Source organism: Cyanobium sp. HWJ4-Hawea (assembly GCF_024345815.1).
In the GTDB taxonomy this organism is placed as follows: domain Bacteria; phylum Cyanobacteriota; class Cyanobacteriia; order PCC-6307; family Cyanobiaceae; genus Cyanobium_A.
On sequence record NZ_JAGQBV010000001.1, the window covers coordinates 1 to 55984 of the forward strand.

The 55984-nt window shown below is 61.5% G+C and carries 62 protein-coding genes and 1 tRNA gene (1 of these 63 cut by a window edge); 36 read left to right on the forward strand and 27 right to left on the reverse strand.

Annotation, left to right across the window (positions count from 1 at the left end):
* Positions 1-564, forward strand: a 564-nt coding sequence (gene tatC / locus KBY58_RS00005; protein WP_255002140.1) for a twin-arginine translocase subunit TatC, incomplete at its 5' end; no start/stop codon positions are given.
* On the opposite strand, the gene KBY58_RS00010 is transcribed toward tatC, so the two are convergent.
* Positions 561-971, reverse strand: a complete 411-nt coding sequence (locus KBY58_RS00010; protein ID WP_255002141.1) for a DUF3067 family protein — start codon at positions 969-971, stop codon at positions 561-563. The two genes, tatC and KBY58_RS00010, sit on opposite strands and share 4 nt — an antisense overlap.
* A gap of 98 nt (positions 972-1069) precedes the next feature.
* Between KBY58_RS00010 and petC the strand changes: the two genes are divergently transcribed.
* From petC to cobM, 4 genes are read left to right on the forward strand one after another with little or no spacing between them, the layout of a single operon-like run.
* The gene (gene petC / locus KBY58_RS00015) at positions 1070-1618 is read left to right on the forward strand and encodes a cytochrome b6-f complex iron-sulfur subunit (RefSeq protein ID WP_255002144.1); all 549 of its coding nucleotides are present in this window, start codon (positions 1070-1072) and stop codon (positions 1616-1618) included.
* A 38-nt stretch (positions 1619-1656) separates the two neighbouring features.
* Entirely contained in the window at positions 1657-2589 is a 933-nt protein-coding gene (gene petA / locus KBY58_RS00020) for a cytochrome f (protein ID WP_255002276.1), read from the forward strand.
* Positions 2589-3446 (forward strand): prolipoprotein diacylglyceryl transferase, encoded by an 858-nt coding sequence (gene lgt / locus KBY58_RS00025; protein ID WP_409995692.1) that lies wholly within the window; start codon positions 2589-2591, stop codon positions 3444-3446. Before petA ends, lgt begins: the two co-directional genes overlap by 1 nt.
* Complete coding sequence (cobM, locus tag KBY58_RS00030; RefSeq protein WP_255002147.1) at positions 3443-4207, forward strand: precorrin-4 C(11)-methyltransferase; 765 nt, start codon at positions 3443-3445, stop codon at positions 4205-4207. The genes lgt and cobM overlap by 4 nt, the downstream gene beginning before the upstream one ends.
* Here the strand turns inward: cobM and KBY58_RS00035 are convergent.
* Complete coding sequence (locus KBY58_RS00035) at positions 4204-5646, reverse strand: FAD-dependent oxidoreductase (RefSeq protein ID WP_255002148.1); 1443 nt, start codon at positions 5644-5646, stop codon at positions 4204-4206. The genes cobM and KBY58_RS00035 overlap by 4 nt on opposite strands.
* A 72-nt stretch (positions 5647-5718) precedes the next feature.
* Here KBY58_RS00035 and KBY58_RS00040 point away from each other — a divergent pair.
* Positions 5719-5790: transfer RNA gene (locus tag KBY58_RS00040), tRNA-Val, on the forward strand.
* 140 nt (positions 5791-5930) lie between these two features.
* Positions 5931-6767, forward strand: coding sequence for a helix-turn-helix domain-containing protein (locus KBY58_RS00045; protein WP_255002150.1), 837 nt, complete (start codon positions 5931-5933; stop codon positions 6765-6767).
* On the opposite strand, the gene KBY58_RS00050 is transcribed toward KBY58_RS00045, so the two are convergent.
* Entirely contained in the window at positions 6748-8382 is a 1635-nt protein-coding gene (locus KBY58_RS00050; protein ID WP_255002151.1) for a Ppx/GppA phosphatase family protein, read from the reverse strand. The genes KBY58_RS00045 and KBY58_RS00050 overlap by 20 nt on opposite strands.
* Positions 8383-8477: 95 nt before the next feature.
* On the opposite strand from KBY58_RS00050, the gene KBY58_RS00055 reads away from it, so the two are divergent.
* Together KBY58_RS00055 and KBY58_RS00060 are read left to right on the forward strand one after the other, a co-directional pair.
* Positions 8478-9392, forward strand: a complete 915-nt coding sequence (locus tag KBY58_RS00055; RefSeq protein WP_255002152.1) for a 4-hydroxybenzoate polyprenyltransferase — start codon at positions 8478-8480, stop codon at positions 9390-9392.
* A complete protein-coding gene (locus KBY58_RS00060) occupies positions 9392-10312 on the forward strand; it encodes an LD-carboxypeptidase (protein WP_255002153.1) in 921 nt (306 codons plus the stop codon). Before KBY58_RS00055 ends, KBY58_RS00060 begins: the two co-directional genes overlap by 1 nt.
* A gap of 3 nt (positions 10313-10315) precedes the next feature.
* On the opposite strand, the gene ispD is transcribed toward KBY58_RS00060, so the two are convergent.
* A complete protein-coding gene (ispD, locus tag KBY58_RS00065) occupies positions 10316-10996 on the reverse strand; it encodes a 2-C-methyl-D-erythritol 4-phosphate cytidylyltransferase (protein ID WP_255002277.1) in 681 nt (226 codons plus the stop codon).
* 29 nt (positions 10997-11025) lie between these two features.
* Between ispD and KBY58_RS00070 the strand changes: the two genes are divergently transcribed.
* Complete coding sequence (locus KBY58_RS00070) at positions 11026-11907, forward strand: lipopolysaccharide heptosyltransferase family protein (protein ID WP_315858005.1); 882 nt, start codon at positions 11026-11028, stop codon at positions 11905-11907.
* A gap of 50 nt (positions 11908-11957) precedes the next feature.
* On the forward strand, positions 11958-12710 hold the full coding sequence (gene fabG / locus KBY58_RS00075) for a 3-oxoacyl-[acyl-carrier-protein] reductase (protein ID WP_255002154.1): 753 nt from the start codon (positions 11958-11960) through the stop codon (positions 12708-12710).
* A gap of 15 nt (positions 12711-12725) precedes the next feature.
* Here fabG and KBY58_RS00080 read toward each other — a convergent pair whose 3' ends face one another.
* Positions 12726-12995, reverse strand: coding sequence for a hypothetical protein (locus KBY58_RS00080; RefSeq protein ID WP_255002289.1), 270 nt, complete (start codon positions 12993-12995; stop codon positions 12726-12728).
* A 114-nt stretch (positions 12996-13109) separates the two neighbouring features.
* Between KBY58_RS00080 and groL the strand changes: the two genes are divergently transcribed.
* Positions 13110-14780, forward strand: coding sequence for a chaperonin GroEL (gene groL, locus KBY58_RS00085; protein WP_255002155.1), 1671 nt, complete (start codon positions 13110-13112; stop codon positions 14778-14780).
* Between the two features lie 12 nt (positions 14781-14792).
* Here the strand turns inward: groL and KBY58_RS00090 are convergent, their stop codons facing one another.
* The 5 genes from KBY58_RS00090 to KBY58_RS00110 are packed head-to-tail and all read right to left on the reverse strand — an operon-like array spanning position 14793 to position 19361.
* A complete protein-coding gene (locus KBY58_RS00090) occupies positions 14793-15470 on the reverse strand; it encodes an N-acetylmannosamine-6-phosphate 2-epimerase (RefSeq protein WP_255002156.1) in 678 nt (225 codons plus the stop codon).
* Positions 15471-15512: 42 nt separating this feature from the next.
* Positions 15513-16379: an ABC transporter permease gene (locus KBY58_RS00095; RefSeq protein ID WP_255002157.1), complete on the reverse strand. Its 867-nt coding sequence runs from the start codon at positions 16377-16379 to the stop codon at positions 15513-15515.
* Positions 16379-17398: an ATP-binding cassette domain-containing protein gene (locus KBY58_RS00100; RefSeq protein WP_254932902.1), complete on the reverse strand. Its 1020-nt coding sequence runs from the start codon at positions 17396-17398 to the stop codon at positions 16379-16381. The genes KBY58_RS00095 and KBY58_RS00100 overlap by 1 nt, the downstream gene beginning before the upstream one ends.
* 57 nt (positions 17399-17455) lie before the next feature.
* Positions 17456-18445 (reverse strand): heme o synthase, encoded by a 990-nt coding sequence (locus KBY58_RS00105; RefSeq protein ID WP_255002158.1) that lies wholly within the window; start codon positions 18443-18445, stop codon positions 17456-17458.
* The gene (locus KBY58_RS00110; RefSeq protein WP_255002159.1) at positions 18438-19361 is read right to left on the reverse strand and encodes a COX15/CtaA family protein; all 924 of its coding nucleotides are present in this window, start codon (positions 19359-19361) and stop codon (positions 18438-18440) included. Before KBY58_RS00110 ends, KBY58_RS00105 begins: the two co-directional genes overlap by 8 nt.
* A 188-nt stretch (positions 19362-19549) precedes the next feature.
* Here KBY58_RS00110 and KBY58_RS00115 point away from each other — a divergent pair, with 188 nt between their 5' ends.
* Positions 19550-19909: an AbrB family transcriptional regulator gene (locus KBY58_RS00115; RefSeq protein WP_254932899.1), complete on the forward strand. Its 360-nt coding sequence runs from the start codon at positions 19550-19552 to the stop codon at positions 19907-19909.
* Here KBY58_RS00115 and KBY58_RS00120 read toward each other — a convergent pair.
* Positions 19906-20481, reverse strand: a complete 576-nt coding sequence (locus tag KBY58_RS00120; protein WP_254932898.1) for an HdeD family acid-resistance protein — start codon at positions 20479-20481, stop codon at positions 19906-19908. The genes KBY58_RS00115 and KBY58_RS00120 overlap by 4 nt on opposite strands.
* Before the next feature lie 49 nt (positions 20482-20530).
* Complete coding sequence (locus KBY58_RS00125) at positions 20531-21214, reverse strand: riboflavin synthase (RefSeq protein WP_255002279.1); 684 nt, start codon at positions 21212-21214, stop codon at positions 20531-20533.
* Positions 21215-21281: 67 nt separating this feature from the next.
* On the opposite strand from KBY58_RS00125, the gene KBY58_RS00130 reads away from it, so the two are divergent.
* Entirely contained in the window at positions 21282-21875 is a 594-nt protein-coding gene (locus tag KBY58_RS00130; protein ID WP_255002160.1) for a bifunctional nuclease family protein, read from the forward strand.
* 85 nt (positions 21876-21960) lie between these two features.
* Positions 21961-23037: an aldo/keto reductase gene (locus tag KBY58_RS00135; protein WP_255002280.1), complete on the forward strand. Its 1077-nt coding sequence runs from the start codon at positions 21961-21963 to the stop codon at positions 23035-23037.
* 13 nt (positions 23038-23050) lie between these two features.
* Here KBY58_RS00135 and KBY58_RS00140 read toward each other — a convergent pair whose 3' ends face one another.
* Genes KBY58_RS00140 through topA form a run of 5 tightly spaced genes read right to left on the reverse strand, consistent with a single transcriptional unit; the run spans position 23051 to position 29014 of the window.
* Complete coding sequence (locus KBY58_RS00140; RefSeq protein WP_255002162.1) at positions 23051-24052, reverse strand: twin-arginine translocation pathway signal; 1002 nt, start codon at positions 24050-24052, stop codon at positions 23051-23053.
* 10 nt (positions 24053-24062) lie between these two features.
* The gene (locus tag KBY58_RS00145; protein ID WP_255002163.1) at positions 24063-25172 is read right to left on the reverse strand and encodes a nicotinate-nucleotide--dimethylbenzimidazole phosphoribosyltransferase; all 1110 of its coding nucleotides are present in this window, start codon (positions 25170-25172) and stop codon (positions 24063-24065) included.
* 4 nt (positions 25173-25176) lie between these two features.
* Positions 25177-25827, reverse strand: coding sequence for a DUF2232 domain-containing protein (locus tag KBY58_RS00150; RefSeq protein ID WP_255002164.1), 651 nt, complete (start codon positions 25825-25827; stop codon positions 25177-25179).
* Positions 25827-26276: a hypothetical protein gene (locus KBY58_RS00155; RefSeq protein WP_255002166.1), complete on the reverse strand. Its 450-nt coding sequence runs from the start codon at positions 26274-26276 to the stop codon at positions 25827-25829. The genes KBY58_RS00150 and KBY58_RS00155 overlap by 1 nt, the downstream gene beginning before the upstream one ends.
* Positions 26276-29014, reverse strand: a complete 2739-nt coding sequence (topA, locus tag KBY58_RS00160) for a type I DNA topoisomerase (protein ID WP_255002167.1) — start codon at positions 29012-29014, stop codon at positions 26276-26278. The genes KBY58_RS00155 and topA overlap by 1 nt, the downstream gene beginning before the upstream one ends.
* A 157-nt stretch (positions 29015-29171) precedes the next feature.
* Here topA and KBY58_RS00165 point away from each other — a divergent pair, with 157 nt between their 5' ends.
* Positions 29172-30719, forward strand: a complete 1548-nt coding sequence (locus tag KBY58_RS00165; RefSeq protein WP_409995693.1) for an NAD(P)H-quinone oxidoreductase subunit N — start codon at positions 29172-29174, stop codon at positions 30717-30719.
* A complete protein-coding gene (locus tag KBY58_RS00170) occupies positions 30712-31404 on the forward strand; it encodes an ABC transporter ATP-binding protein (protein WP_261350018.1) in 693 nt (230 codons plus the stop codon). Before KBY58_RS00165 ends, KBY58_RS00170 begins: the two co-directional genes overlap by 8 nt.
* Here KBY58_RS00170 and KBY58_RS00175 read toward each other — a convergent pair.
* From KBY58_RS00175 to KBY58_RS00195, 5 genes are read right to left on the reverse strand one after another with little or no spacing between them, the layout of a single operon-like run.
* Complete coding sequence (locus tag KBY58_RS00175; protein WP_409995691.1) at positions 31372-32424, reverse strand: M23 family metallopeptidase; 1053 nt, start codon at positions 32422-32424, stop codon at positions 31372-31374. The two genes, KBY58_RS00170 and KBY58_RS00175, sit on opposite strands and share 33 nt — an antisense overlap.
* 9 nt (positions 32425-32433) lie before the next feature.
* Positions 32434-33282: a biotin--[acetyl-CoA-carboxylase] ligase gene (locus KBY58_RS00180; RefSeq protein WP_255002169.1), complete on the reverse strand. Its 849-nt coding sequence runs from the start codon at positions 33280-33282 to the stop codon at positions 32434-32436.
* A complete protein-coding gene (locus KBY58_RS00185; RefSeq protein WP_255002170.1) occupies positions 33279-34484 on the reverse strand; it encodes an aminotransferase class I/II-fold pyridoxal phosphate-dependent enzyme in 1206 nt (401 codons plus the stop codon). Before KBY58_RS00185 ends, KBY58_RS00180 begins: the two co-directional genes overlap by 4 nt.
* Positions 34471-34791, reverse strand: a complete 321-nt coding sequence (locus KBY58_RS00190) for a thioredoxin family protein (RefSeq protein WP_255002173.1) — start codon at positions 34789-34791, stop codon at positions 34471-34473. The genes KBY58_RS00185 and KBY58_RS00190 overlap by 14 nt, the downstream gene beginning before the upstream one ends.
* Positions 34792-34824: 33 nt before the next feature.
* Entirely contained in the window at positions 34825-35604 is a 780-nt protein-coding gene (locus KBY58_RS00195) for a PspA/IM30 family protein (protein WP_255002174.1), read from the reverse strand.
* 67 nt (positions 35605-35671) lie between these two features.
* On the opposite strand from KBY58_RS00195, the gene KBY58_RS00200 reads away from it, so the two are divergent.
* The gene (locus tag KBY58_RS00200; protein WP_255002175.1) at positions 35672-36220 is read left to right on the forward strand and encodes a DUF721 domain-containing protein; all 549 of its coding nucleotides are present in this window, start codon (positions 35672-35674) and stop codon (positions 36218-36220) included.
* 6 nt (positions 36221-36226) lie between these two features.
* Here KBY58_RS00200 and KBY58_RS00205 read toward each other — a convergent pair whose 3' ends face one another.
* The 3 genes from KBY58_RS00205 to KBY58_RS00215 form a co-directional block, all read right to left on the reverse strand.
* On the reverse strand, positions 36227-38026 hold the full coding sequence (locus KBY58_RS00205; RefSeq protein ID WP_315858006.1) for a glycosyltransferase family 39 protein: 1800 nt from the start codon (positions 38024-38026) through the stop codon (positions 36227-36229).
* 91 nt (positions 38027-38117) lie between these two features.
* Positions 38118-39191 (reverse strand): glycosyltransferase, encoded by a 1074-nt coding sequence (locus KBY58_RS00210; RefSeq protein ID WP_255002176.1) that lies wholly within the window; start codon positions 39189-39191, stop codon positions 38118-38120.
* Complete coding sequence (locus KBY58_RS00215) at positions 39191-40165, reverse strand: DMT family transporter (RefSeq protein WP_255002178.1); 975 nt, start codon at positions 40163-40165, stop codon at positions 39191-39193. Before KBY58_RS00215 ends, KBY58_RS00210 begins: the two co-directional genes overlap by 1 nt.
* 9 nt (positions 40166-40174) lie before the next feature.
* Between KBY58_RS00215 and sppA the strand changes: the two genes are divergently transcribed.
* The 10 genes from sppA (at position 40175) to KBY58_RS00265 (ending at position 46520) form a co-directional block, all read left to right on the forward strand.
* The gene (gene sppA, locus KBY58_RS00220; protein WP_255002179.1) at positions 40175-40987 is read left to right on the forward strand and encodes a signal peptide peptidase SppA; all 813 of its coding nucleotides are present in this window, start codon (positions 40175-40177) and stop codon (positions 40985-40987) included.
* Positions 40984-41358: a chorismate mutase gene (gene aroH, locus KBY58_RS00225; protein ID WP_255002180.1), complete on the forward strand. Its 375-nt coding sequence runs from the start codon at positions 40984-40986 to the stop codon at positions 41356-41358. Before sppA ends, aroH begins: the two co-directional genes overlap by 4 nt.
* Positions 41359-41429: 71 nt before the next feature.
* Positions 41430-42017, forward strand: a complete 588-nt coding sequence (locus KBY58_RS00230; protein ID WP_255002181.1) for a DUF2808 domain-containing protein — start codon at positions 41430-41432, stop codon at positions 42015-42017.
* 82 nt (positions 42018-42099) lie between these two features.
* The gene (gene rpmH, locus KBY58_RS00235; RefSeq protein WP_006170261.1) at positions 42100-42237 is read left to right on the forward strand and encodes a 50S ribosomal protein L34; all 138 of its coding nucleotides are present in this window, start codon (positions 42100-42102) and stop codon (positions 42235-42237) included.
* 4 nt (positions 42238-42241) lie between these two features.
* Positions 42242-42625 (forward strand): ribonuclease P protein component, encoded by a 384-nt coding sequence (gene rnpA / locus KBY58_RS00240; protein ID WP_254932881.1) that lies wholly within the window; start codon positions 42242-42244, stop codon positions 42623-42625.
* Positions 42622-43020, forward strand: coding sequence for a PH domain-containing protein (locus tag KBY58_RS00245; RefSeq protein WP_255002182.1), 399 nt, complete (start codon positions 42622-42624; stop codon positions 43018-43020). Before rnpA ends, KBY58_RS00245 begins: the two co-directional genes overlap by 4 nt.
* A gap of 68 nt (positions 43021-43088) precedes the next feature.
* Positions 43089-44219: a membrane protein insertase YidC gene (gene yidC / locus KBY58_RS00250; protein ID WP_254932879.1), complete on the forward strand. Its 1131-nt coding sequence runs from the start codon at positions 43089-43091 to the stop codon at positions 44217-44219.
* 17 nt (positions 44220-44236) lie between these two features.
* On the forward strand, positions 44237-44749 hold the full coding sequence (locus tag KBY58_RS00255; RefSeq protein WP_255002183.1) for a YceD family protein: 513 nt from the start codon (positions 44237-44239) through the stop codon (positions 44747-44749).
* A 13-nt stretch (positions 44750-44762) separates the two neighbouring features.
* Positions 44763-46250: an AAA family ATPase gene (locus KBY58_RS00260; protein ID WP_255002184.1), complete on the forward strand. Its 1488-nt coding sequence runs from the start codon at positions 44763-44765 to the stop codon at positions 46248-46250.
* Between the two features lie 90 nt (positions 46251-46340).
* Entirely contained in the window at positions 46341-46520 is a 180-nt protein-coding gene (locus KBY58_RS00265; protein ID WP_255002185.1) for a hypothetical protein, read from the forward strand.
* Here KBY58_RS00265 and KBY58_RS00270 read toward each other — a convergent pair.
* Positions 46517-47395 (reverse strand): mechanosensitive ion channel family protein, encoded by an 879-nt coding sequence (locus tag KBY58_RS00270; RefSeq protein WP_255002186.1) that lies wholly within the window; start codon positions 47393-47395, stop codon positions 46517-46519. The two genes, KBY58_RS00265 and KBY58_RS00270, sit on opposite strands and share 4 nt — an antisense overlap.
* Before the next feature lie 374 nt (positions 47396-47769).
* Here KBY58_RS00270 and KBY58_RS12930 point away from each other — a divergent pair, with 374 nt between their 5' ends.
* From KBY58_RS12930 to KBY58_RS00310, 8 genes are all read left to right on the forward strand, one after another.
* Positions 47770-48480 (forward strand): M48 family metalloprotease, encoded by a 711-nt coding sequence (locus tag KBY58_RS12930; RefSeq protein WP_255002187.1) that lies wholly within the window; start codon positions 47770-47772, stop codon positions 48478-48480.
* Positions 48481-48793: 313 nt separating this feature from the next.
* A complete protein-coding gene (locus KBY58_RS00280; protein WP_255002188.1) occupies positions 48794-49702 on the forward strand; it encodes a DnaB-like helicase C-terminal domain-containing protein in 909 nt (302 codons plus the stop codon).
* A 407-nt stretch (positions 49703-50109) separates the two neighbouring features.
* On the forward strand, positions 50110-50721 hold the full coding sequence (locus KBY58_RS00285) for a hypothetical protein (RefSeq protein WP_255002189.1): 612 nt from the start codon (positions 50110-50112) through the stop codon (positions 50719-50721).
* Between the two features lie 521 nt (positions 50722-51242).
* On the forward strand, positions 51243-52016 hold the full coding sequence (locus tag KBY58_RS00290) for a hypothetical protein (protein WP_255002190.1): 774 nt from the start codon (positions 51243-51245) through the stop codon (positions 52014-52016).
* A gap of 153 nt (positions 52017-52169) precedes the next feature.
* Positions 52170-53183: a hypothetical protein gene (locus KBY58_RS00295; RefSeq protein ID WP_255002191.1), complete on the forward strand. Its 1014-nt coding sequence runs from the start codon at positions 52170-52172 to the stop codon at positions 53181-53183.
* Between the two features lie 36 nt (positions 53184-53219).
* Positions 53220-53801, forward strand: coding sequence for an IMS domain-containing protein (locus KBY58_RS00300; RefSeq protein ID WP_255002192.1), 582 nt, complete (start codon positions 53220-53222; stop codon positions 53799-53801).
* Between the two features lie 32 nt (positions 53802-53833).
* On the forward strand, positions 53834-54694 hold the full coding sequence (locus KBY58_RS00305; RefSeq protein ID WP_255002193.1) for a peptidoglycan recognition family protein: 861 nt from the start codon (positions 53834-53836) through the stop codon (positions 54692-54694).
* Positions 54695-54697: 3 nt separating this feature from the next.
* Positions 54698-55072, forward strand: a complete 375-nt coding sequence (locus KBY58_RS00310; RefSeq protein WP_255002194.1) for a TM2 domain-containing protein — start codon at positions 54698-54700, stop codon at positions 55070-55072.
* A gap of 33 nt (positions 55073-55105) precedes the next feature.
* Here KBY58_RS00310 and KBY58_RS00315 read toward each other — a convergent pair whose 3' ends face one another.
* Positions 55106-55984 carry the 3' portion of a hypothetical protein gene (locus KBY58_RS00315; RefSeq protein ID WP_255002196.1) on the reverse strand. 297 nt of this gene lie beyond the right edge of the window, so only the last 879 of its 1176 coding nucleotides appear in the window; its start codon lies beyond the right edge, outside the window; its stop codon occupies positions 55106-55108.

Here is a 55984-nt window from a genome sequence, read left to right on the forward strand (position 1 = left end):
CTCCAGCTGGCCCCAGGCGAATTTCTGTTTGTGTCGATCAAGGTGGCTGGCTACGCGGGGCTGACGATTGCCCTGCCCTACGTGCTCTACGAAGTGCTGGCCTTTGTCCTGCCGGGGCTGACCAGTCGGGAGCGGCGCCTGGTGGCGCCAGCAGTGGCCGGCTCAGCCCTGCTATTTGCGGCAGGCCTGGCCTTTGCCTGGTGGGCCCTTGTGCCCGCGGCCCTGGCCTTTTTGGTCGAGTACGGGGCCGATGTGGTGGAGCCCAGTTGGTCAATTGAGCGCTATCTGGATTTTGTGCTGCTGCTGATGGTGGCCACCGCCCTGGCCTTTCAGTTGCCGGTGTTGCAGCTTTTGCTTGGGGCCCTGGGCCTGATCAAGGCGCGGGCGATGCTGGCGGCCTGGCGCTGGGTGGTGGTGGTGGCAGCCATTGCCGGAGCCGTACTGACCCCCTCGACCGATCCAGTCACAATGCTGCTGCTCTCGGGGGCAATCACGGCCCTCTTCCTGATCGGGGTGGGCCTCGTGGCGATGGCCGAGAGGTTCAAATCAAGCGCCAGCAGCTAAATCACAAATTCGCTGGCCCGCCCCGGGTCAATTTCCAGGGGCAGGTTCATGGCGCGACCCAATCGCGGCTTGTCTGAAGTGGTGCAGAGCCAATGGCGCACCTGGTCGGCCACCCCCAGGCCATTGAGCAGACCCACCAGCTCCTCGAGCTTGGCCAGGTAGGCCGCCTCGGCCATCGGAAACGACTGCTGCTCGAGGTAGGCCCACATCACCTGGAAGTAGAAGCGCCCCCGGCGCTGCACCAGCTGGAGGTCGTAGCTGCGCTGCCAGCGCTGGCGCAGAACTGCGAGCAGCTCAGCCACCGAAAGGGGGCTTTCGGACCGCTCTTGCGAACCCTCAAAGGGGATGGCTGGGCCAAATGGGGGCAAGGGGCTAGGGGCAATCGCCCGGCAATTGCACAACAGCATGTTTCAGCCATCAGCCCAACAGCTGTTTCAGCCACCGGGGCCGCTGGGGCAAGGTTCATAATGGATACCACGTTGCTGTGGCCCCCAAGCCGCCCCGTATGACCCAGATGCCAGCGAGCGCTTCGAACGGTGATGTGCCCGGAATGGGTCGTCGCCAGTTCATGAACCTGCTGACCTTCGGGTCGGTCACTGGCGTTGCCCTTGGGGCGCTCTACCCAGTGGTCAACTACTTCATCCCCCCCAAGGCTGCCGGGGGTGGCGGTGGCACCACCGCCAAGGACGAACTCGGCAACAGCGTTACGGCCACCGGTTGGCTGAGCACCCACAAGGAGGGCGACCGCAATCTGGTGCAGGGCCTCAAGGGTGATCCCACCTACCTGATCGTGGAAGGCTCCGATGCCATCGGCAGCTACGGGATCAACGCCATCTGCACACACCTGGGCTGCGTGGTGCCCTGGAACAGTGGGGCCAACAAGTTCATGTGCCCCTGCCATGGATCCCAATACGACGCCACCGGCAAGGTGGTGAGGGGGCCTGCTCCTCTCTCCCTGGCCCTGGCCCATGTCTCGGTTGAGAACGACAACGTCTTTTTGAGCCAGTGGACCGAAACCGACTTCCGGAACGGTGACAAGCCCTGGTGGGCCTGATCCCTAGCCAATCCCCATCCGCCCGCCTGACCACCGTGATACGTCGCAACCTCTCTTTCCTGCTCGGATCCCTGCTCGGCTTCGCCGTGCTCCTGACCGGCGCCACCCCCAGCTGGGCATACCCCTTCTGGGCCCAGCAGAACTACGACAGCCCCAGGGAAGCCACCGGCAAACTGGTCTGCGCCAACTGCCACCTGGCCAAGAAAGCCACCCATGTGGAAGTTCCCCAGGCCGTCTTCCCCGATACGGTCTTCAAGGCTGTGGTGGAGATCCCCTATGACACCTCCGTCCAGCAGGTCTCCGGTGATGGCAGCCTCGCCGGCCTAAACGTTGGTGCAGTGGTGATGCTGCCCGACGGATTCACCCTTGCTCCCCAGGACCGCCTTAGCGACGAGCTGAAGGAAGAAACCGCTGGGGTTTATTACACCCAATACTCCGACGACCAGCCCAACATCCTGCTGGTGGGCCCCCTGCCTGGGGACCAGCACCAGGAAATTGTCTTCCCGATCCTCTCTCCCGATCCCTCCACCAACAGCGCCATCAGCTTTGGTAAGTACCAACTGCACGTAGGCGGTAACCGGGGCCGGGGCCAGGTGTATCCCACCGGCGAGAAGTCCAACAACGGCGTCTTCACCGCCACTGCTGCCGGCAAGGTTTCGGCCATCACCGCTGGCGACAACGGTGCATCGGTTGTCGAGATAACTGCCGATGACGGCAGCAAGGCAAGCGAAACAGTCCCCGCTGGCCCCTCCATCACCGTCGCCATCGGCGATGTGGTGGCGGCAGGAGCTCCCCTAACCAACGATCCGAACGTGGGTGGCTTCGGCCAACTAGATGCCGAGATCGTCCTGCAAAACCCCGTGCGCATCTACGGCCTACTGGCCTTCTTCGCCGCGATTGCCCTGGCCCAAATCATGCTGGTGCTCAAGAAACGCCAGGTGGAGAAAGTTCAAGCCGCTGAGGGCATTTGATCCCAGCCCTGGCTTTTACTTCCCCGGGGCCCCTGGTTTTCCAGCTGGGCCCATTTTCCTTGCGCTGGTATGGCCTGCTAATTGCCCTGGCGGTGCTGGTGGGATTGGCAGTAGCTAGCCGCCTGGCGAAGCAGAGATCAATTGATCCCGCCCAAATTGCCGACCTATTGCCCCTACTGGTGTTGGGGGCTGTTTTAGGGGCAAGGATCTACTACGTGCTGCTGGAGTGGCGGCTCTATAGCGGCGACTGGCTTTCTGCCCTGGCCATTTGGCGCGGGGGCATTGCCATCCACGGTGCCCTGATCGGCGGCAGCTTGGCCACGGTCCTGTTTTGTCGCTGGCGCAAGTTGCCCTTTTGGTCTTTGCTGGATGTCTTACTGCCGGCGGTGGTGTTGGGCCAGGCAATTGGCCGCTGGGGAAATTTCTTCAATTCAGAGGCGTTTGGTCTGCCCACAAACCTGCCCTGGAAGCTGACCATCGCCCCAGCCATTGCCCGCAATGCTGGCTTCTGGAATAACAGCACCTTCCACCCCACCTTCCTCTACGAATCAATCTGGAATATCGGCGTTTTCCTGCTGCTCCTCCAACTATTTCGCCTGGCAAAAAAGGACCGGATTCAATTGCCGGCTGGGGCGGTGAGCTGCGTTTATTTGATTGCCTACAGCGCCGGCCGGGTCTGGATTGAGGGATTGCGCATCGATCCCCTTTGCCTTTTTTCCACCCCCCCCTTCTGCGCCGGTGGGGTGAGGATGGCCCAACTGGTGAGCCTGGCCTTGATCGCCCTGGGCAGCCTGGGGCTCTGGCGGCTCTATGGCCAGAAGAGGCCCTTACCCGATCCCAGTGGAGTAACGAATTGAGCTCTTCCAAGGTATGGATTGTGGGCGCCGGCCCTGGCGCACCCGACCTACTCACCCTGCGGGCAGCGGCCGCCATCGCCCAAGCCGATGTATTGGTCTGGACCGACTCCCTGGTGAATCCCCAAATTGCCGCCATGGCCCCGGCAGGTTGCGAGCAAATCCGAACCAGCACCCTCACCCTGGAAGAGGTGATGGCCGCCGTGCTGGAGCGGGCAGCCGCCGGCAAAAACGTGGTGCGCCTGCACGACGGTGATCCCTGCCTATACGGCGCCATGGCCGAGCAAATTTGCCGTCTTGCCGATGCCGATATCGGCGTTGAGGTGGTGCCAGGCATCAGCGCCTATCAGGCAACCGCCGCATCCCTGCAGAGCGAACTAACCATCCCGGGGCTGGTCCAAACGATCGTGCTCAGCCGGGCGGGGGGCCGCACCGGCGTACCGGAAAGCGAATCCCTGGCCAGGTTGGCGGCCCTGCGCGCTTCCCTCTGCCTCTACCTAAGCGCCCGCCATGTGGAGGAGGTGCAGGCCGAACTGCTGCGCCACTATCCCGCCGAAACGCCCGTAGCAATCGGCTATCGGGTGAGCTGGCCCGACCAATGGCTCACGGTGGTGCCCCTAGCTGAGATGGCCCGGGTCAGCCAGGAACGCCAACTAATCCGCACCACGCTCTACGTGGTTAGTCCCGCCCTTAATCCCCCTGGGGAAGCCCGCTCCAAGCTCTACTCCGCCAGCCACAACCACCTGTTTCGAGGCGGGGCCTAGGTCCCGTAGAGCTCCCGGGCCAGGGCCTGCTGGTCGAAGGAGCAGCCCAAACGCTCCGCAATCGCCTCCACATCGGTAGCCGCATTGCCCAGGCAACAGGTGCCACCCGGCGAGGGGGTCACATTGAAGACCAGCCCCGGCAGGGGGCGAATGCTGGCTTCGCCCAACATCAATTGGCGGCTGGTCTTGTTGATCAGCTGGGGGCGCACCCCTCCGTAGCCCTCCGCAAAGCTGAGGTCAGCAAGGGCCATGCCAGGCACGATTTTGCGGGCATCGGCCAGGAACAAAAAGCGCCTTAGCCAGGGAACTTCAAACAGCAGATTTTTAAAGATGTAGTTGCGGATATCGGCAATGCGAAAAAGCTGCCAAAAAACGCTAAAAACCGCCCAATCCAGGCGCAGCACCTTTAAAAATTCCCAGAAGGAGGCCGCCTTGTAGCGCTCGAGCTGGGGGAGCAAAAGGGCCGTGGGCCCAAAGCGGGTCTTGCCGGGTGCCCGCACATCTGGGTCACCATGGATGGCGGCAAAGGGCAGCTTGTCGTTTTGAACGGTGTAAACCTTGCCCTTGAGGAGGTCGGGGGTGAAGTAAAAACTGCCCGCCACCGGCAGGCAGGAATACTCCAGGCCGTAGCCCATCTGCTGGGCCATCAACAGGCTGTGGGCGCCGGCATTGACCACCACATGGCGGGCAAAAAGTTGGCGGGATGCCCCCCCCTTGGTGGGTCGAATCTGGACCCGGAAGCCATCGCCCTCCTGCTCAATTAGCTCCACCTTCGTGCCCATTTGAATGCGGAGCTGGCGATCGGCTCCCCCCTCCACCGATTTGCCCCCCTCCACCGATTGGGACACGGCCGCCTGGGCCTGCTCGACAAAGGATTCCGAAAGGGCTTCGTAATCCACGGCGGTGTAGGTACGTCGAATCCCAATGGCCAACAGGGGCTCGGGCCGCAGGGCCCCATTCACCAGGGCAACCTGGGGCTCCCATTCGGCAATTTCCCCCTTCTCCAGCAGCTCCATGGCTGGGAAGTGGGGGGAAAAGTGGTTGAAGCGCTCCCGCAGGAAGCCGCATTCCTGCTCGCCCACACCGAGCACCATCTTGGGGGTGCGAAACACGCAGCGATTCCGGATCTCGGGTTCGAGCAGATCGGCGTAGTGCACGATCATTTCGGCGGTGCGCTTAACCCGCAGGGCCTTTTCCAGGGTGTAGTTGGTCTCGATGTCGCCGCAGTGGATCGTCTGGCTGTTGTTAGTGGCCTTGGAATTCACCTGGGCCAGTTGGTCGTAGCGCTCCACCAGGGCAATGCGGCCCAGGTCGGTGTAGCGGGCCAGCTCAAACAACAGGGCCGTGCCGCAAACCCCACCCCCCACAATCAACACATCAACCTGGTCCCCATCCGCCAGGGAGGGGGCCGGGGCAGGGGCAGGGGCTGCGACGCTCAAATCAATCCGAGAATCTGACCCCATGGTCGCCGATCGGGGGCAGGGGGGTGGTGCCTTAAGCTGCCTAGGCAAGGGCGATTAGCACAGCGGTAGCGCACTTCCTTCACACGGAAGGGGTCACTGGTTCGAGTCCAGTATCGCCCATTTTTGACAATCCCTGCTGCCACAAGCCTGCTCAAGGCCTGGGCAACTGCTCCCCCATGGGGCACAATTGGCCTCGATAAATTCCAGCGAAACCCTCGCTTCCCTTAGAAATTTCCCCTGTGGATAGCCCAGTAATCCCTGTGCTTCAAGCCCTTGGCCAGCGGCTGAGCCAAGCCCGGGAAGCCCGGGGCCTCAGCCAGGCAGCCCTGGCATCGCAGCTGAACATGGGGGTGGAGCAACTTGGGGCCCTGGAAGCCGGTGATCTGGAGCATCTTCCGGAAGCTGTTTTTGTGATCGCCCAGGCCCGCCGGCTGGCCAGTCGCCTAGAAATTTCTATTGACGAGGAAGTAACTTCCCTGCGCCAATTTACTGAATTTAGCGCTCCAAAAATCAACCTCAACCAACTCAAATTCCAAGCGCGGGGCATCGAACAGGAGGAGCCCCCAACCAGCCCAGCCGAACCTGGCCCCAAAGCAAAAAGCCAAACCAAATCCAGTGGGAGCCTTTGGCCTGGCCTTCGAACCATCGCCAGCCTGGCCCTGATCGCAGGGCTGGCAACCGGTGGCACCTTGCTTTGGCAGCAATGGCAAACCCAACAACAATTGCTGCGCCAGCAGGCCATTGCCCGGGAAGCGTCGCTTAAAAAAGCCCGGCTCGAGCAAGCCAAGCGGGCAGCCGCCCTGGCCATCGAGACCAGCCAAGCCAAGCAACTGGTGTTGATCAGCAATGAGGGCAGCTGGCTGGAGGTGAAAACCACCACGGGCAAGCGGCTGTTTAGGGGGGCCTTCCAGGGCCGGCGAGCTTTTCCCCTGGCCGCAGGAATTCGGGTGCTGGCCGGCCGGCCGGATTTGGTGCTGGTTCAGCGGGGCAACGGCCCGGCCAAGCCCCTTGGCACGGTCAAACAAATCCGGTGGCAAACCTTTGCCCCAACCCAGGCCAAGCTTCAGGCCACTCCAGCTAAGCCCCCAACACCCTGAGTTCCAGGCCACAGGCCTCCTGGACCACGGCGTGGCAAGAGAGCAGGCTCCAGCACTCCAGGCTTAGGTCGCCCTGGGGATCTGCGGCCAACTCTGCGCTTTCCTCCAGGGAAATGGTGAAGCCAGTGGGTGGCTCCTTGGGGCCCGCATCCCTATCCGCAGCAACGGTTATCCGCTCAATTACCGCTGCGGGACGCCTGTCTAGGGCAGCGGCCAAACGGAGCAGCAGTCCCATCGCCGCCACGCAGCGACGTTGATCCCGGCCCTCAATCACCAGCCAAGACTCATGGCGCTTTTTGGGCAGGCCCCGGCGGTGGTATCGGGCGATGGCCGCCACCATCAAATGCTCCATCTCGCTGTAGCCCAAAAGCTCCCCATGGCGGATCAAGTACCAGGTGTGTTTGTGATAAGCGGCGATGTTGATGCTCTTGCCACAGGTGTGCAGTTGGGCCGCAGCCCAAAGCAGCTGGCGGCCTTCACCGCCGTCCTCGTGGAGGAGACCCCGGGTTTGGTCGTAGAGGCTGAGGGCAAAGGCGGCCACCCGGTCGGCCCGGCTGCGATCCACCCCAAAACTTTGGGCCAGGTGGATCACCGTGCGCTCGCGAATGGTGCTCTGGAAGGAAAAGCGATCCCCCAGCAGCTGATTGCGCAGCATCCAATCCACAATCAACCCCTCGCGCAGGGCCCGATCACAAACCACCAACTCCTGCACCTGCAGCATCTCCATGGCGGTTTGGAGGATCAGGGCCCCTGGCACGATGATTTCGGCCCGCCGATCGTTGATGGCGGTCAGGGCCTTGCGTTGCTCCGGGCCCATCTGCAGCAACCTGGCAAGTAACTGGTCGATGCGGGCCTTGTCGAGCCGGTAGCCCTGGAGTTTCAGGGGGGGCCTCTCCTCCTCAGCCGCCGCCAGGGCCGCCAGGGCCATCGCCGTGCCACTGGTGGCCACCATCTTGGGCCGCTCCCCAGGCTTAATGGCGGCGCGGGCCTGGGCCACGGCCGGATCCAGGGACCCTTGGATGTAGGCCTTCAAAAAAGACTGCTGGGCAGGGGGCAGGGGATCCTGGCGGCAGAACTCCCTCTGCAGCCGAACCGCACCGATGCGGGTGCTGGTCAGAACCCTGGCATCGCCGCCGTCGGCCAAGACCAATTCCGTGGAACCGCCGCCGATATCAAGAATCAGGTGGGGCTGATCCCCCAGGGTCATGCCGGAAAGCACCCCGAGATAGATCAGGCGCGCCTCCTCCGGACCGCTGACCAGATCCACATCCAGGTCGAGCTTTTCCTGGAGGGCCACTAGGAAATCACGGCCATTGGGGGCTTCGCGCACCGCACTGGTGGCGGCCGTGACGATCTGCTCCACCCCATGGCTGAGGGCCAGGTCGCGGTCGTGGCGCAGGGTGCGGAAGGCCCGCTCAATTGCATCGGCGCTCAATTCGCCGCTCACGGGATCCCGCTCCCCCAGGCGGGTGGTGGCCTTCTCCGCCAGCACCACGGAAAAGCTGCGCAGCTCCAGGTCGACCTCAGCCACCAACAGGTGAATCGAGTTGGTGCCGATATCAATGGCCGCGACGCGCCGCCGACCTGGCCATGGCTTGGATAGGTCCTGAACCATGGGGACGTGGCAAACCACGGGCCGGGTCAGTTTGCCACCTGTGGAACCCTCAACCAGCTGATTTCCATCCCCCAGCAGATTTAAGGTGCGCTCCAATGGCTGTCTCCCCCTTCTCCGCCCGACTGAAGGCCTGTCTTGAGCTGCTGCGCTGGCATAAGCCCAGTGGGCGGCTGATTTTGTTGATTCCTGCCGGTTGGAGCCTCTGGCTCACCCCAAACGCGCCACCGTCCGCGGGGCTGGTGCTGTTGATGGTGCTGGGGGGCTTGGCCGTTAGTGGGGCCGGCTGCATCGCCAACGATCTCTGGGATCGAGGCATTGACCCCCTGGTGGAGCGCACCAAGGGGCGCCCCCTGGCCGATGGTCGTCTTAAAAGCTCCGAGGCGGCAGGCCTACTGGTGATAGCCCTGGCCCTGGCCCTACTGGTGGTGCTGCTGCTGCCGTCCCAGCACCGCTGGCCCTGCCTTTGGCTGGCGGTGGCCAGCCTGCCGCCGGTATTGCTTTACCCATCGGCAAAACGCTGGTTCCCCTACCCCCAGGCCGTGCTGGCCCTTTGCTGGGGCTTTGCGGTGCTGATCCCTTGGGCGGCCGCCACCGGCTCGATTACAAGCTCAATCGGCGGCTCGATCACAGGCAGCTGGGTGTTGGCGCTCACCTGGCTAGCCACAGCCCTATGGACCTTTGGCTTTGACACCGTCTATGCAATGGCCGACCGGCAGGACGACCATCGCCTGGGGGTGCGCAGCAGTGCCTTGAGCCTGGGGGGCCGGGCGCCCGGGGCCGTGGCCGCCTGCTACCTGCTTGCCTGCCTGGGCCTCGCCCTTGCCGCCTGGCTTGCCGGCGTGGGTTGGCCGTTCTGGCCCCTGTGGCTGCTGGCCACTGGGGCGATGCAAAAAGAGGCCTGGGCCCTGCGGCCAGCAGAGCTGCCGAGGAGCATTTACGGCCAGCATTTCAGCCGCCAGGTGCAACTCGGCGGGCTACTGCTGCTAGCCCTGGTTGTAGGGAGGGCCTGATGCAAAACCTTGCCCTGCCAAAGCCCCTGCAGGCCGGCGATCGGGTCGACCTGGTGGCTGCCAGCTCCTGCCTGGAGGGGCAAGGGGCCATCGAGCGTCTCGAGGCCGGCATTGCCATCTTGGAAAGCTGGGGGCTCCTGGTAGAGCGCCGGCCCCTGCGGAGCTGGGGATACCTGGCGGGCCGCGATGACGAGCGCGCCAGCGACCTAAAAATTCCCTCTGCAAATGGGGCATCCCTGCTTGCCTGCATCCGGGGCGGCTGGGGTTCGGCCAGGCTGCTGGAGCAGCCCCTGGACCTTCCCCAAGCCTGGCTACTGGGCTTTTCGGATGTCACCTCCCTGCTCTGGGCCCAACTGGCCCAACAAGGCCGGGGCGCAATCCATGGCCCCCTGCTCACCACCCTGGCCGCGGAGCCAAGCTGGAGCCAGGAGCGGCTACGCCGCCTGCTCTTCGGTGAACCGCTCGAGGATCTGCAGGGGCAGGGCTGGCGGGGCGGCTGCGCCGCAGGCCCCCTCCTGGTGGCAAACCTGACGGTGGCCACCCACCTGCTTGGCACCGCCCACCTCCCCGAACTAAGGGGCGCAATCCTGGTGCTGGAGGACGTGGGCGAGGCCCCCTATCGGATCGATCGAATGCTGACCCACTGGCGCCTTACGGGAGCCCTGCAGCAATTGGCCGGCATGGGCCTGGGCAGCTTTAGGGGCTGCGACGGGGAGGGAGATAGCGACGGTGCCGCCGTCTCCAGCTTCAGCCTGGAGGAGGTGTTGCGAGAACGCACCGCAGACCTGGCAATCCCAGTGGTGGCGGGCTTAAAGGTGGGCCATGGCGATGCCAACGCAGCCCTACCCCTGGGGGTACGGGCGGTTTTAGATGGCGACAGGGGCCTGCTGCAGCTGCCTGATTTTCAGCAGCACCCCTGAACCTCAGGGGCGCTCTGCCAACACGGCTTCGGCAATGGTCAGATCGAAGGGAGTGGTGAGTTTGATGTTGGAAGGGGGTGCCTCCAACACCTGCACCGGCAGGCCCAGGCGTTCAAATAGGGCCGCATCGTCGGTGACACTCCAGCCCTGGGCCGTGGCGGTGGCATGGGCCTGGCGCAGTTCCTGCACCGGAAACCCCTGGGGCGTCTGGGCCGCCCAGAGCTGGCTGCGATCGGGGGTGGCCGTGATCGCGCCCGCCCCATCCACCTGCTTGATCGTGTCGGTGACGGGCGTAGCCGCAATCACCGAGAGGCCCTGCTGCACGGCCGCAGCGCAACGGGCCAGCAGCTCCGGATCCACCAGGCAGCGGGCCCCATCGTGGATAAGCACCCCCCCAGCTTCTGCGGGCAGGGCAGCCAAACCCCTGCTCACCGATTCCTGGCGGGTTGCACCGCCGACAATCCAGCGCACCGGTATGGCCGGCTCGGCCAGCGCCAAGATCGCCGTGATTTCAGCGGCATCGGCCGGTTGACCCACCAGGCCGATCCAACTAATCGCTGCGCAGGCCAGGGCCGCATCCAGGGTCCAGGCCAGCACCGGTCGGCCCGCAACCGGCAGCAAAAGCTTGTTGCCGGCGGCCCCCATGCGGCGTCCACTCCCTGCGGCAACGATCAGCAAATGCACAAGCAACTCCGAGCTACGGGCTAAATCGAATGGCCTCCATACAATCAGGCCGCCGTGCCAATGCCACGACAATGCGTGCCCTGTTTCTAATTCCCGGGGGCAACGCCCAGCAACTGCAGGCCTTTGCCGCTGTTGCGGCCGTTGCCGAACAACTCAAGGCCCAGGTCCATGTGGTTTGTCAGGCGGCAAGCCTGGCCCTCTGGAAACTGCAGCCGGCGGTGGAAAAGGTCGTCGCCTTCCCGTTTGAAGAGGCCACCCTCGCCGACTGGGCCAACCTGCTGGGTACGGTGCGGGAGCCCGATTTTCAGCTCTGCGTTAACCGGGCCCAGGGCCGCCAGGTTGACTTGATGCTGTCGATGAGCCACATCCCCACCCGGGTGGCGCTCAAGGGTTTTTCGGCTACGGCCCAGGTCAAGCCCAGCGCCAACCCCTGGCCAAACCAGGACTGGGAGGCCTTCCTCAAGCCAGTGGGGGTGCATCTGGATGCCCAGAGCTATCGACTAGCCCTGCCCAAGGCCGAGCTCCAAGCGGCTGCCAAAGCCCTGCCAGCCGGGGATGGCCCCGCCCTGCTGCTGGCCCCCGCCGGAGATGGCCAGGATTGGCCCCTGGACCAATGGCAAGCCTTGCCCCAGCAGATCCGGGCCAAATTGGCGAACCTGCGGGTGCTCGAACCCACTGGCGCTGGCACCGGTGCCTTGCAGCGGGCCGCCCTGATAGCCAATGCGGATGTGGTGCTAGCCAGCGATCCAGCGGTGATCGAGTGGGCCCTGCTGCTCGGCCTACCCCTGGTCGCCCTGGGCCGGGCCGCCGAAACCCTGCCCCAACGGCCTGGGCTCCAGGCCCTGGGCCTGCCGGGCCAGCTCAAGGAGCTCGGGATCGCCGAGGTGATGGCGGCCCTGGGCTTGGGCTAGGGGCCAAATACGATCAGGCCATACCCCCAGGCCTGCGCCGAACCGCTTCGATGGGCACCTCCAACTCCCTTAACGGCCAAGTAGCCCTAGTAACCGGAGCCAGCCGCGGCATCGGCCGGGCCATTGCCATTGCCCTGGCCGCCGAGGGGGCCGAGGTGGTGGTCAACTACGCCAACTCGCCAGAGGCCGCCGATGCCGTGGTCGAGGCCATCGTTGGGGCCGGCGGCAAGGCCTGGAGTCACCGGGCCAATGTGGCCGACGAAGCCCAGGTGGAAGACCTGATCAAAACCTTGCTGGATCGGTCAGGCAGGCTCGATGTGTTGGTCAATAACGCCGGCATCACCCGAGACGGCCTGCTGATGCGCATGAAAACCGCGGACTGGCAGAGCGTGCTCGACCTTAATCTCACCGGCGTTTTCCTCTGCACCCGCGCCGTTAGCCGCTCGATGCTGAAGGCCCGTTCTGGCCGAATCATCAACATCACCTCCGTGGTGGCCTTGATGGGCAACCCTGGCCAGGCCAACTACAGCGCCAGCAAGGCCGGCCTAATCGGCTTCACCCGCAGTTGCGCTGCCGAGTTTTCCGGTCGTGGGGTAACCGTCAACGCCGTGGCACCGGGCTTCATCGACAGCGACATGACCGCTGAACTCGATCGGGAACCCATCCTCAAGGCAATCCCCTTGGGCCGGATGGGCACGCCGCAAGAGGTGGCGAGCGCGGTGCGCTTCCTGGCCGCCGATCCAGCCGCCGCCTACATGACTGGCCAGGTGCTCCAGGTCGATGGCGGGATGGTGATGCGCTGATCAGGGGATCGGATCTCAGCTCGGGGCGGATTCACCTTTCACCGCCGGTTGGGCCAGGTCATCGCGCAGCCGCCTGATCCGCTGAAGCAATTTCAACCGCCGGCTTCTAGCCGTGATCGTGAGGAAGAGCCTGAGGGGCAGATAGACCAGGGCCATCACCGCGCCCAAGCCCGCAATCAATACGAATACAAAGGCGTTGGCGCCCGAAACCGTTGCCAAGCCAGCGGTTTCATCCGCACTTTGGATGGCGGTTTCCAAGGCCGACTCGAAGGCTGTTTGGAGCATGTCATCCATTGCCAGACCCTACCTTGATTCGGCTATCACCACCGGCTAAAGGATGCCTGGCAGCAGCCATTTGTGGGAGCCTGGGGAGATAGATCAGACACGTTCGAATTCTTCATGGCCAAGTTGATCAGCTTCTCGGATGCCTCCCGCGCAGCCCTGGAGCGTGGCGTCAATGCCCTCGCCGACGCCGTGAAGGTCACCATTGGTCCGAAGGGCCGCAACGTGGTGCTGGAAAAAAAATTCGGCGCCCCTGAGATCGTCAATGACGGGGTGACGATCGCCAAGGAGATCGAGCTGGAGGATCCCTTTGAAAACCTCGGCGCCAAGTTGATCCAGCAGGTGGCCAGCCGCACCAAGGACAAGGCCGGGGACGGCACCACCACCGCCACCGTTTTGGCCCAGGCCCTGGTGCATGAGGGCATGAAAAACATTGCCGCCGGCGCCAACCCCGTGGGCGTGAAGCGGGGCATGGAAAAGGCCCTGGCCCAGGTGGTGGCTGGCATTGCTGAGCGCTCCCAGGCCGTGGCCGGCGACGCGATTCGCCAGGTGGCCTCGGTGAGCTCCGGCAACGATGAAGAAATTGGCCGGATGATCGCCGAGGCGATGGCCAAGGTGAGCGCCGACGGCGTAATCACTGTCGAGGAATCCAATTCCCTTGCCACTGAGCTGGAAATCACCGAGGGCATGGCCTTCGATCGGGGCTACAGCTCCCCCTATTTCGTGACGGACCAGGAGCGGCGCGAATGCATTTTTGACAACGCCCTACTGCTGTTAACCGATCGCAAGATCAGTTCTGTGGCTGATTTGGTGCCCGTTCTCGAAGCGGTCTCAAAGACCGGCAAACCATTACTGATCCTCTCGGAAGATGTGGAGGGCGAAGCCCTGGCCACCTTGGTGGTGAACAAGAACCGGGGTGTGTTGCAGGTTGCTGCTGTGCGGGCCCCAGGTTTTGGTGAGCGCCGCAAGGCCATGTTGGCCGACATCGCCATCCTCACCGGCGCCACCCTGGTCAGCGAAGACAAGGCGATGACCCTCGACAAAGTCGACCTAAACGACCTCGGCAAAGCCCGCCGGATCACGATCACCAAGGACAGCACCACCATCGTGGCCACCGGTGACCACCAGGCGGCCGTAGCTGATCGGGTGGCAGCGGTTCGCCGCGAACTCGACAACACAGATTCCGACTACGACCGCGAAAAGTTGCAGGAGCGGATCGCCAAAATGGCCGGCGGTGTGGCCGTGATCAAGGTCGGTGCCCCCACCGAAACGGAACTAAAAAACCGCAAACTGCGCATCGATGATGCCCTCAATGCCACCCGGGCGGCGGTGGAGGAGGGAATCATTGCCGGCGGTGGCTGCACCCTGCTGGAACTGGCGGCGGGCCTGGAAACCCTCAAATCCGAATGCCACGGCGATGAGCGCACTGGCGTGGAAATCCTGCAGAGTGCCCTCGCCGCTCCGGTGCGTCAAATTGCCGCCAATGCCGGTGCCGATGGCGCCGTGGTGGCCGCGGAAATCCAGCGCCTGGGCAAGGGCTTCAACGCCCTCACCGGCGCCTACGAAGACCTACTCGCCGCTGGCATCCTCGATGCGGCCAAGGTGGTGCGACTCGCCCTGCAGGATGCCGTTTCGATTGCCTCGCTGCTGATCACCACCGAAGCGGTGATCGCCGACAAGCCCGAACCCCCAGCCCCCGCCGGCGGTGACATGGGCGGCATGGGAGGTATGGGCGGAATGGGTGGCATGGGTGGCATGGGTGGCATGGGCATGCCCGGGATGATGTGATCCCCTAGGCAGCTAGGCAGCTTCCGCTAGCCGGGCCAGATAGGCCATTACCTGCAGGTCGACGCCGGTGATGGCCGTACCCACCACCACCGCATCTGCCCCCAGGCTGAGGGCTTGTTTTGCCTGGTCTGCTGAGGCGATGCCGCCTTCGCAGATCAAACCGACATCAGCCGGCAGCCGGGAACGCAGTTCACCGATCAAATCCCAGCCGGGTGGTTTCTGGCCAGCTGTGGCTTCGGTGTAGCCAAACAGGGTGGTACCCACCCACTGGCAACCCAGCTCTGCGGCCCGTAAACCATTGGCCACGCTATCTACATCAGCCATCACCACCGCCCCCAACTCCCGGGTGGCACGGCCCACCAGGGCGGCCAGAGCTTCGCCACCTGGACGGTCCCGGTCGGTGGCATCGATGGCAATCACATCCGCCCCAGCAGCCCAGACCGCCTGAATCTCTTGCCAGCTGGGCGTGATGTAGACAGAGCTTTGCGGGTAGGTCCGTTTCCAGAGGCCCACGATCAGGGCCTGGGGGCAGCGGCGCCGTACGGCCCCGATGTGCTCCGGGCTCTCCAACCGCACACCCGAAGCGCCATGGCGCAGGCTCGCCTCTGCCATGGCGGCAATCACGTGGGGATCGCGCATGGGCGAACCCTCGGGTGCCTGCACCGAAACAATCAATCCTTTGGGCTTCATTGCTTTTTTAGGTGAGCTTGGCTTGTTGCTGAGCTTGAAATATCAGCTGAGCTTGCGATCCAACAGGGGGCGAATCAAGAGGAAAAGCCCTGCCGACAAAATCGCTAGAACTGCCAAGCAGGTGCCGGCCGTTAGTGATCCATAGGGTGCTTCGAGCACCACCGCACCCAGGGAGAAATTTCCCGCATAGGCGGCCCGAATCGGTTCAATGGCAAAGGTGAGGGGGTTGAGCGAGGCGAGCCAGGCCAGCCAGCTGGGCATGAACGAAAGGGGCGCCAGGGCGGTGCTGGCAAACAGCAGGGGCAGGTTTGCCACAAAGATCACCGCAATCATTTCGATGTGGCCTGGCAGGGCAAAGGCCAAACCCAAACTCAAGGCCGTGAAGGTGAAAACCAGAAGCAGCAGGGTGACCACCACCAAAAGCAAACCGATCCCCCCGGGCCAGCCGTAGCCCAAAACAGCGGCGGTGCCCATGATTGCCAGGCTCTGCACCAGGCTTAGGGAAGTGATGTAGAGCACCGAAGCGAGCACGATCGAGCTGCGGGAGCGCAGGGGCGCCACCAGGAGCCGGTTCAGGAAACCAAACTCGCGATCGAACATCACTGGCAGGCCGGCGTTGAGGGCCCCGCTAAAGGCCGTAAACACAATCACCCCGGCCCCCAGGAAGCGGCCATAGCTACCCCCCCCAGGCAAAAGTCCCTGGGGCGCCTTGGCAAAGAGGGCACCAAAAAGTATCAACCAAATCAGGGGCTGCAAAACCCCGGCCACCAGAGTTGAGGGGCGGCGCTGGAGTTGGACAAACAGCCTTTTTGTCAGCGCCAAGGTTTCTTGGCTGATCTCCGCAAAGGCGGAGGGCTCGGCAACGGGAGCCGGAGCGCTGGCGGTAATGGGAGGAGTGGCGCTGGTCATCACATGCTCGCTTTGCGTTCGGCCTTGGGATCGCGAATCCCGGCGACGGCCAATTCCGCATCCATCAAGGTGCGGCCCGTGGCCTGAAGATAGACATCATCCAGACTCGGCCGACTCTGGGCCAGGGCAAAGATCGGCAAGTTGGCCGCTTCTAATTGGCGACGCAGTTGGTCAACCACGCTGTCGTGCTCAATCACCAGGTTTAGGGAGTAGCCCTGGGACTGGTTGACAACCACCTGGCGCACTCCGGAGCAGCCCTGCAGCAGCACCTGCACCTGGGCCGCCTCCCCAGCATCGCTGAATTCCCTCACCCGCAGGGTGAGGCGATCGCCACCGAGGGCCGCCTTAAGGGTCGCGGGCGCCCCCTCGGCAATCACCCGGCCCGCTTCGATAATCGCCAGGTGGTCGGCGAGGGCATCCACCTCCTCGAGGTAGTGGCTGCTCAAGACCACGGTGGTGCCGCCATCACGCAGCTGCCTAAGCACCTGCCAAATCGCCGCGCGACTCTCGATATCAAGGCCCACTGTGGGCTCATCCAGCACCAGCACCTTGGGGCTGTGCAGCAAGCCGGCCGCCAGGTCGAGGCGCCGGCGCATGCCGCCGGAATAGGTGCCGCAACGGCGATCAATCCAGTCGCCCATGGTCAAAAGCTCAATCAGCTCTGCCATGCGGCGATCGCGCTGGGCCGCGTTCAGGTGATAAAGGTCACCCTGGAGTTGCAGCAGTTCCCTACCGGTAAGGATCTTGTCGATCGCCACCTCCTGGGCCACATAGCCAAGCAAACGGCGCACGGCCCGGGGCTGGGCAAGGGCATCAATCCCTGCCACCCGAACCTGGCCGCTATCTGGGGCCAGCAGGGTGCAGAGGATCCGGATGGCGGTGGTTTTGCCCGCCCCATTCGGACCCAACAGGCCAAACAAACTGCCGGCTGGCACCTCAAGCGAAAGGCCATCTAGGGCCCGAACCTTCGCCCCCTTTGCGGCGGCGTAATGCCTGGTGAGCTGCTGCAGTTCAATCACCGGGCCACCCCCTCAAGCAGCATCTGATCTATGGCCATCTGGACGATCAAAACTGCTTCAGCCGCCCAATGTAGGAAGGCCCAACAGGGCCGTGGTGATGCCTTTCCAGCTGACTAGGGCCGCCTGGGGGGAATGGGCCATCAACAGCAGCAGGCAGATCCCAAAGAGGTAAAAGATCGACCACCGGAACATCGCCTTAGCCCTCTGGGGATCGGTTGGCTCCTGCCGCAGGCTGGCCGCAAGCTGAAGCAGGCGACCATTAAATGGAAGCACCAAAAGCCCGTAGAGAATTCCACCCCCGGGAACGGCCCAAATCCCCAGCAGGCTCAAAACCACGGTGGCGATCGAGTAATGCCAAATCGCCCGGGTCGTGACCACCACCCCTTTGACCACAGGCAACATCGGAATGCCCACGGAGCGGTAGTCCTCCTTGAGCAGGAGGGCTAAAGACCAAAAGTGGGCCGGAGTCCAAACCATGATTAGGGCAAACAGCCACCAACTGGCCCAACCCAGGTGGCCGGTGGCTGCGGCCGCCCCCACCAGGGGCGGGATTGCCCCGGCAACTCCCCCCACCACGATGTTTTGGCGGGTGCGGGGCTTAAGCAGGGCGGTGTAGAGCAGCACATAGCTGCAAAGGCCCAGCAGGGCAAGGCTGGCCGCCAGGGCATTTACGCCAAGCACCAGCACCACTACGGAGAGAACCGTCAGGGCGATGGCCAGGCCAAAGGCCTTCCTTTGGGCCAGGCGCCCCGAGGGCAGGGCCCGGCGACTGGTGCGCTGCATGCGCCCATCGAGGTCCTGTTCCCAGAGGCAATTGAGAACTCCTGCGGCGGCAGAGGCGAGGGCCCCGCCCAGGAGGGTGCAGAAAATTGTGCTGGCATCAAGCCAACCCTCCCCACTGACCGCCATACCCCCCAGGGTGCTGGCCAACAGCAGGGGGATTAGGCGCGGCTTAGCCACCTCAAGCCAGGCGGGCAGCTTGACCGAGGGGCGAATGGCCGGGGCAGGGCTTACCCCGGGAACTGCAGCGATGTTGGCGCTAACCATGGGCCCACTCCAAATTTGCTTGGGGCCGGCCATAGCTGCGGGCCAGGGCCGAGGCCAGCAGGGCCACCAACAGGGCAGCCACCAGCTGGTGGGCGATGGTGATCCCGGGCAGCATCAGCTGGTGGCGCAGCACGGCCACCCCCAAAGCCACCTGGGCGACAACCAGGGCTAGGGCGCCAAGGGCAAGACCCCTTCCCTGGCTCTGGTGGGCGGGCAGGAGCAGGGAGCTGAGGGCCAAGGTGGCAACAGCAGCAGCTGCAGGTGCGGCCCCCTGGCGATGGGCCAGCAACCACCGACAGCCGTCGCCACTGCTGAGGCACTGCTGGGCCGCCCACTGGCTAGCCATCGAGCCACCCAGCACGCATTGGCCCACCACTAATAAGAGCGAGCCAAAGGCCAGGGCCTGCCACCAGCGCGGTGCCGGGCCGGAACTGCTTTCCGTTTCGGCTCCAGCGAGGGCGAGGCGCTGGTATAGGCCGCTGACCAGGGCCACCAGCAACAGGGCCGTTGCCAGGTGGGCGGTGACCAAGGGAGCCGCCAGCAGCTGGCTGACCGTGAGGGCTCCAAGGGCCCCCTGGACCGCCACCAATAGGAGGGAGCCTGCGGCCACCCAGGGCAACCAGCGGGGTAAGGATTGGCGCCAGAGGGCACTGACTCCAGTCAGCACCAGCAGGGCAACACCCACCACAAAGGCATCCAGGCGGTGGAACCACTCCAGGAACACCTGGAGGTTCATCTGCTGACCCGGCAAAAAGCGGCCGTAGCAGAGGGGCCAATCGGGGCATGCCAACCCGGCTTCCATCACCCGGGTGGCTCCACCAATAACTACCAGGGCAACCAGGGCGACCACTAGGTGGGCGGCCATCAAGGCAAGGCGTTCCTGGAGCCTGAGATCGGGACGGGTGGACCCGACCATGGCAGTTACCTTCCAGAAGTTGGCGCCAGGCTAAGCAGATAAAACCAAATCATGGATGGGCATTTGCGCACAATTCACTGCTGATGAATGTTTAAGCAAAACAACAACTTCAGCCCTTGCAGATCACGAGTTCAGCTGGGCACAATCTGCCTATCTCCAGAATCGCCATTGAGGACGATCTAGAAGTCATGCTTGAAGGTCAAGCCCTACTGGATCGAGCCCGCTCCCTGAGCAATCGCCCGGAGGATCAAATTGCCCGGGGATGTGGATACGTAGGGCCCAGTGGAAGGGTGTTGAAAAAAAGTTTTTATCGCGCCCTGGTGGCGGCCAAGGGCTATGCCCTGCCGGCCAGCCATGGGGCCCAGGGGTTAGGCAAAGGGCGCCAGGCCGATTTCCACACCAGGGTTCACGGCAATGGCAACTTGATGATTGGCAATGCCTACACCCGCCGCATGGGCCTGGAGCCGGGCATGGAGTTCAAAATCGAACTGCACAAAGAAACCGGTGCTATTTGGTTGCTGCCCCTCGAAGAAGGCGAGGCCAATTAATCCTCGGGGTGAAAACTGGCGCTGAAGCTCAGCAGGTCAATGCCGCTGAACAGAAAGCTCACCCCCACCAGGATGCCCAGCACACTCAAGATGCCAGGCAGCGGCAGGCTCAAGATCAATGCGCCCAGGATCAGGGTGACCAGGCCATTGACCAGTCCCCAGCCCCAACCCTTTATTTCCCGATGGGTTAGGGAAACGACCGCAGCCACGCCCCCCTCCACCAGGAAGACAATGCCCACGGCCAGGGCCAGGGAGATCACCGGTATGGCGGCATCCTGCTGGCCCCCACTGAGCTGCTGAAACATCGAGACACCCGCCACCAAAAACACCGTTGAAACCACCAGGCGCCAAAAGGTGACCCAACGGCGCAGGGATTTGGCCCGCAGCAGGTTGTTAATCCAGCCGACAATTCCACCCACCAAAAAGGCCACCGCAATTACCGCCGTGGCCCAGAGCGAGGCCACCATCGGAAAAATCAGGGCAAGCACCCCCAACACCACCATCAAAACCCCCTCAAAAAGGGTGAAGGCCCTCAGGGTGTTGGCGTTGGGATTCCAGAAGCTGGAGGTCATGGTGGATTACTCGCTGGCGGATGCCAGCTGGGGTTGATCTGGCTGCAAATTAGGCAGTCCAGCCGTGTTCTGCCATCCAATGGGAATCCAGCTGGTTTGGCCCTGATCCGCTGGCAGCGCCTGCGTTCAGCAGCCTCTCGGTGTACTTGGCCAGGAGATCGGCCTCCAGGTTCACCCAGGAACCCGGACGCAACTGCTGGAGGGTGGTTGTCCCCCAGGTGTGGGGAATGACCGCGATCCAGAAACAACTGCCACCCGGCTCACAACCGGCCACGGTGAGGCTGATGCCGTCGACCGCCACACTGGCCTTCTCGCAGATGTAGCGGCCGTAGGCGGGGTCTTGCCACTGCAGCTCAAGGCGCCAGGCATTGGCCTCGGGGCGAATCGCCCGCACCTGCCCAAGGCCATCGACATGGCCGCTTACCAGGTGGCCCCCCAGCCGATCCGCCAGGCGCAGGGCCGGCTCCAAATTCACCCAATCCCCGGCTGCCGCCTTGGCGGCCAAGGTGGAGCGGCCAAGGGTTTCGGGGCTCACATCGGCCCGAAAGCCATCGACCAGGCATTCCGCCACGGTGAGGCACACCCCATCCACGGCCACGCTGTCGCCTAGGGCCAGGTTTTGGGGCATCCATGGCGTAACCCCAGCCAGGCTGGGATCCGCAGACCAGCGCAGGCGCACCCCCGAGGGGGCCTGCTCAATGCGGCCAGTGGCCTGGACCAACCCGGTAAACATCCGCTCCCGGTGTACAGCCACCACAGAGTAGGGATAGCCATAATCAAGGAAAGGGCAGCGCCAGACCATGGTCGAAATGCGCGTCGCCGGGATTGCACTTGATGCGGCAAGCCGCAGCCCGATCGTGCTGTTGCGGGATCCGGCCGGCCGCCGCCAGGTGCCGATCTGGATCGACCAGGCCCAGGCCCAAAACATCCTGGCCGGGCTGGGCGATGAAACTCCGCCCCGCCCCCTAAGCCACGACCTGATGGCCACCCTGCTCGAGGCGGGCGGGCTGCAACTGGATCGGGTAATCATCCATGCCATTGAGGAGAGCACCTTTCGGGCCGTGCTCAAGCTGAGCCCATGCCCCCCCGCCGAAGGCGAGTCCACCCAGCCCCTGGCCGAAGAGGAAAGCCTTGAAATTGATGCCAGGCCAAGCGATGCCATTGCCCTGGCCCTGCGCACCGGCAGCAGCATCTGGATGCTGGAGGAGGTGGTTGCCGATGCCTCGATTCCCGTCGATGCCGAGGCCGATGCCGAAGACCGAGAAGACTTTCGCCGTTTTCTCGACAGCACCTCCCCCGCCGATCTGGTGCGCCATCTGAGCAGGGCCCAGCCGGATGTAATTCCAGAGGATGGCCCCCCTGAGGAGAAACCAGGTGAAACAGGCGGGGATTAGGGCCCTGGAGGGGATCGGGGCAAAGCCCGGGCCGCTCAGGCAATTTGGGCCCGGTGCTGCCGTTTCAGCATTCACCTTGGGCACGATGCGGGCCCTGGGCAGTGCCGACCAGATGGGGGCCGTGCTGCGCGCCGCCCTTGATGCGGGCATTAACCACCTGGAAACGGCCCCCGCCTATGGGCCCGCCGAAAGCTTTCTTGGCGATGCCCTGGCCAAGCTGCGCAGGGAGCAGGCGGAGCCCCATGGCGGCTGGCTGATCACCAGCAAGGTGCTTCCTGGCTGTGATCTGGCCAGTGGCCAGCAGCAGTTGCGCGCCAGCCTGGGCCGGCTGGGGATTGGCCAACTGACCAACCTGGCGGTGCATGGCCTAAACCTGCCGGAGCACCTGGAATGGGCCCTAAATGGCGATGGTGCCCTGCTGCTGCGCTGGGCCCTGCAGGAGGGCCTGGTGTCGCAGGTGGGCTTTTCAAGCCACGGCTCCGCCGACTTAATTGGGGCGGCCCTGGCCAGTGGCAGCTTCCAGTTCTGCAGCCTGCATCTGCACCTATTCGACCAAAGCCGGCTGCCCCTTGCCCGCCAAGCCCTGGCCTCCGGCCTTGGGGTGATGGCGATTTCGCCAGCCGATAAGGGCGGCAGGCTGTTCGATCCACCCGCGGAGCTGCTGGCCGACTGCAGCCCCTTCCATCCCCTGGAATTGGCTTACCGCTTTTTGCTGGCGGAGGGCATCACCACCCTCACCCTGGGGGCGGCCCAGCCGAGCGATTTGGCCTGGGCTAGGGCCATCCAAAGCCCCGAAGGGTCCTGGCTGAGTGCCGACCAACTCGCAGCCCTGGGGCGCCTGACCGCCGCCGGCCGAGAGCGCCTAGGGGCGGAGCGCTGCGGCCAATGCCAGGCATGTCTGCCCTGCCCCAATGGAGTGCCGATCCCCGAGCTGCTGCGCCTGCGCAACCTGGCCGTGGGCCATGGCATGGGGGCCTTCGCGGGGGAGCGATACAACCTGATCGGGCGGGCCGGCCACTGGTGGGAAAGCCGCAATGCGGAGGCCTGCGAGCGCTGTGGCCACTGCCTACCCCTCTGCCCCCAGCAGCTCGACATCCCAGAGCTACTGGCCGATACCCACAGGCGCCTTGCCGCAGCCCCTAGGCGGCGGCTTTGGGATTAGCAGCCCGGGGTTTTCAGGCTGGTGGGGCAGCCGCATCCCACATGGTCTGCAGATCAAGCCTGGCCTGGGCATCCAGGGGCGGCAAGCTCCAGCAACGCTCGAGCAGTTGCTCTGAGGGCAACAGCAAACGGGCCACCGCTGCTGGGAATCCCAGCAGGGCCTGACCAAGCTGGGGCAGGGGCAGGGGGGGCACCCAGCCCTGCAAAAGCAGCTTCTCCAGCAGGGGGGCCTGGCCCAATTGCTTCAGCCAAGCCTCCGGCGGCAGCGTTGCACCCCGGGGGCGGAGCAGCAGCTGCCAGGTGAGGGGAGCGCCGGAAGCGGGCCAAATCACCGCCAACCTGGGGTCCCGGCGCAGCAGGGGGATCACCCTTTGCAGGGGAGTTACCGCCGCCTCGGCCGCACCGCTGAGCAGCAGGTTGAGGCCATCGCGCTCGTCGTAGGCCAGGGCCTGACGCCGCAACGCTTCCACCCGGGCAAGGGAATTCCCCACCAGGGCCATCGCCACTCGGGGGCTGGAGGGCAGCACCAACTTGCCCTTGAGGCTGGGGTCGAGCAGCAAGTCCCAACCCTCCTGGCTCCTAGCTACCAAATCGGGCCGGCTGCGCAGCAGCAAAACCCAGGGGCTGTAGGCCCAAGGGAAGCCGTAAACGGCCCCATCTGCCGGGCTGTAAAGGCGGCTGACTGGGGCGGCCCAGGGGGCCAGATCAGCCAGGGCCCCTGGCAGCGCAAAGGGCTCCAACCGCTGGCGGGGGATGGCCGCAGCCCAACCATCACTGAGCGACCAAAGGGCCGCCGGCCGCTGGTCGATCTGCCCCGGATCGGCCACGCCCTGCAGTTGCCAACCCTGCGGTAACTGGCGCGACCAGGCCTGGGGGAAGCCCCCCTCGGCGGCCAACAGCCGCTGGGGCGCTTTGGTTCCACAGGCAGCCAGCAGCCCCGGCAGGGCAGCGGATACCCCAGCGCCCAGTCCGAGACGCAGCAGTTGGCGACGGGAAAGCGCAAGATCAAAACCCATGGCCCAAACCCTAGGCACCAAGCCATTTCAGGGCCAGGTCATCACAGGCGGCGGCGAGGGTCTCAGGGGCATGGCCACAGCGCTCCCAAAGCAGGGCCAGGCCGCCAGCCCCCACACCCTCTTTGACAAAACCCCGCTCATAATCGAGCAGGGCCTGGCAGCTGCAGCCACCAAAACGCAGGCCCGCCACCTGGAGGTTCAAGGCTTGGGCCAAGCCCCAGTGCTGGCCAATTCGCTCGAGCAGGAGCCCCAGGTTGCTGCTTGCTTCCTCGACCACCCAGGCGGTGGTGGCCACCTCAACTCCTTGGGCGATGGCGGGCCGCAGATCCCCTGGGGCCAGGGCCAGGGCCAGGGCCAATACCGCCGCCATTTGACTACCCCCCGCCAGCAGCACGGGTACCCCCTCGGCGACGGCCCCCAGCACCAAGCCAGCTGCCAGGGGCTGCATCGGATCGCCCACTGCCGCCATTACTGCCACTGGATCAACTGGACAAGCACCTGTGGAATTGGCCAGGCCGGCGGCCTGCAGCCCCCTGGCCACCAGGTTTGCCTTGAGCCCATGGGCCGGCTGATGGAGGCTGCCGCTGACCAGCCCATCGGCCGCGATCCCCAGGCCGCAAAGCACCGCCTGGGCAGTGGTGGTGCCACCGGGCACACATTCGGCCACCAGCAGGGGGCGCTCCAACGGCTGGCCTGACCTATCCAGGCTGGAGCCCCAGGCCCTGCCCCGGGCGATCAGGGCCTCCACCCGGCCCCGCCCCATCGCCTGGCCCCCACTGAGACAGCTGGCCGGTCCGGCAGCCTCTGGGGCCGGCAGTCGCAGGTGGGGAATCGCTGGGGCCATCGGACAGCCCAGGTCAATCACCTCGAGTTGGCCCAGCAAATCCAATTCCTTCAAGACCACATGGCCTATCAAGGCTGGGCTGACGCCGGCGTCTAGGGGCGGCAGGGCATGGGGCCGGGCCGCCAGGGGGCCCAGCAGGAGCAGTTCGGCATCGGCCGCAGCCGTTTGCCGCCGCGACTCCGGGGTGGCACCGGCGGCCGAGATGCCCGCCACCGCCGCCGTGTCGGTGGCGGCGAGTAGCAACAGGATGCGGCTTGCGGGCCAGTTGGCGCCCATCGGACTAGGGCGAATCGAGGGCCACCAGGGCCTGTAGGAGCCGAGGTGGCTCGGGAATCGCCGCCTTCAGCTTTGGAAAAATCCAATAGGCAACGGCGTGCAAAGCAAACACCACCACCAGGTTTTGCAGCCACACCAGGGCTAGGGCCATGGCCTGCACCTGAACCAACTCGACGGAGGCAGCCAGGCCGAACCAGCCGGCCAACTTCTCCAACAAGCCAGCTGCAGCGGTAGTCAGGACCACCCAGAGGTTCTCGCCGACCAGCACCGAAAGCACGGCCACCCGCACCAGAAAGCCAGCGGTGCCGATCAAACTGCCAATCCCCCAGCTCCACCACCAACTGGTGCGCCGGTTCCAGCACCAACCCAGCCAAAGGGCCAGGGCCCCATAGGGGAAAAGCACCAGGGGTCCGCGGATCGGACCCATCAAGACCAACAACAACAGGGCTGTGACCGCCACACCCTCCAGGGCACAGCGCCAGCCATGGCGCAATTGCAGCAGGGCCAAGGGGAGGGGCAGAGCCAGCCGAAACAGGGGACTACCCACCGGCAGGTAGTAGAGCGCCAGCCAAAGCAGGGCCATGGCCGCAGACAGGTAGGCCGTATCCATCAACTGGCGGGCCTGGCGGCGGTTCAGCTGGCGAGACGGCGCCATCAGCGCGGCGCAGGAGCCGGAGCCGCAGTGGCCCCAGGGCGCACCCGCTCGATCGTTTCAACCTCAAAAGACACCCCTGCTGAGCGCAGGGCCCTGGTAACGATCTCAGCTGGCGCGGAGGGATCGGCGGAGGGCAGCTTGATCGTGACCCGGTAGGGGGCGGGGGCCAGCGGCGCAGAGGCCAGCGGCGCAGTGGCCGGCAGGTTGGCCTTCACCGGCACCGGCAAGGGCGGCTTGACGGTGGTAGCGGGGGCGGTTGGGATGGCAGCAGGCTTGGGCTTTTCGGGCAGTTCCTTGGCTGCCCCAGGGGGCTTTAGGTCTGGTGTGGTGGGAGTGGCTGGGCTGGTGGGGGCAGAAAAACTGCGGGAGAGCTGCTCGCCAAAGCGACTGCCGCTGCAGCCACTGAGTAGCAAAAGACCAGTGATCACAGCCAATGGTCGGGCAGCCATCAACGGTCGGCCGCCTTGATCACCCGCACGGCACTGGCCCGGAGCCGGCCGGTCTTGGTGGTGGCCGGGGGCTTCTTGGCTGCTGGAGGCTTCTTCGCTGCTGCCGGCTTGGCGGCCTTGGCCTTGGCAGTGGTGGATTTGGCAGCAGAGGATTTGGCCCGGCTCGTCTTGGCGGTGCTCGCCTTCGCAGCCAGTAATTCCACCGCCTGCTCCAGGCTGATCGTCTCCGCCGTGGTGCCCTCGGGCAGGGAGGCGTTCACCTTGCCCTGCTTTACGTAGAGGCCGTAGGGGCCATCAAACAGCTGGATGGCTTCATCGCCCCCCTCGGGAGTGCCCAAATCCTTGAGGGCCGTGCGACCACCGCGGCCCTTCTTGGGCATCGCCAGCAGCTCAACCGCCCTGCTGAGGCCAATGGCCAGCACATCGTCTTCGGCCTTGATCGAGCGGTAATCCTTCTCACCTTTGCCCTTGTCGTGCATCACATAGGGGCCAAAACGCCCCAGTCCAGCCTGGATCTTGCCGCCATCGGGATGTTCCCCCAGCAGGCGGGGCAGGCGCAGCAAACCCAGGGCGTCCTCAAGGTTCATCGCCTCCGGATTCACCCCCTTAGGCAGGGAAGCCCGTTTCGGCTTGGGATTTTCATCGCTGACCTGGCCGCGCTGCAGATAGGGGCCGTACTGGCCAAACAACAGATAGATCTGCTCACCCGTTTCGGGGTCTTCACCTATCGATTCGGGCCCATCGGCCTTTTGCTTGAGGATCAGATCCGCCCTGTCGGCGTCGAGATCGGCAGGGGTGATCTCCTGCGGCAGGGTGGCCTTGAGCAGTTCCTCGGTGCCATCCTCCGCGACCCGCTTGGTCTCCAGGTAGGCCCCAAAGCGGCCGATGCGCACCACACAGGGCAGGCCCTCCAGGGCAATGGTGCGGGAGACGCCGGGATCAATGTCGCCTTCCCGCTGCTGCACCTGGGTTTCCAGGCCGCTATCACCTTTGAAAAACTGGGTGAGATAGGGCAGCCACTGCTCCTTGCCGGTGGAAATTTCATCCAGGCTGGATTCCATCCTGGCGGTGAAGCTGGTGTCCACCAGATCGGGGAAATGCTCCTCCAGCAGGGCCGTCACCGCAAAGGCGGTGAAGCTGGGGGTAAGGGAATTGTTTTGGAGCGTGGCGTAGCCGCGATCGGCAATCGTGCCGATGATGCTGGCGTAGGTGGAAGGGCGGCCAATCCCCTCCTTTTCCAGCATCTTCACCAGGGCCGCTTCGCTGTAGCGGGCCGGTGGCTGGGTCTGGTGCCCGAGGGCCTCCACGCCCCTGCAGCTGGGCTTGTCTCCCACGCCCAGGGCAGGCAGCAGCACCTCCTGGCCTTCAAGGGCCGCATCGGGGTCATCGCTGCCCTCCACGTAGGCCCTAAAGAAACCAGGAAAATCAATCCGCTTACCGGAGGCCCGGAAGCTGGCGGGGCCCTGGGCGCCGCCATCGGCCTGCAATTCCACGCTCAGCATGGTGAGCCTGGCCTCGGCCATCTGGCTGGCAACGGTGCGCTTCCAGATCAGCTCATAGAGGGCAAGGTCCTTGCCATCAAGGCCGGAGTCATTGGGGGTGCGGAAGCTCTCGCCGGCGGGTCGAATCGCCTCGTGGGCCTCCTGGGCATTACGGGCCTTGGTGGTGAATTGGCGGGGGCTGGGGCTCAGGTACTCCTTGCCATACATGGCCGCCACACAACTGCGGGCCGCCTGGAGCGCCTGCTCCGAGAGGTTCACCGAATCGGTGCGCATGTAGGTGATGAAGCCCCGCTCGTAGAGCCCCTGGGCCGTGCGCATGGTTTCCCGCGCCGACAACCGCAGCTTGCGGTTGGCCTCCTGCTGCAGGGTGCTGGTGGTGAAGGGGGGCACGGGCTTGCGCACCGTGGGCTTGGCCTCAACCCCAGCCACGCTCCAACTGGCGGAGGCCAGCGAGGCCTGCAGGGTCCTGGCCTCTGCCTCAGCCAAAAGCTTCACCGTTGCCGAGCCCTTGAGGCCTCCGGTGCTCTCGTCGAAATCGGAGCCATTGGCGATGCGCTCGCCCGCCAGGTGGCTGAGCTTGGCTTCGAAATTGGTGCCGCCGTGCTGGAGCTGGGCCTTGAGATCCCAATAACTGCCACTGCGGAAGGCCCGCCGGGCCCGCTCCCTCTGGACCAGGAGCCGCACCGCCACGGATTGCACCCGGCCCGCAGACAGGCCCCAGGCCACCTTCTTCCAAAGCAGGGGGGAGAGGGTGTAGCCCACCAGGCGATCAAGGATCCGCCGCGTTTCCTGGGCGTGCACCAGCTCCATGTCGAGCTCGCGGGTCTGGTCTAGGGCCCTGCCAATCGCCTCCTTGGTGATCTCGTGGAAGACCATCCGCTTGACGGGCACCTTCGGGCTGAGCAGCTGCAGAAGGTGCCAACTAATGCTTTCCCCCTCCCGGTCTTCGTCAGTCGCTAGCAGCAGTTTGTCGGCGCCCTTCAGGGCGTCCTTGAGTTCCTTGACGGTCTTTTTCTTGTCCTTCGGCACCACGTAGAGGGGCTCGAAGTCCTGGTTGGTGTTGACGCCGAGATTTGCCCACTTTTCCCCCTTGTAGGCAGCGGGGATCTCGCTGGCGTTGTTGGGCAAATCCCGCACGTGGCCCATCGAGGCCTCCACCCGAAAGTCCTTTGGCAGGAAGCTCCGGATGGTGCGCGCCTTGGTAGGGCTTTCAACAATTACGAGGGTATGACCCACAGACAGGCTTACAACCGCTCCCCTCTTTATCGCATCCTGGGACCGTTCGCCTGCCAGACATGGTGGCCAGCGCCGCTACAGTCCGATGCATCAGACCTTGGTTAACCCAGTAGCTGTGACAGTTTTGCTCGGCACCCTCTCGTCCGTGGCCGAAGCAATCGGCAGTGGAGCGGGCACTGTTGGCATCGATCTCCAGCTCAACGCCTCCGCCATAGCGCCGGAAGCGGCCGTATTGATAGCCCTGCTGGCCTGCCTATTGGTGGACCTGGCCGGTGAAAAAGCAGCCACCCGCTGGGTACCACCCCTTTGTTACGCCGGCCTGGGCTCGGCCCTGGTGCTGCTGGCCCTGCAGTGGAACAGCTCCCTAAGCCCATCGTTCGTGGGCACATTTCTGGCCGACAACCTGGCCATTGCCTTCCGCGCCGTGGTGGCCGCCTCCACCTTGATCTCCCTGTTGATGAGCTGGCGCTATGTGGAGCGCAGCGGCTCACCGGTGGGGGAATACGCCGCGATTTTGTTGGCAGCCACCCTCGGGGGGATGTTCCTCTGTGGCGCCACCGACCTGGTGAGCATTTTTGTCTCCCTAGAAACTCTTTCGGTTTCCAGCTACCTGCTCTCGGGCTACATGAAGCGGGATGCCCGCAGCTCCGAGGCAGCCCTTAAATACCTATTGGTGGGCTCGGCAGCCGCCGCCGTCTTTCTTTACGGAGCTTCGCTTCTCTACGGCCTTACCGGCGGTGAAACCAGCCTGGAGGCCGTGGGTCTAGCCCTGCAAACCAGTGCTTCACCGGTGAGCGCCCTGGCCCTGGTCTTTGTGCTGGCCACCGTGGCCTTCAAGATCGCCGCCGTGCCCTTCCACCAGTGGACGCCTGATGTCTACGAGGGTTCGCCAACCCCGGTGGTGGCATTCCTTTCGGTGGGCTCTAAAGCTGCAGGCTTTGCCCTGGCCCTGCGCATCCTGGTGGGCTGCTTTGAACCTTTTGAAGCCCAGTGGAAGCTGCTTTTCACCGTGCTCGCGATCCTCAGCATGGTGCTGGGGAACGTGGTTGCCCTGGCCCAAACCTCGATGAAGCGGATGCTGGCCTACAGCTCGATTGGTCAAGCCGGCTTCGTGATGATTGGCCTGGTCTGTGGCACCGCCGACGGCTTCGCGGCGATGGTGCTTTACATGGCCGTCTACCTATTTATGAACCTGGGGGCCTTCGCCTGCATCATCCTGTTCTCCCTGCGCACGGGCAGTGATCGGATCGCCGATTACGCCGGGCTCTATCAAAAGGATCCCCTGATCACCCTGGGGCTGAGTCTTTGCCTGCTTTCCCTGGGGGGCATTCCGCCGATGCTGGGCTTTTTCGGCAAGATTTACCTCTTCTTTGCCGGCTGGGCAGACCACCAATACCTATTGGTGGTGGTGGGCCTGATCACCTCGGTGGTTTCGATCTACTACTACATATCCGTAATCAAGATGATGGTGGTGAAAGAGCCCCAGGAAGCTTCCGACGTGGTCAAGGCCTATCCCCAAATCAGCTGGTCGGTGGCCGGCCTACCGGCCCTGCGCACCGCCCTGGTGGGCTGCGTGATTGTTACCGCCGTTGGCGGAATTCTTTCCAACCCCCTATTCACCTGGGCCAGTGATGCCGTCACCGGCACCCCGATCCTGCAGCAGGCCATCGCCAGCGCCAGCGAAGCTTCCCTAGCCCTTGGCTGACAATTCCCAGGCCCTACCGGTGGCCGAACTAAATGAGGTTTGCAAGGTCTACGGGAGTGGCGACACTGAGGTAAGGGCCCTTAACGGACTCAGCCTGATGGTCAACAGGGGCGACTACCTGGCCGTGATGGGTGCCTCTGGCTCGGGCAAGAGCACGGCCATGAACATCCTGGGCTGCCTCGATCGTCCCACCAGCGGCAGTTACCGATTGAGTGGCACCCCAATTGAGCAATTAAACGACGATCAATTGGCCGATCTGCGCAACCGGGAATTGGGTTTTGTATTTCAACAATTTCATCTTTTGGCCCAGCTAAGTGCCATCGAGAATGTGATTTTGCCGATGGTCTATGCGGGTGTGCCCAACCAGGAGCGGCGCGAAAGGGCAAAGCAGGCCCTCGAGCGGGTGGGCCTGGGGCACCGGCTCGATAACAAGCCCAACCAACTTTCTGGCGGCCAACAGCAACGGGTGGCGGTGGCCCGAGCGATCATCAACAACCCATCCCTATTGCTGGCCGACGAACCCACCGGCGCCCTGGATTCCACCACCACCGCCGAGGTGCTCGACCTATTTGGCGAGCTCCATGCAGGCGGCATGACCGTGGTGATCGTCACCCATGAAGACGAGGTGGCAGAGCGGGCCCAAAAGGTGGTGCTATTTCGCGATGGCCGCATTGCCGCCGGCTGAGCGGGTCCGCTGCAGGCTCTGAACCAGCTGCCCCATCAACAGGGCGATGGCATCACTGCCCGCTCCGGCCTGGCCGGGATCCAAATCGCCGGGATCCACAGCAACCCAGCCTCCATCGCCCGGCAAGCGCAGCTCAAAGTGGAGGTGGGGCCCCGTGCTCAAACCCGTGCTGCCCACCCGGCCAATCACCTCGCCCTGGCGCACCCGGTCTCCGGCTTTCACATAGAGCTCACTGAGGTGGCCATAGAGGGTGCGGCGGCGGGGGCTGCCGTGCTCCAGCTCAACGGCCAGGCCATAGCCACCCGCCAGGCCACTGCTCAGCACCCGCCCCGCCAGGGATGCTACCACCGGCGTTCCCTCAGGGGCCGCCAGGTCGCGGCCGGCATGCATCAGCCAATTGCCCAACAGGGGATGGAGCCGCCAACCAAAGCCACTGGTGGTCGCGGCCGATCCCACCAGGGGGAACAGCAGGCGCCGGTTGCCATTGCCGCCAATCGGTGCCGGGCGAGGGGTGACCCCAAAAACATCGGCCAAACGAAAGGTGCCCCCCTCCCCAGAAAGCAGGGCCGACACCGGCACGGTCAGGGGCGAAAGGGGCCTGCCATCCGCCCCCAAGCGCTCGGTGCCATCGGCACCCATGCCGGGCCTACCGGAGCGCACACCCCAGCGCAGCACCAGGCCGGTGCGGCACTCCTGGGCGGAAAGGGCGCCACTGCGGCAGGCCTGCTGATGGGCCGGCACGTTGAAGGGGGCCATGCCCTGGCCACTGCGAATCAAGGACCGCTCAGCCGGCGTCACCACCCCATCACGCACCAGGGCATCCAGGGAACTATCAAAACGGGCTGGGGGTTGGCTGCGCAGCTCGCCCGGGGCAGGCCTCAAGGGTTCAGGCAGGGAAGCCGGTGGCATCTGGGCAGGTTCAAGGGCCTGGGACCAGGCCCAGCCGGCACCCAGCAGGGGCACGGACCAGATCAGCGCCGCCAGGGCGGTGGGCCAACGCAGCTGACGGTTCCCATTCATGGCCGCACTCTAAAAATCGGCCCGCCTGGCAGCCGAGGGTTCTCCTTGGGCCGGCAGTTCTTGGGCAAAGCGCTGTTGCAGGGTCGTGCGAATGCCAGAGCGCTCCAGGATTAGCCCTCCCGAGCTCTCCAATCCCACCACCTGCCAGAGGTTGCCCCCATGCCACAGCCCGCCACTGGGGCGGAGCAGCAGGGCTTCGGCCCGGCCCAGCAGCAGTTCGGGGTTGAGGCAGAGGCCAGGGGCCCGGGCAATCGCCTCCAGCACAGGTGCCAGCAGTCGCCCGGGGCAGGCCTTGGGGTGGAAGCGTCGGGCACCGAGGGCCTGGGCCAGGGAAATCGCCCCCGGCGGCACCCTGTTAACCCCATTGATGCCAACCCCCACCTGGGCCCAGCGCAGCTGGGACCCGCGCCAGCGCAGGCGGGGCAGGATCCCCGCCAACTTGCGCCCAGCCACCAGGAGGTCGTTGGGCCACTTCAGCTGCACGGCCACCCCCAGCTCCAGCAGGGGTTCGGCCAGGCTCACGGCCACGGCCAGCGCCAGGCCCGATGCACTGGCACTTGCACTTGCGCTGGCACTGGCACTGGCACTTGAGCTGGCACTGGCACTCGCCTCGGGCCAGGGCATGGCGGCGCTTAACCAAAGCCCACCGGGGGGTGAATGCCAAAGGCGGCCCTGCTGGCCCTGGCCGTGGCGCTGCCTGCGGGAAACCACCGCCAATCCCTTCAAGCCTGAGGCTGGGGCCAGGGGCAAATCCAAGGCCAGGCCTGCCCCATCCCTCTGGGCCAGCCAGCGGGCCAGCTCCAGCTCGGTGCTGGCACAGACAGCCAGGCGCCTTATTTGCCAACCCCGGGGGCTCAAAGCCGCGCCAACCAACTGCCAATGCGGCCAGCCGCGGCCTCCAACTCCTCCACCGGATGGACGAGGGCAACCCTCACCCAACCCTCACCGCCCGGGCCAAAGCCATTGCCTGGGGTAATTGCCACTCCAGTGGCCTCAAGCAGGGCCGCGCAAAATTCCTCCGAACTCCAGCCCAGGCGCTTGGCATGGGGAGGCAACTCCAGCCACAGGTAGAGGGCCATCGATGGCAGCCGCACGGGCCAGCCATGGCTTTCCAGGGCCTGGGCCATGCGGTCGCGCCGCTCCCGATAGGTGGCTTTCAACTGTTCGGGCCACTCAGAAGCCTGCTCCAGGGCAGCAATCGCCCCGGCCTGGAGGGCCAGTGATTGGTTGAAATCGACTACCCCCTTCAGTTGGCGCAGGGCCGTGATCAACCATTCCGCCCCGATCGCAAAGGCCAGGCGATAGCCCCCCAGGCACCAACTCTTGGAGAAAGAGAAAAACTCAATGCCGCATTCACGCCAATGGGGATTGCGCAAAAGGGCCGGGGCCTCGCCATCTAGGGCCAGGTCGACGTAGGGGTTGTCGTGGGCCAGCACGATCGAATGGTTGAGGGCCTTGGCCACGGCGGCATCTAACCAGGCCTGGTCACCGGTGGTGGCGGTGGGGTTGTGGGGGAATCCCAGCACCATCAAGGAAATGTCATCCCACTGGCTGGGGCTGAGCGCCTCAAAATTCGGCCGCCAGCTGGCGCTCGCCTCCAGGGGCAAGAGCACGGGTTCGGCGGAGGCCAAATGCAAGCCCCCCATGTGGGATGGGTAGTAGGGATCGAGCAACAGGGCCCGATCACCGGGGTTGAGCACCGCCAGGGGCAGGTGGGCCGTGCCCTCCTGGGAACCCACCAAGAGCAACACCTCCGTTTGGGGATTCACAATCACCCCAAAACGGCGGCCAGCCCAGGCCGCCACCGCCTGCCTAAACGGCAGGGTGCCGCCATGCATGCAGTAGGCCGCACTGCTGGGTTGGGCCAGGGATGCCTCCATGGCCGCGATGGCAGCGGCTGGGGGCTGTAAATCCGTCGATCCCAGGGAGAGATCCAACAGGGGCGCCATCGAGCATTCACCCGCTGCGCCAGCAAACCGCTGCCGATAGCGAACCTTGCCCTGGTCGTTTCTTGCGAAAACTCCGCTGCCTAGCCGGGAAAGCCGATCAGAGATGGGCATCCAGGAAAGCGCCTAGCTGGGGCTTGGCCATCGCCCCTTCATGGCGCGCCACCTCGGCGCCTTCCTTGAACAGGATCAGGGTGGGCAGGCCCTGGATTTTTTGGCCATCTCTTGAGGTGGGATTGCCATCGGCCTCGAGTTTGCCGACCTTCAAGCGACCGTCGTACTCCTTGGCTGCCCAGTCCATCAATGGCGCCATCAAGCGGCAGGGGCCACACCAGGTGGCCCACACGTCAACCAGCACCGTGCCGGAGGCTTCGAGCACCTCGGCTTGGAAGTTGGCATCGTTGAACTCGGCTACGGCCACGGGATTAGGTCTTTGCTCAGTCGATTGTATGGATCAGTTCTCGCTGATCGAGCGCTTGAGGGCCTCGAGCTCCATGTCCACCTCGCTGACCTTGACCTTTTGAACCCCATCCGCCAGGGGGGCAGAAGCGGCGGGCAAGGACACCTGGTGGCTGCCGCCGGAGAGGCGCTGCTTCATGGCCGCCAGTTCCGAATCCACTTCGGGTGCCCCCTCCAGGGCCGCAAATTGACTTTCGAGGTCGGCCCCGGCCAGTTCGCCGGCGGCGGCACTGCTGGCCTCCAGCATCTCCACCTTTTCCTCCATGCGCTCAAAGGCCGCCATGGCGCCGGTGGTACCCAACTGGCCCACGGCGCTCTGGAGTTGCACCTGGGCCTGGGCCGCCTGGGCCCGGGCCTTGAGCATGTCCTTTTTGGTCTTGGCCTCGGAGATCTTGCCCTCAAGGGCGAGCAGGCTTTTCTTCAGGCTCTCAACCTGGCCGGCCTGGCTGTTGAGCTGGCCGGTTAGGGCCAGGGCTGTGTCCTGGCAGGTCTTGCGACGGGCCAACGCTTCGCGGGCGAGGTCCTCCTCCCCTTTTTGGAGGGCCAACTCCGCCCTGGAATACCAGGTCTGGCTCTGTTCCTGGGCCTGTTCAGCCTGGTTGCCAATGCGCTTTTGGCTGGCAATTGCCGTCGCCACCGCCTGGCGCAACTTCACCAGGTCGGCCTGCATGTCGGCCACCGACTGGTCGAGGATTTTGGAGGGATCCTCAGCGGCACCCAGGACCGCATTGGCATTCGAGCGGATCAGCCGGCTCAGACGTTCAAAAAAACCCATGGATGCAACTGCGCCAAAAGGTGATTGCAGACCATGAGGCTAACCAAAACGGGCCTAGCCTCCAGAAATGGCCAAGGCGCCCCGCGAACAAACCCGCCAGGTGGGCAATCTCTCCTACCTAATGGCACCGCCCAGGGCGCCCGCCAGTGGCCTGGCCAACTGCCTGGAAAGCCTGCAAAAACGCTGGCAACAGGCCGACCACCTCGGTGCCCTTTGGAAAGCCTGGCCCGCGATTGCTGGCCCCCAACTGGCGCCCCACTGCCGGCCCCTAAGGCTCCAGGGGGGCCTCCTCACCGTGGGGGCGGGCCCAGGGCCCTGGCTCCAGGCCCTCCAATACAACCGCCACCAGCTGCTGGGGTCCCTGCGGGCTAAGGGCTTTTCGGTGCGGGACCTGCGCTTTGAGCAGCACCACAGCCAGGGGCCAGGCACCCCAGGGGGCGAGGAGGAAGCCCAGGTATGGGCCCAGCACCCCAGCCGGGTGGACGTGCATGGGATGGGCAGCTGCCCGCAATGCGGTAGCCCGGCACCGGCGGGCGAAATGGCCCTCTGGGGCCACTGCAGTTTTTGCCGCCGCTCTCACCTCCAGGAAACAGCTGACCTGCCAGGGCATGGCTGATTTGACCTAGTAGCGCTCAGGCCTGGGCAGGTCCCAATCGGGGCGTTGGCCGCCCTGGAGCAGCAGCTCGGCCTGGCCCTGGAGATCGGTCCGCTGGATCCGCCAGAGCCGATAGAGGCCCTGGCTGGCCAATTGCTGGTGGGGAACGGCCCGCCATGGCAACCGGGCGGCGGTGCCCTGGTCAATCACCAGCAGCACGGTTGAACCGGGCGCGGCAGCGCTGGGCACCAGCCCCTGGCGCCCCTCCCTGGCCAAGCGGTCGGCCAGGTTTATCAAGCCCACCGGCTCGGCCCCCTCGTAGAGCACCACCTGGCGCCCGTAGTAGTGGAGCGAGGGCTTCATGATCCCAACCATCGCCAGGGGTTCCTGGGGCCCGCGCTGACGCAGCACCTGTTGGGCCATTTGGCGCACGGGCAGACCCCGCAGCTGATCCCCCACCTGCCAGGCAGGCATAAGCGCCAGCGGCACAAAGGCCACCAGGGGGAGCTGCAGACCCAGCAGGGCGATGGCGCCATCGCGGCGTAGGCCCAGCAAAGCCAACCCAACAGCCAGGCCATAGAGCCCAGAGGCCCAGGGCAACCATCCAGCCGCCAGCAGCTCCTGGGCCAGGGCTGGCATTTCCGGTTCGTGGATTAGGGGGAGCCAGCTCGGTGCGGCAGCCCAGGCTAGGCAAAACACCCCAGCGAGGGCCACGGTCGCTCCCCAGGCCCAACGCTTGGCCTGGGGGGCGGCGAGGGCCACCAACAGGCCCGCCGCTGGCGTGGCAGGGATCCAGTAGCTGGGGAGCTTGGTCGCCGCCAAGGTGAAAAACAACAGCACCGCCAGCAGCCAGCAGGCGGCAAAGCGCTGCAGGGAAAGGGCTGGGGGGCCAGCCTGAACGGGCCGTCGCCAGCAGGCCAGGGCCTGGGCCAGACCAAGCAGCAATAGGGGCGTGAAGGGCAAGCTGGCGATCACCAGCACGGGGCCAAAAAACCACCAGGGCTGCAGGTGGTGGTTCACCACCACCGTGAAGCGCTGGAGGTTGTGGTAGCCGAAAAAGCTAGCCACGAAGGCTTCACCTTCCACAACAACGGCCAGCCCGTACCAGGGCAGGGCCACCAGGGCAGTTATCAGCAGGCCGCGTAGGGGCTTGAGCTTTCTGACCAGGCCCCGCCAATCGCGCTGCAGGCCGCCAAATAGGGCCAGGGTCAGGCCAAAAAGGATCAACGCCACCGGCCCCTTTGCCAGCACCGCCAAACCCAGCACCAACCAACAGGCCCACCAGCGGCGAGCACCGGCATAGGTCCGCCAGCTGAGCAACAAGCTCCAGGCCAGACAGCCTGAAAACAGGGCATCACTGACGGCAATGCGGCCCCAGAGCAGCACCAGGGGCGAGAGGGCAAAGGCCAGGGCCGCAGCCAGGGCGGTAAGGGCCTGCCGCTGGCCCTGCTGGGGCCAGCGCAATAGCGTCTGGGCCAGGCCCAGCATCACGCTGATGCTGGCAAGGGCGGAGGGCAGCCGGGCCGCCCAAGTGCCCAGGGGATTCCAGTGCTCTTGGCCCGGGAGGACATAGAAAAAGCCCATGGCCCAATAGACCAGGGGCGGCTTGTCGTAGCGGGGCAAGCCATTGACCCGGGGGATCAGCCAATCGCCGGATTCGGCCATGGCGCGGGCCGCAGCGGCAAACAGCGGTGGGGTTTCGTCCACCAGGCCGCTACTGCCCAATCGCCACAAAAAAATGACAACCCCAAGCAGGGTTGTGGCCGCCAACACCCAAAGCCGCAGGGACCGGGCTACGGGCGATGGGGCCTCGGGGGCCTGACTCAAACCAGATGCTGGGGGCAAAACCAGTGGACTGGGCTCAAAACAGCTAGCCACCCAACCTATGGCGCCCAGTAGTTGGGGTAGTCGGGACAGGTCAGTCGCGGCAGGCCAGCCCCTCCAGCCAGGCCTCGATGCGGGCCGCAAAAGCGGCCTGGGAGGCATGCTGCTCCACCCAGGCCCTGCAGCTGGCCCTATCCACCGCCATCGCCCGCCGGGCAGCAGCCACCAGGGCTTGGCGATCGTCGTGCGGGCAAAGGGCCCCGTTTAAACCCTCCTGCACCAGTTCGGCGGGGCCGCCACGGGCGTAGGCAGCCACGGGCACCCCACAGGCCATCGCCTCCACCAGCACATTGCCGAAGGCCTCGTTCCATTTCGGGGTGTTGAGCAGCAAAAGGCAGCGGCCCAGCTCGGCCTGGAGCAACTCCGTGGCCAGAAAACCACGCCAGCAGATGGTTCCTGGCGGCACCGATGCCTCCACGGCATCTGCATAGGCCCCATCTTCCCGGTAGCCCCACACGTGCAGCGGCAGCCCCAGCTGGGCCGCCACCCAGGCCCCATCCTCCAGGCCCTTTTCAGGGGCAATCCGACCGGCCCAACCCAGCTGCTGCAGGGGCTTGGCCACAAAGTTGTAGCGCGTCAGATCAAAGCCGTTTCCCACCAATCGCGGTGGCTGGGCCAAATCAAAATCCGCCGCCTGGCTGGCGGTATGGAAGGCCAGGTGCTCCGGACAAAGACGACTGATTTCAGCGATCTGGCTGTCGATCGCCTTGCCCACCGAACCCATGCTCACCAGGTGGGCCAATGGCGTTTGGGTGTGGGGGGTGAGCCAGAGGGGAAGCCAGTCGTAGGCAAGGTTGAGGATCACCTCAAAGCCTGCCTGCTCCGCCAGGGCTCTACGCCAAAGATGTGCCAAGACCCCATCGGCAGGGATCACGATTTGGTCATTTTGCTCCTGGTGTTGGCAACTGGGTTGGAATTCGCCGGCAACGCACCAGAGCCGGGCCCCGGCGCAAGCAACGGCCAGCTGGGAGCCCTCGGGCGCCAGCACCGTGACCTGGTGGCCCCGCCCCAGCAGGCCAGCCACCAATGCCGTAGCTGTGAGCTCCACACCGCCGCCGCGGCCACTGCCCAGGGGGCCCACCGGGGTGCTCACCACCAGGATCCTCATCAGGGCTGCCCCGCCGCTGGGCTGCCCTGCCAAAGCTGCTGGCGCCGATTGATCAGCAGCACCGAAACCAGGGCCAGGGCCACTCCGAGCCACTGGAAGGGCAGCAGGCTTTCATCCAGCAGCCATACCCCGCAAAGCAGGGCAAATACGGGCGTCAAAAAAGTGAGGGCGGTGAAGCCGGTGAGGTCACCGCTGCTGGCAAACCAAAAGAACAGGCCGTAGGCCAGGGCACTGCCAAAAACTGCCGCGTAGGCCATCAGGCCCCATTGGAGGCCAGTCCAGGCGGGCAAAAACCCCTGGGCCGGGGGCAGGGCAATGGTGCCGATCAAAAGGGGAATGGCCCCCAGCACCATGTGCCAGCCCGTAATCGCCACAGGATCACTGCGGCGGGCGGCATAGCGGCTCAACACCGTGCCCAGCGCCATGGCGGCCGCCGCCCCCAGCATCCAAAGTTCTCCGTGGCTCCAGGCCTGGGCACCAACCGCCACCGGACCATCCAGCCACCAGTGGCGCAGCAGCGGAGCCGGCAGCCCCAGGCAAAGGATGGCCAGCAGGCCCAGCATCAGGCCAATCCAACCCACCGGATTGATCGCTTCTCCAAACAGGCTGCGGGCCAAGAGGGCCACGAGTAAGGGCTGGGAGTCGATCAAGACCGAGCCCAACCCAGCTCCGGTTTGGCCCAGGCCCCGGGCCAGCAAGCCCTGAAAAATGCTGCCATCCACCAGGGCAAAGGCAATCAGCCAGGGCCAATCCAGGGGATCAATGCGCCAGGAACGGCCCAGGGCCAGGGCCGCCAGCAGCACCAGCACGCCGGCCGGCAGCAGCCTCAAACTGGCCAGCATCAAAGGGCTGGTGCCCTCGAGCAAGGGTCTCATCGCCGCCATTGCCGTGCCCCAAAGGGCAAAGGGCAAAAGCATGGCAATGGCGCGCAGCAAGGGCCCGGGGGGGTTCTTTTTAAGATCCAACCACTTCATCCTGACGCAATGCTCTGGCCCTGGCGCCGCAAAACCCGTCGCGCCATGGCGCGGATAGCGATCGAGGGGCCCATTGCAGGTGCCACCCGCACCCGGGTTCTGAAGGCAATCAAACAAGTGCAGGAAAGGGAATGCCCCGCCCTGCTCCTGCGCATCGACAGCCCCGGCGGCACCGTGGGAGATAGCCAGGAAATCCACAGCGCCCTGCTGCGCCTGAAGGGAAAGGGCTGCAAGGTGGTGGCCAGCTTTGGCAACATTTCGGCCTCCGGCGGGGTCTACGTGGGCGTTGCCGCAGACCAAATCGTGGCCAACCCGGGCACCATCACCGGTTCCATCGGGGTGATCCTGCGGGGCAACAACCTCTCCAAGCTGTTGGAGAGGTTGGGAGTGAGCTTTGAAACCGTCAAAAGCGGCATTTTCAAAGACATCCTTTCGCCGGATCGGGCCCTGACCGGCGCCGAGCGCGACCTGCTCCAGGGCCTGATCGATTCCAGCTACAGCCAATTTGTGGAAGCAGTGGCGACGGGCCGGGGCTTGGACCAGCAGGTGGTGCGGAGCTTTGCCGATGGCAGGGTCTTCACCGGTGCCCAGGCCAAGGAGCTGGGCCTGGTCGACCAACTGGGCGACGAGGAAACCGCCAGGCGCCTGGCCGCCGAATTGGCCGGGCTAGATCCGGAAAAGAGCAAGCCCATCACCTTTGGAGCTCCGCCAAAACGCTTTGGCGGGCTGATACCGGGCCGTAGCCAATTGAGGGCGATCGGCCAGGCCCTCAGCCTGGAAATGGCCTGGAGCGGCCAACCCCTTTGGCTTTACCGGCCATGAATTCAGCTTCCCAACTGCGGGCCCTGCGCGGTGCCACCACGGCCGCTGCCAATAGCGCTGAAGCCATCGAAGTGGCCGTAACCGAGCTTGTGGAGGCCCTGGTCGAGCGCAACCGGCTCAACGGCCCCGAGCTGCTCTCGGTCACCTTTTCCGTGACCGCAGATCTGGATGCCTGCTTTCCTGCCGCCATCGCCCGGCGCAGGCCGGGCTGGGAAGGGGTGGCCCTGTTGGATTGCCAGCAAATGGCCGTTAAAGGCGACTTGCCCCGCTGCATTCGCCTGCTGGCCCATGCCTGGATGGATGGCAATCAACCGGCGATTCACCCCTACCTGCGCGGGGCAGCCCAGCTCAGGCCAGACCGCGCCAGCTAAGGCGCCGACCACCGGCCGCGCCTTGGGGCACGGGAGCTGATGAGAATCTGGTTACTTCTCGGGCTTGCCCCATGGGTTTACGTAATCGCCTTTTGGCCATTGGTGCCTGTGCCCTGGGTGCCGGCGCCCTCCCGGCCACGGGCCTGGCCCCCCTGCTGCTGCCAGCCGCCCAGGCCCAGACCACCCCGAGCGTGATGGAATTCCGCTGGGACGCCGACAAGGACTACAAAAAGCTCTACTACTTCGTCAGCAATGCCAGGCCGCTAGCTCGAGCTGACTACTACTTCATCCTCAAACCGAAGGATCGCAAGACGGCAATCCTCAAGCTCAGCATCACTATCCCCAAATATTTCGACGCCAAGATTGATACCAAGCAAATCAAGCTTTGCAAGATGAGTGAGGGGGGCATGCTCAAGCGCACCCGCTGCGAGAAGGACATCCCCGCCACCATTGAGCTAGCCGATAAGGGCAATGCGATCGAGGTGTTCCCCAACACCCCCGTCTCCGACGAAGGCACGATTGGGGTCTACATGCAGATCTTCAACCCCTTTAATCCGGGCATGTATCAGTTCAATGCCCTAGCCCAGGCACCGGGTGACATTCCGATCGCTGGCTACCTGGGCAGCTGGTTGATCCAGCTGGAGCCCCCCAGCAACTAGGCCCCACAAGTCAGCAGGGGCAGCCTGATAGGTTGGCCCCTACGCCCATTCAAGCCGCGACAAGAGGAGCGAGTTAGAGACCATGACCAAGCGCACCCTGGAAGGCACTAGCCGCAAACGCAAGCGCGTATCAGGTTTTCGTGTGCGGATGCGCAGCCACACCGGCCGCCGAGTGATCCGCACCCGCCGCCGCCGCGGCCGCGCCCGCCTGGCCGTTTAGGGCCTTGGCCCTGCCCCAACGCCACCGGCTAAAGGGACAAAAGGTTTTCGATTGCTTGTATCAAAAGGGCCGCAAATACAACGGCCCTTTTTTGATGCTCAGGTTGCTCGAAGCCAGGCCCGCCCTGCTGCCCCTCAGCCAGCGCCAGGCACCAGCCAGTCCGTGGCGTTGCGGCGTGGTGGTGAGCAGCAAGGTCCACAAGCGCTCTGTGCAGCGCAACCGGCTACGGCGCCTGCTCCACAGCCACCTCCTGGGGCTGGTCGGCCAGGAGCAGCAAAAGGCCCTATGGCTACTGATCAGCCTCAAACCCGGCAGTGCCGAACGCGAAAGCGCAGACCTCCTGGGAGAATGCAACCAACTTCTGCAGCAAGCCGGCCTAATCCCATGAGCGCAGAGATCCAAGAATCGGTCTTCTACGAAGGTGGACCAGCCAAGGGAGACCTGATCTTCAACCTGCTGCTGGGCCTGACCCTGATCGGCATTCCCTTTGCGGTGGGTGCGATCGTGCGGGCCCTGTGGCTGCGCTATCGGATCACCAGTCGCCGCATTGAGGTCAACGGTGGCTGGCTAGGTCGCGACCGCACCCAGGTGGTCTACAGCCAAATCCGCGAACTCCGCAGTGTCAGCCGGGGCTTCGGCTTTTGGGGCGACATGGTCGTGGTGCTCAACGATGGCTCCAAGCTGGAAATGCGTTCAGTGCCCAACTTCCGGGGCCTGGAGGAGTTCATCGAGCAGCAGCGGGCCGCCAAAAAAGCTGCTGCCCCCAAGGGCATGGCCGCCTAAACCGCATTTCAACCCCCTGGTCGGGCACACTGGCCCCACCGCCTCCTTACCCCAAGCCCCCACTCGCCGTGATCGGCTACATCTCCGACAACCTGCTGCTGCCAATCCTCGATTTCTTCTATGGATTGGTGCCCAGCTACGGGCTGGCGATCATTGCCCTCACGGTGGTGATTCGCCTGGCGCTGTTCCCCCTCAGTGCCGGCTCGATTCGCAATGCAAGGCGCATGCGCATTGCCCAGCCGGTGATGCAGAAGCGCCAGGCTGAGATCAAGGCCAAATACGCCAGCAACCCCCAGAAACAGCAGGAGGAGCTGGGGGGTTTGATGAAGGAATTCGGCAGCCCCCTGGCCGGCTGCCTGCCCCTGGTGGTGCAGATGCCGATCCTGTTTGCCCTATTCGCCACCCTGAGGGGATCACCGTTTGCCGATGTGCCCTACACCTTGAACCTCAAGGTGCTGCCGGCCGAGCAAATCGCAGCGGTGGAGCCCAAGCCGTTCAACAGCGCCAGCCACTCGATTTTTGTCACCGAAACAAACCACGTGCCGGTGATCGCCAGCCTCGAGCAGGGCACCAAGATCGGCGTGGGAGACAAGGTTCAGGTGCAGCTGCACACCAAAACGGGCGACAGCTTCAGCTCCGTGCTGAAGGGGATTGAAGGCGCTGATGCCTTCGAGCCCACCTGGAGCATCACCAAGGGCGAAGGCGTGGTGAGTGTGGACCAAAACGGCAGCATTACCGCCCTGGGCACGGGTGATGCCACGGTGGAAGCCAAGATTCCAGGCCTGGCGGCCCGCAGCGGCTTCCTGTTTATCAAGGCCCTCGGCCAGGTCGGCTTCATGACCGATGGGGCCGTCAACTGGGATATCGCAATCCTGGTGGCCGGCTTTGGCGCCAGCCTGTTTGCATCCCAGATCCTTTCTGGCATGGGCATGCCCGCCAACCCCCAGCAGTCCACGGCCAACAAGATCACGCCGGTAATGATCACGGGCATGTTCCTGTTTTTCCCCCTACCAGCGGGGGTGCTGCTCTACATGGTGATCGCCAACATCTTCCAGGCGCTGCAAACCTTCCTGCTCTCCCGGGAGGCCCTGCCCGACAACCTGCAGGCAATCCTCGACCAACAGCTCACCCAGCAAACCGTCACGGTCACAGCAGGCGGGGCAAATCGCCTGCCTTTTGAACCAAAGGGCAAGAAGTAACTCGGCCCCGAAGCAAGTTGAGCGCCTCTGCCATCCCCCCCCTGCGGCCCATGCCAATCCAGGAGCTGAAGCTCCTAGATCAAAGCCACCATTGGCAGATCGACCAGCCCATCGATGGCCTGGACAGCCTCAGGCCGGTGCGGGGCAAGCTCAGCGCCAGACACCGGGGCAATCTGCTGGAGGTGGAAGGGGAAATGGCCACGGAGATCAGCCTTTGCTGCGACCGCTGCCTCCAGCAGTACAACCAGCCGCTGCGGGCCAAGGCCAGCGAAGTTATTTCCCTCGAAGAGCCCCCCCTCGATGGGGGCGAGGTATTTGAGCTGGAGGGGGCATCGATTGATGCGGCGGTGAGCGAACACCTGGATCCCCGCGGAAATTTTGATCCGGAGCAATGGGTGTATGAGCAGCTCAGCCTGCAGATTCCCCTGGTAAGCAACTGCGGCGCCGCCTGCCCCGGACCCGGCGCCTGGGAAAGTGTGGGCCCAAGCCAAGATCCGCGCTGGGCCGCCCTGGGGCAACTAAAACCATGAGCCCTCTACAACCGTGAGCTTGGCCTGGGCCGACCAGCTGGACCTATTGATCAGGTCGCGCACGCCGATCCTCTGGATTCGCAGCCTGGAGGAGGAGCGGGTGGAGCGGTTGCTAGAGGCGGCTGCCCAGCGGCTGGGGGGCCGCACCCTGCTGCGCTGGGATTTCATCGACGGCCTGGGCGGCGCCCCCAATCGCCAGGGGGAGGCAGCCCGCAATCCGATGGCGGCCCTTTCCTGCATCGACGCCATGCCCCCCGAGCAGGGGGCGATCCTGCTGCTGCGCGATTTCCATCGCTACTGCGATGACGTCGGCATCTGCCGGCGCCTGCGCAACCTGGCCACCAGCCTGCGCCAGGTGCCCCACACCCTGGTCATCAGCGCCCCCGACTGGCAGCTGCCCAGGGAACTGGAGGATTGCATCAGCGTCCTGGAGCTGCCGCTGCCCGATGCGGCAGAAATTGGCCAGCTGCTCAGCGCAATTGCCTCAGCCGGCGGCACACCCCTGGCAGAGGAAATCCTCAGCCAGCTGACGGCCGCCTGCCATGGCCTCAGTGAGCAAAGGGTGCGCCAATTGGCCGCCAGGGCCCTGGCCCGCCATGGCCAGCTGGGCATCGGCGACCTGGCGGAGGTGCTGGAGGAAAAACGCCAGGCGATTGCCCAAAGCGACCTGCTCGAGTACTGCCCCAGCAGCGCCAGCACCGCCGACATGGGTGGGCTGGCGGCCCTGAAGCAATGGCTTGCCCAACGGCACATGGCCTTCAGCGAGGAGGCCCAGCGGTTTGGCCTGCCCCTGCCCCGGGGCGTCCTGCTGGTGGGTCCCCAGGGCACGGGTAAATCGCTCACCGCCAAGGCCATTGCCCACAGCTGGGCGATGCCCCTGTTGAGGCTTGACGTGGGCCGCCTATTTGCCGGCCTGGTGGGCGCCAGCGAAGCCCGCACCCGCGACATGATTCAACGGGCCGAGGCCATGGCCCCCTGCGTGCTCTGGATCGACGAAATCGACAAGGGTTTCGGCGGCGACTCCCGCAGCGATGGCGGCACCAGCCAAAGGGTGCTGGCCAGCCTGCTCACCTGGATGGCGGAGAAAACCAGTGCGGTGTTTGTGGTGGCAACAGCCAACGGGGTTGAACGCCTGCCGGGCGAACTACTGCGCAAGGGCCGCTTCGACGAAATCTTCCTGCTGGAGTTACCGAGCACCGCCGAACGCAAGGCAATCCTCGATCTCCAGCTGAGGCGACGGCGACCAGCACACGCGATCCCGCTGGAGGTGCTGGCCGATCGCACGATCGGTTTTTCCGGCGCCGAACTGGAGCAAACCGTGATCGAAGCGATGCACCTGGCCTTTGCCGAGCGGCGCGACTTCGGGGAAGCCGACTTGATTGCAGCCGCCAGCCAACTGGTGCCGCTTTCGCGCACGGCCAAGGAACAACTCGATGTTCTGCACCAATGGGCCAGTGGCGGCAGGGCCCGGCCGGCCAGCGGCCCAGATTGCGCTGAGTAACGAACTCAAACTCCAGGTAACAAGAACCCATCGCGGCGATGGCAGACCTGGCCAACGCCCCTACGGTCGATCCAACTCGCTCGCCCTGCCGTGACCCCCACCCCCAGCCCCCGGTCGCACCAAGAGATCACCAGCCAATTGGCGGTGGCCTGCCTCGGCGCCGGAGTTGTGACCTCGGTGGCGGTGGCCCAGGGGCAGAACCCCCTTACGGCCCTGGGAATCACCCTGTTTTCAGCCGTTGCCGCAGTAGGGGTCGGCCAAATCCTCTAACTGGCGTTCTCTGCTTCAGCCACCATTGCCAGCTGCAGCTTCGGGATAGGAAAGCCATTGCGGCCCAACACCTCCACCAGCATCCGATTGGTGTCAAATAAAACCTGGACGTAGTGGGCGTTTGGTGTAAACGGACGCACCACCAACTTTGGGCCCCGATCATTTAGCTCAAATACAGCCACTTCCGGCTCCAGACCAGGCATCTGGTTGGCAACCTGGCCTAGGCCCTCGCGAATCAGCAAGATTGCCCGATCTAGATCAGCGCTGTGATCAAGCTGGGCAAAAATCTCCACACGCCGGTAGGGATGGGCTGAAAAATTTTGAATCGTATCTCCAAATAGCTTGCCGTTAGGAACAATGTTGCGGACGTGATCGGGGCCCAGAATTGAGGTAGAAAACATGGCAATTTCCTCAACGGTGCCGGTTACACCAGCCGCGCAGATCACATCTCCGACGCTGAAGGGCCGAAACAACTGCAGAAACACACCCGCGGCAAAATTGCCCAACATGCCGCTCCAGGCGGCACCAATTGCCACGCCAGCGCCGGCGAGCAGGGCCGCAAAACTGGCGGTGGGTATGCCAAAGAAGCCCAATATCGCCACCACCAGGATCACCCTCAGCACCGCCGAGAGGATGGCCACCAGGTAGCCGGCCACGGTTAGGTCCAGGCTGCTGTGGCGCAGGCCCTTGCGCAGCACCCGCACCGCCAGGTGAATCAACCAACCGCCCACAACCCAAAGGGCCACGGCCCCCAGGAGCTTGAACAGAAAAGGCACCAGCGCATTGGCCACCAGCAGCACCAGATCGGGCAGGGCAAGCGAGCCTGGAATCACGGAAGCAAGGGCGACAAAGCACCCCCAGCATGGATGGGCCATGCTGAAGGCAACTGGTTTTGGTCTGCCTTGTCGGAATCCTTTGGGCAGAAGCAAGCTCCCAGCCCTAGCCAACAAGACCTACTAGGCCTAGTACTCAACCAGACATGTCAACTTAGAGAAACGAACGTGTTGCACTTTCCTGGTGTTGGCATGAATAACGAGCATCTGCCTAGAGCAGGCTGCAATCTGGGGGCAGAGCCATCGCCTTTGAGCCCCCAGCTGTGACCCTACCTCCCTGGTTAAGTGCTTCTCTGCCAAAAGGCTCTAGGGCAGTGGGGCTAGCGGCCTTGGGGCTGGGTTTAATTGCCTTGGGAGTGGTGGCTTGGCGAAAAGCGAATCCACCCCTGCCAGCTGAGTACCAAACCCTTCAAGCGGTGGTTAGCCGTCTGGCTGCCCATAACGATTTGGGTACAAGCCCGATTGGCCTTTCGATCAACAACGGCTCTTACGCAGGCACCTTGGCCCAGATGCGTGGCTATTGCAAGGAAGCGGATTGCGACTTCTTCGCCCAGCTCAACCCCTACAAGAGCTACGGCAAGGATTGGGATGAGATCGGTCGTCAGAGTTATACGCTTGGTGACATAGGCGCCTGGTCTACCTCAAGCGGAACAATCGAAGTTCCCCGCACCGCCTTCCGCATCTATGGTCGTCATATCGGCTGGTTGGGGTGCACGGTGGCCCACGAGATTGCTCACATCCAGCGCAACCATGTGTTCATGGCCAACTATTACAGTAATAACACGATCCGGTCCGCACCCGATAAGACTAAAGGAGAATTGAGCTATGCCAAATCCCGCGAACAGGAGCTTGAGGCCGATCGCGATTCGGCCGTAATGATGGCTAGAGCTGGCTACAAGGGTCGAATCTGCGTCGATGACCTTGTGTTCTTGCACAAGTCAAGTGGTGACGGCAGCGCCACCGAATCCGATTCCACCCACCCCGGCTACGACGAGCGCATAAAAGCTCTCGCTGCTTTTTATGAAAAGCTCGAAAAAAATCCTCCCGCCAAATCAAACCCCACCAAGGGCCATTTAACCTACAGCCCCGCCGATAACCTGCTCAGCTTTATTCCTACAAAACCCTGACAAATCGGCAAGGAGATGCTGCGTTTATTGCTTAACATTCTTTGGTTTGTGCTTGGTGGGTTTGTGATTGGCATGGGCTGGAGCACTACGCATGGAAACAGGATTCTGTGCAACTCCTCAAGAGCGGCCTACCATTTTGGCAAAGCCACTCAACCAAATGAACGTTGGATAGCAGGGAGGCGTAGCTTCCCGCAGGCTGGTGAGGCAGGCCGTTCTGCTGGCCCCGAATTTGACGGTGAGAACCGCTGCAAGACAGCAGCTCTGGCATAACCCCATGGCCGGTGCGAAGGTATACCACTGAGGCTGAGGTGTCATGGAAGGGACGGACATGCAAAGCAGTGCCGCACTGTCGGCAGAACTCCTTGAGGGACTCGAGAAAAGATCCCACGCCAGGGGTGCTCTACCCACTTTTTTGGATCGCCACATCCAGACGCACTTTTCTGAGATCGACGCCATTACCCAAGGGTTGCGACGGGGATCCTTGATGGTTCTAGCCGGCTCCACTGGGATGGGCAAGACAGCCCTTGCTCTCAACCTGGCACGCAATATGAGCCTCCATTCGCATGCGACGGTGCTTTATGGCGCCTGCGACTCACCGGCTCACGAGCTGTTGCCGCGGATGCTGGCTTCGATGTGCGGGATAGAGAGCTGCCGCATTCGTGGCCCACGCCTGACCGAAAGTGAATGGCCCCTGCTGGGGGATGCGATCGCCGCGATTAGCTCAGCGTCGCTTTTCTTTATGGATAGCTCTGCTTGCTTCCCAGATGCCATTCGACAGCGATGTGCTGAACTGCGTGATCAGAGTTGCAGCGCCCCAATGGTGCTGATCCTCGATCACCTGCAGCTCTTACCACAATTGCAGCATGCCGGCGACCAGGATCTGAGGCCTTTATTGCAAGAACATAGAAAGCTGGCGGTAGAGCTTGATCTCTGCTTGATCCTGTTGTGCCAGATACCTCCGCATGCGGAGCTGCGATATGACCATCGACCACTACTCAATGATTTGCCTTGTGTGGCCGCGATGCAGACCTACGCCCACGTGATCGCCGTTCTGCATCGTGATGAGTACTGGAATGCGGATTCAGCCGCGCGAAACCAGGTCGAGTTGATTTTCCTAAAAAACACAGATAACCCTGTCGGAACAGTGAGACTTGACTTTGAACCGCAGTTTTCGCGTTTCTTGCTCACTCGGAAGGAGGAGCCTATTCTGCAGTCTGCCTGAGCATCACCTCATGTCTCAGTGATGAACATAGGCCTCCCGATAAACAAACTGCAAGTGCACTATCGAGTGCTGCAGCCAGGCGAAACCACCAGGGTATGGGTGGCAGGCAGCACGGCCGGTGACATTGTTCTAGAACGACGGCCTGCGTGGCAGTCGCTCTCACGAATCCAGTGGTTCACGGCCAATTTAGGGTGGGATCAGCTGAACCGGGGCCTATTGGAGGAGCTTAGACGCAGTCGCACGACGGCTACGGAGGTAATGCTGGACCGCATCAAGGTGCTCAGGCAGGGCTACCTAAGTATTCATACAACATAGGATAACGGCAGAAAAACTTAGGCATCGACTACAGTAAACTGGTAACGCGAGAAAAAATTGCAAAAACCACGAAACTAAACTAAGATCCGAAAATGAACCACAAATCAGGAGGCACGAAGAAAATGGACAAAAACCAGGGGCTTGGGAAGCTAATTCAAGTAGGAGAAGAGACAGACGACCTCCTCGAGAGACTTGATGAAGTTGGAAAGCCCAAAGAAAAAACTAAAAACAAGACTTCGATTAGCCATGAGATGTGGCAAAATCTTTATATAATTGAACAATTAATACTTGAAGGGTATACACTTGACAAGACGCTAAAAGCATTTCCCGTTCTAACGAGACCATCAGGAATAAATTTTAATCTAAGCCTCATAAGAAATCCCGCAGGCTTCTCCTGGATAGGCTTCTTTTTTCCTTTTGCAGTGTGCACACAGATAAGAGAGTGGAGCTACTTTTACGTTACAGGGATAAGCTATATTATGGGCTCGATTATATCATCATTAATCAAAGCAGACATATCAGGGTTAATAAGTATTTCAATATCTCTTGCTTATGGAGTTTACCTACCATACCTAAGATACATGGCAGCTCAGCATGAAATTGTCGAAATTCCAAAAGGAAAATCAATAATTTATGGTCTGCTTATTTCGTTGTGTGTGGCAATACCATCCATGATACTCGACTCAATCCTAGGCGTAGGGTAAAACAATGAAAATCAAAATTAGCAGCAGCTATATAAATTTATAAAGCGAAAAACATTAATAGCGCAGGACAAGGATCCCAACAATAGCATCTATCGCTAAAAATAATGAAGAAAATGTTTAGATGCATGGCAGAGCAACCGTGCATTAGGCTGTGCGACACTAATAAACTTTCTGTAATATTAAGGGAACGATTGAATCGATGAATGTCAGCAATAGACGAGTAAAAATCGCCGGTTCAACAAAAAGCCTAGGCAATAAGAACATAAAGAAAAGTAATTATACTAGCAGATAGAACTAGTATAAGAAAAAAAGGATAGCAGAAAAACTGGCGAAGATTATCCAAGGAAAATCAACAAGTCGGGTTGGGTTAAAGTATGTCTATTGAATAGACGAAAACCAGCAAGGTAAGAAAACAAAAAAGCAGGGAAGTAGTGGAAAAAAAACTACGAAAGAGCCTTGCGTTAAGAGCTCATTTAAAAGTATGATTCAGGGACGAGATCCAAGGAAGGAGAAAGGACTGGATGAACACCAACAACGAAGAGGCAAGCCTGGACCAGGTGCTTAGGGAGACAAATGAGCTACTCAATAAACTGGACAGTATCAAAGAAAAATCAAGCATTTCGGAATCCAAAAGCCTCAAAGAACCGAAACAAGAATATAAAAAAATGCCAGGGAATCACAGAGAAGTAAATACACAAGAGACACGATCAATTGTCTTACTCGGAGTAATTCTGCTCTTGGCTTTTCTTGCTTTGATTCTCCAAGTTGCAAGCGAAGGAAATAAGGCTGAAAACACCGTGACTGGTGAGATTGAAGGGGAAAAAACAAAATTATTGGAAAATCCAGATAACGATAAATCATCAAGGCCGACAACCGATCCCTCGTCATCAAGCCAAGAACAGGTTTATTTTACTGGTATCGACCTTCTAGTGACAAACAACTTATGCAATAAAAAAGGCAACTTTTGTATCTATGGATTAGCAAGCTTAGTTACGAGCGAAAAAGGCAGTGCAAACTACAAATTTGAAGATACAGCAAAGGGTGAAAGTGTAACCATACGTGGCATGATAGAAATTTTAAATATCAACAAAGAACCAGATGGAACCCGAACATTCAGCTTTTCTTTCAGGGATAATCAAGCAGAGACAACATCAGGATGGGCTGCAGCCGGTCACTTCATGATCGACAAAAATGCAAAACAACCGGGAATCATGTCACGCTTTCAAACAAGCGAAAGCTTTGGGCCCAAGACACCAGTGGGCCTTGAAAACACGTCCTATTTGTTTCCACGGTGATGGATAAAGATGACAAATGCTAATCAAAGTTTAAAAATACTGATAAAAGAAGAGAAACATTGTAATACCAAAAGTAAGAAAAAGTAGTAGCTTCGGGTGAGTAGAATGTATAATGACAAGAACCTGGAAGGGCCGTGCAAGGACCCCGTAAAAATGAAATTGCTCAAGCCACAGTTTGTTGCGGCCGTGGGAGCAAGGGCTATTTCAGCCGGGGTAGTCGCTGCGGGTTTAATCCTAGGTCTAGGCAGCAAAAGGAAAATCGAGCTGTACAGCTGTAGTTCAGATCAAGATATCGAGTATATCTTAAAGTCAGGGCCAGAATACTTGATAGTGAATCCAAGCCGGAAGTGGGGGCGCAACAGCTACCTTGTAAGTAAAGAAACAAACTCAATACCCAAAAACTGGCTATTACTCGGAATGTCCATAGAAAAAGCTGATAATAAAGAATTTGAACTCAACGCTTCCAACCCCAATGCATACATTGGAAATATAATATTCAAGCATGAATCACTGGGTCTTGAGGTAAAGTACGGAGCGAAGGGAGTGAAGCCATGGAAGGCAATCTGCAAGCCAAGTGCTCAGATAGCCAAGGTGCAAACTGCGGCAAACAATATACCAGTTGAATACTTGATGGAAAGACGAAATAACCTGTCATTTTTAAATCCCAGCTTAGGGCAAAAGAATTTTAATCTATTTCTGTATAATGCAATAAAGACCAAGGAACATTCAACATATGGCATATATCAGCTTTTGTCTGGATTAACAACAAGCACCCTTACCGGCAATGAAAATCTGATCATGCAAGCTGCTCGAGAAGATCTTATCAAGGCCAATTCTTCTGAATTTCAAATATGGGAATTTGCAGGCACTTATCGTTACAATTGGCAAATTAGCAGTGAAAGTAATGAAGCCAATATGAATGCTGGTACCTGGTGCAGGGAACAACAATATTCAAATGTTGCGGCGTATACCGCCGAGGGCTTTAAGGTTGTAAGCTCAAGCCCAGAGGTCCGCTCTACAGTTGGTTGGATCAGGCGCGACTATCCAGACGGTCGTTTCAGTGGATTTGTAAACTACAGAGCGGAGTGTGACGGGGTAACATACACATTAAAGAAGGAAGGCTCGGTTGACAATGAAAATGAGAATGATTTACGTCAGTATAATTAAGTACTATCACTTAAAAAATTGGCCTAAATCAAAACAGTGAACCTGCATCAACGCATGATTAAGGTCAGTAAAACAATGGCTTCGAGAGGTTTCTCGAATCAAACAGCGCTATTTTTGATCGCTATTGGTTACCCACTTGGCCTGATAGGCCTAGCAATCATTTATTCTAGTGTGGTCCAAAATACTGGAGGTTCGCCTACGGTTAGTCAGGCTAAAATTGTGCCAAACGAACAAATAACCGAACAAACAGCCAGGTCTGTGATTGAAGAGTGGTGGGGAGTACGCTCTAGGATTTTTGCATCACCTTATGATGCGGCCGCTGCTTCTGATTCAGTAGCAGCGGGTCCCCTTTGGTCTGATCTAAACAAAGTAGATGGGCCTGTTGCTTGGCTTAAAAACAACAATCAAAACTACACCTACCAGGAAACAACAATTAAACAAGTTGTCTCATTTGATTCTCAGCATGTAACCAACCCAAGTATCGTTGTAAGAGTGAAGTACCAAGATATTCTTAGTGGTCCGGGTATCTATCGACCATCCTCGAATACGGCCAACTTTAAATATATCTTCGCCGAGGAGGGAGGTAGATGGAAAATATGGAACTACGAAAAAGTTTAAATTGCAAACACCTCATTTGACCGTTAAATAGAATGAAGAGAAAAAAAGCACCTAGAACGAGCATTGCTAAATCTATTCTAATAGCATTGCCAATAGGGATGCTCAGTCTACTTATAGGATTTGCCGGGTACAAACTTTTCGATCTTCAAAAGGAAAAAATTACTCTGCCTGTCTCTTCACCGCTATTAAACACACACGATAAAATATGGCCAGACGTCCAATATCTAAGCGACTCGGGAATTAGACCATTAACAGAAGAAGAGCTATCAGCGTGCAGAAAGGCGATTAAAATAGGGGGCGAAGAACTTGAACAAGCTGCGCAATCAAATTATGGGAATAGGGATGGGTTGGACATAATAGGTCGGCAAATTCCCAATAAGCCTGAAATAATTGTAATTCATGAAACAGTTATTCCGGCCAGCGAAACCATAAAGCTTTTTCAGACTCCACATCCAAAAGACGAAGACCAGAGTAGCTATCATATTCTTGTTGATAAAATAGGAAATCTAATAAGAATTGTTCCCGATGAAAACAGGGCATATGGGAGCGGTTTTTCAAAGTTTGGAGACTTTACTGTGCACAGTAAGTCTCCTGAAAACTTCTCTATTAATAATGTAGCACTCCACATCAGCCTTGAAACACCTGTCGACGGTAGGGGAGATGTACAGAGCCATTCTGGATATAAAGACAAACAATATAGTTCGTTGGCTAAACAGATTCTTCTATGGCAGGCTAGGTATGGGATCCCAGTATTCAGGATTACAACGCACGCCAGCGTAGACCGAAGTCATAGCCGTTACGACCCGCGATCATTCCGATGGGATGAATTTGACTACTATCATCGTTTGTACGCAAGAAACTGTAACCTTACTATCCTCAATCAACCTACTTAAATCATGTCAGGACAGAAACCAATCCAAGAAGAAAAGCATACATCAATTGCTTATCTACTGTGGGGTTTAGGATTTGTTGGAATCTGTGGATTACAACGTATGTACCTAGGTCAATACGGACTTGGTACTACGATGTTGTTAACATTTGGATTCTGCGGAGTAGGGCAGCTTATAGAAGTTTTCACAATTCCTCAGGCTACTCAAGACGCAAACGCAAGCAATGGATATCAGAGAACATCAGTAAAACAAGAAGAGAATACGCAGAGAGAAGCGCAAGACGTAGAAGCAGGGGCTAAAGGCTCAAAAAATGTGGAGTTAGACGAGTTAGATATCGAGCAAGAATCAATAGCAGAGGTGATGAAAAAATTAAGGCAATAAAATATTGATAAAATTTATTAAAATATTTCAAATTTATTGAATTTGACCAAGCCTAATCAAGTCATATCGGTCGCCGTTTTTCTCAACAACAGCGAGTTCATCAAGGCTCAGGAAATTAGCACCTTGTCCATTTCGATAGATATTATTACGATCCGCATGACGCTTTAGTGTACGAGCAGGATCAGTTGAATTTGGAACAATATTGGGGATCAAGTAAGTGTGACCATCACAAGGGATGGCAATGAATTCAGACTGTGTCCTACTACTGGCTTGTGCACTATCGCCGTCAATAGTGAACCGTTTCACATCTTCAAGACCTTGCTGAGATTGAGGTGTTTCGGAAACGAAGTAATGCGGGTGAGCGGAGATAAGGAAGTATTCACCGGTAGCTACAGCTTTCTTGATTAGATCAACCGTTAATGGTAGTAGCTCAGAAGATTGTCTTGCGGTTTCAAGTGGATAGGGGGTGCCTCCAGATGCTATACCTTGGATCCTCAGAGACTTAACTGAATTAGTCTGCAGCTGCTGAGTTAGGCTAAAAATATCAGTTTCAAGTTGTTCAACTTTAGAAGAAAGTTGATCAATTTTAGCCGATAGCGGAGTAATAATATAAGAGATTTTATCTAAGGTCAATGCATCTGGATTGAGTGTAAAATTAAGTGGTTCTAATGAAGCAGACTGTTTGGCTAATTCTCTAGAGCGCTTTCCAGTAGCCCTGTTGACGCGTTTTTGACTCTGGCTTAATCCTAGCAGCTTCTTTACAGCAAACGCAACAATGACAGATAAAATAACAATCCCAAATACAGGAACAAAGCCAGCAAGAATATCTCCGAAGTTATTGGAATGATTTTCAGCATTCGCACCATTTATTCCAGTAGAATTAGTAGGCGATTCGTTTTGAGTGTCTTGAAA

Bases quoted from the DNA above. Each gene is read 5' to 3' on its own strand.
- KBY58_RS00060 (WP_255002153.1), top strand. From the start codon at position 9,392: ATGCAAAACCTTGCCCTGCCAAAGCCCCTGCAGGCCGGCGATCGGGTC.
- aroH (WP_255002180.1), top strand. From the start codon at position 40,984: ATGAATTCAGCTTCCCAACTGCGGGCCCTGCGCGGTGCCACCACGGCC.
- KBY58_RS00070 (WP_315858005.1), top strand. From the start codon at position 11,026: ATGGCCTCCATACAATCAGGCCGCCGTGCCAATGCCACGACAATGCGT.
- KBY58_RS00200 (WP_255002175.1), top strand. From the start codon at position 35,672: ATGGCCAAGGCGCCCCGCGAACAAACCCGCCAGGTGGGCAATCTCTCC.
- KBY58_RS00055 (WP_255002152.1), top strand. From the start codon at position 8,478: ATGGCTGTCTCCCCCTTCTCCGCCCGACTGAAGGCCTGTCTTGAGCTG.
- KBY58_RS00280 (WP_255002188.1), top strand. From the start codon at position 48,794: ATGGAAGGGACGGACATGCAAAGCAGTGCCGCACTGTCGGCAGAACTC.
- KBY58_RS00120 (WP_254932898.1), bottom strand. From the start codon at position 20,481: ATGACCTCCAGCTTCTGGAATCCCAACGCCAACACCCTGAGGGCCTTC.
- KBY58_RS00245 (WP_255002182.1), top strand. From the start codon at position 42,622: ATGAGCGCAGAGATCCAAGAATCGGTCTTCTACGAAGGTGGACCAGCC.
- groL (WP_255002155.1), top strand. From the start codon at position 13,110: ATGGCCAAGTTGATCAGCTTCTCGGATGCCTCCCGCGCAGCCCTGGAG.
- KBY58_RS00230 (WP_255002181.1), top strand. From the start codon at position 41,430: ATGGGTTTACGTAATCGCCTTTTGGCCATTGGTGCCTGTGCCCTGGGT.
- KBY58_RS00125 (WP_255002279.1), bottom strand. From the start codon at position 21,214: ATGTTTACCGGGTTGGTCCAGGCCACTGGCCGCATTGAGCAGGCCCCC.
- KBY58_RS00105 (WP_255002158.1), bottom strand. From the start codon at position 18,445: ATGGTTAGCGCCAACATCGCTGCAGTTCCCGGGGTAAGCCCTGCCCCG.
- KBY58_RS00305 (WP_255002193.1), top strand. From the start codon at position 53,834: ATGAAGAGAAAAAAAGCACCTAGAACGAGCATTGCTAAATCTATTCTA.
- KBY58_RS00290 (WP_255002190.1), top strand. From the start codon at position 51,243: ATGAACACCAACAACGAAGAGGCAAGCCTGGACCAGGTGCTTAGGGAG.
- KBY58_RS00195 (WP_255002174.1), bottom strand. From the start codon at position 35,604: ATGGGTTTTTTTGAACGTCTGAGCCGGCTGATCCGCTCGAATGCCAAT.
- KBY58_RS00185 (WP_255002170.1), bottom strand. From the start codon at position 34,484: ATGCCCATCTCTGATCGGCTTTCCCGGCTAGGCAGCGGAGTTTTCGCA.
- KBY58_RS00215 (WP_255002178.1), bottom strand. From the start codon at position 40,165: ATGAAGTGGTTGGATCTTAAAAAGAACCCCCCCGGGCCCTTGCTGCGC.
- KBY58_RS00095 (WP_255002157.1), bottom strand. From the start codon at position 16,379: ATGACCAGCGCCACTCCTCCCATTACCGCCAGCGCTCCGGCTCCCGTT.
- KBY58_RS00010 (WP_255002141.1), bottom strand. From the start codon at position 971: ATGCTGTTGTGCAATTGCCGGGCGATTGCCCCTAGCCCCTTGCCCCCA.
- KBY58_RS00270 (WP_255002186.1), bottom strand. From the start codon at position 47,395: ATGGCCCATCCATGCTGGGGGTGCTTTGTCGCCCTTGCTTCCGTGATT.
- KBY58_RS00175 (WP_409995691.1), bottom strand. From the start codon at position 32,424: ATGAATGGGAACCGTCAGCTGCGTTGGCCCACCGCCCTGGCGGCGCTG.
- KBY58_RS00110 (WP_255002159.1), bottom strand. From the start codon at position 19,361: ATGGTCGGGTCCACCCGTCCCGATCTCAGGCTCCAGGAACGCCTTGCC.
- sppA (WP_255002179.1), top strand. From the start codon at position 40,175: ATGCTCTGGCCCTGGCGCCGCAAAACCCGTCGCGCCATGGCGCGGATA.
- KBY58_RS00115 (WP_254932899.1), top strand. From the start codon at position 19,550: ATGCTTGAAGGTCAAGCCCTACTGGATCGAGCCCGCTCCCTGAGCAAT.
- KBY58_RS00310 (WP_255002194.1), top strand. From the start codon at position 54,698: ATGTCAGGACAGAAACCAATCCAAGAAGAAAAGCATACATCAATTGCT.
- fabG (WP_255002154.1), top strand. From the start codon at position 11,958: ATGGGCACCTCCAACTCCCTTAACGGCCAAGTAGCCCTAGTAACCGGA.
- KBY58_RS00050 (WP_255002151.1), bottom strand. From the start codon at position 8,382: ATGGTTCAGGACCTATCCAAGCCATGGCCAGGTCGGCGGCGCGTCGCG.
- KBY58_RS00130 (WP_255002160.1), top strand. From the start codon at position 21,282: ATGGTCGAAATGCGCGTCGCCGGGATTGCACTTGATGCGGCAAGCCGC.
- KBY58_RS00155 (WP_255002166.1), bottom strand. From the start codon at position 26,276: ATGGCTGCCCGACCATTGGCTGTGATCACTGGTCTTTTGCTACTCAGT.
- petC (WP_255002144.1), top strand. From the start codon at position 1,070: ATGACCCAGATGCCAGCGAGCGCTTCGAACGGTGATGTGCCCGGAATG.
- KBY58_RS00295 (WP_255002191.1), top strand. From the start codon at position 52,170: ATGAAATTGCTCAAGCCACAGTTTGTTGCGGCCGTGGGAGCAAGGGCT.
- KBY58_RS00210 (WP_255002176.1), bottom strand. From the start codon at position 39,191: ATGAGGATCCTGGTGGTGAGCACCCCGGTGGGCCCCCTGGGCAGTGGC.
- KBY58_RS00090 (WP_255002156.1), bottom strand. From the start codon at position 15,470: ATGAAGCCCAAAGGATTGATTGTTTCGGTGCAGGCACCCGAGGGTTCG.
- KBY58_RS00135 (WP_255002280.1), top strand. From the start codon at position 21,961: ATGCGGGCCCTGGGCAGTGCCGACCAGATGGGGGCCGTGCTGCGCGCC.
- KBY58_RS00285 (WP_255002189.1), top strand. From the start codon at position 50,110: ATGAACCACAAATCAGGAGGCACGAAGAAAATGGACAAAAACCAGGGG.
- KBY58_RS00140 (WP_255002162.1), bottom strand. From the start codon at position 24,052: ATGGGTTTTGATCTTGCGCTTTCCCGTCGCCAACTGCTGCGTCTCGGA.
- KBY58_RS00080 (WP_255002289.1), bottom strand. From the start codon at position 12,995: ATGCTCCAAACAGCCTTCGAGTCGGCCTTGGAAACCGCCATCCAAAGT.
- KBY58_RS00150 (WP_255002164.1), bottom strand. From the start codon at position 25,827: ATGGCGCCGTCTCGCCAGCTGAACCGCCGCCAGGCCCGCCAGTTGATG.
- rpmH (WP_006170261.1), top strand. From the start codon at position 42,100: ATGACCAAGCGCACCCTGGAAGGCACTAGCCGCAAACGCAAGCGCGTA.
- KBY58_RS00145 (WP_255002163.1), bottom strand. From the start codon at position 25,172: ATGGGCGCCAACTGGCCCGCAAGCCGCATCCTGTTGCTACTCGCCGCC.